Annotated in this window: 60 protein-coding genes and 3 tRNA genes (1 of these 63 cut by a window edge); 39 read left to right on the top strand and 24 right to left on the bottom strand. The window is 56.3% G+C overall.

Translation table 11 applies throughout. The features are described 5' to 3' along the window. The coding region (locus Q8N00_13455) for a site-specific integrase (protein MDP2383799.1) at positions 1-587 on the top strand (587 nt) is incomplete at its 5' end. 6 nt (positions 588-593) lie between these two features. Here the strand turns inward: Q8N00_13455 and Q8N00_13460 are convergent. Together Q8N00_13460 and Q8N00_13465 are read right to left on the bottom strand one after the other, a co-directional pair. After that, a tRNA-Leu gene (locus Q8N00_13460) sits at positions 594-680 on the bottom strand. Positions 681-742: 62 nt separating this feature from the next. Next, the gene (locus tag Q8N00_13465) at positions 743-2,194 is read right to left on the bottom strand and encodes a hypothetical protein (GenBank protein ID MDP2383800.1); all 1,452 of its coding nucleotides are present in this window, start codon (positions 2,192-2,194) and stop codon (positions 743-745) included. A gap of 399 nt (positions 2,195-2,593) precedes the next feature. On the opposite strand from Q8N00_13465, the gene Q8N00_13470 reads away from it, so the two are divergent. Together Q8N00_13470 and Q8N00_13475 are read left to right on the top strand one after the other, a co-directional pair. Continuing rightward, positions 2,594-3,772 (top strand): anhydro-N-acetylmuramic acid kinase, encoded by a 1,179-nt coding sequence (locus Q8N00_13470; protein MDP2383801.1) that lies wholly within the window; start codon positions 2,594-2,596, stop codon positions 3,770-3,772. 4 nt (positions 3,773-3,776) lie between these two features. Continuing rightward, the gene (locus Q8N00_13475; GenBank protein ID MDP2383802.1) at positions 3,777-4,292 is read left to right on the top strand and encodes a DUF2726 domain-containing protein; all 516 of its coding nucleotides are present in this window, start codon (positions 3,777-3,779) and stop codon (positions 4,290-4,292) included. A gap of 16 nt (positions 4,293-4,308) precedes the next feature. On the opposite strand, the gene ybgF is transcribed toward Q8N00_13475, so the two are convergent. Next, the gene (ybgF, locus tag Q8N00_13480) at positions 4,309-4,821 is read right to left on the bottom strand and encodes a tol-pal system protein YbgF (GenBank protein ID MDP2383803.1); all 513 of its coding nucleotides are present in this window, start codon (positions 4,819-4,821) and stop codon (positions 4,309-4,311) included. Positions 4,822-5,179: 358 nt separating this feature from the next. On the opposite strand from ybgF, the gene Q8N00_13485 reads away from it, so the two are divergent. Next, a complete protein-coding gene (locus Q8N00_13485) occupies positions 5,180-5,968 on the top strand; it encodes a right-handed parallel beta-helix repeat-containing protein (protein MDP2383804.1) in 789 nt (262 codons plus the stop codon). A gap of 124 nt (positions 5,969-6,092) precedes the next feature. Here Q8N00_13485 and Q8N00_13490 read toward each other — a convergent pair whose 3' ends face one another. From Q8N00_13490 to Q8N00_13505, 4 genes are all read right to left on the bottom strand, one after another. Next, positions 6,093-7,016: a GGDEF domain-containing response regulator gene (locus Q8N00_13490; GenBank protein MDP2383805.1), complete on the bottom strand. Its 924-nt coding sequence runs from the start codon at positions 7,014-7,016 to the stop codon at positions 6,093-6,095. Between the two features lie 264 nt (positions 7,017-7,280). Continuing rightward, positions 7,281-7,658: a hypothetical protein gene (locus tag Q8N00_13495; protein MDP2383806.1), complete on the bottom strand. Its 378-nt coding sequence runs from the start codon at positions 7,656-7,658 to the stop codon at positions 7,281-7,283. Between the two features lie 344 nt (positions 7,659-8,002). After that, positions 8,003-8,323 carry a hypothetical protein gene (locus Q8N00_13500; GenBank protein ID MDP2383807.1) on the bottom strand — a complete coding sequence of 107 codons (321 nt, stop codon included), beginning with the start codon at positions 8,321-8,323 and terminating at the stop codon, positions 8,003-8,005. Positions 8,324-8,335: 12 nt separating this feature from the next. After that, positions 8,336-8,710 carry a PilZ domain-containing protein gene (locus Q8N00_13505; protein MDP2383808.1) on the bottom strand — a complete coding sequence of 125 codons (375 nt, stop codon included), beginning with the start codon at positions 8,708-8,710 and terminating at the stop codon, positions 8,336-8,338. 479 nt (positions 8,711-9,189) lie between these two features. Here Q8N00_13505 and Q8N00_13510 point away from each other — a divergent pair, with 479 nt between their 5' ends. Continuing rightward, positions 9,190-9,783 (top strand): lytic transglycosylase domain-containing protein, encoded by a 594-nt coding sequence (locus Q8N00_13510; GenBank protein MDP2383809.1) that lies wholly within the window; start codon positions 9,190-9,192, stop codon positions 9,781-9,783. Positions 9,784-9,859: 76 nt separating this feature from the next. Here Q8N00_13510 and Q8N00_13515 read toward each other — a convergent pair whose 3' ends face one another. Next, positions 9,860-10,057: a hypothetical protein gene (locus Q8N00_13515; GenBank protein MDP2383810.1), complete on the bottom strand. Its 198-nt coding sequence runs from the start codon at positions 10,055-10,057 to the stop codon at positions 9,860-9,862. 164 nt (positions 10,058-10,221) lie between these two features. After that, positions 10,222-10,298, bottom strand: a tRNA-Met gene (locus tag Q8N00_13520). A gap of 91 nt (positions 10,299-10,389) precedes the next feature. Here Q8N00_13520 and fmt point away from each other — a divergent pair. The 5 genes from fmt to pheT are packed head-to-tail and all read left to right on the top strand — an operon-like array spanning position 10,390 to position 16,822. Beyond that, positions 10,390-11,337 carry a methionyl-tRNA formyltransferase gene (gene fmt / locus Q8N00_13525; GenBank protein ID MDP2383811.1) on the top strand — a complete coding sequence of 316 codons (948 nt, stop codon included), beginning with the start codon at positions 10,390-10,392 and terminating at the stop codon, positions 11,335-11,337. 46 nt (positions 11,338-11,383) lie between these two features. Beyond that, positions 11,384-12,823 carry a 16S rRNA (cytosine(967)-C(5))-methyltransferase RsmB gene (gene rsmB / locus Q8N00_13530; protein ID MDP2383812.1) on the top strand — a complete coding sequence of 480 codons (1,440 nt, stop codon included), beginning with the start codon at positions 11,384-11,386 and terminating at the stop codon, positions 12,821-12,823. Then, on the top strand, positions 12,823-13,524 hold the full coding sequence (gene rpe, locus Q8N00_13535) for a ribulose-phosphate 3-epimerase (protein ID MDP2383813.1): 702 nt from the start codon (positions 12,823-12,825) through the stop codon (positions 13,522-13,524). The genes rsmB and rpe overlap by 1 nt, the downstream gene beginning before the upstream one ends. A 9-nt stretch (positions 13,525-13,533) precedes the next feature. Then, positions 13,534-15,096: a phenylalanine--tRNA ligase subunit alpha gene (locus tag Q8N00_13540; GenBank protein MDP2383814.1), complete on the top strand. Its 1,563-nt coding sequence runs from the start codon at positions 13,534-13,536 to the stop codon at positions 15,094-15,096. A gap of 7 nt (positions 15,097-15,103) precedes the next feature. After that, on the top strand, positions 15,104-16,822 hold the full coding sequence (pheT, locus tag Q8N00_13545) for a phenylalanine--tRNA ligase subunit beta (protein ID MDP2383815.1): 1,719 nt from the start codon (positions 15,104-15,106) through the stop codon (positions 16,820-16,822). A gap of 85 nt (positions 16,823-16,907) precedes the next feature. On the opposite strand, the gene rplT is transcribed toward pheT, so the two are convergent. The 7 genes from rplT to Q8N00_13580 form a co-directional block, all read right to left on the bottom strand. Continuing rightward, a complete protein-coding gene (rplT, locus tag Q8N00_13550) occupies positions 16,908-17,276 on the bottom strand; it encodes a 50S ribosomal protein L20 (protein MDP2383816.1) in 369 nt (122 codons plus the stop codon). A 43-nt stretch (positions 17,277-17,319) separates the two neighbouring features. Beyond that, the gene (gene rpmI / locus Q8N00_13555; protein MDP2383817.1) at positions 17,320-17,523 is read right to left on the bottom strand and encodes a 50S ribosomal protein L35; all 204 of its coding nucleotides are present in this window, start codon (positions 17,521-17,523) and stop codon (positions 17,320-17,322) included. Between the two features lie 41 nt (positions 17,524-17,564). Beyond that, complete coding sequence (gene infC, locus Q8N00_13560; GenBank protein MDP2383818.1) at positions 17,565-18,071, bottom strand: translation initiation factor IF-3; 507 nt, start codon at positions 18,069-18,071, stop codon at positions 17,565-17,567. A 10-nt stretch (positions 18,072-18,081) separates the two neighbouring features. Next, on the bottom strand, positions 18,082-20,013 hold the full coding sequence (gene thrS / locus Q8N00_13565; GenBank protein MDP2383819.1) for a threonine--tRNA ligase: 1,932 nt from the start codon (positions 20,011-20,013) through the stop codon (positions 18,082-18,084). An 81-nt stretch (positions 20,014-20,094) separates the two neighbouring features. Then, positions 20,095-20,169, bottom strand: a tRNA-Val gene (locus Q8N00_13570). Positions 20,170-20,307: 138 nt separating this feature from the next. Further along, complete coding sequence (locus tag Q8N00_13575; GenBank protein MDP2383820.1) at positions 20,308-20,625, bottom strand: HU family DNA-binding protein; 318 nt, start codon at positions 20,623-20,625, stop codon at positions 20,308-20,310. 53 nt (positions 20,626-20,678) lie between these two features. After that, positions 20,679-21,269, bottom strand: a complete 591-nt coding sequence (locus Q8N00_13580; protein MDP2383821.1) for a helix-turn-helix domain-containing protein — start codon at positions 21,267-21,269, stop codon at positions 20,679-20,681. 278 nt (positions 21,270-21,547) lie between these two features. On the opposite strand from Q8N00_13580, the gene Q8N00_13585 reads away from it, so the two are divergent. From Q8N00_13585 to Q8N00_13700, 24 genes are all read left to right on the top strand, one after another. Next, entirely contained in the window at positions 21,548-21,997 is a 450-nt protein-coding gene (locus Q8N00_13585) for an Rrf2 family transcriptional regulator (GenBank protein MDP2383822.1), read from the top strand. A 4-nt stretch (positions 21,998-22,001) separates the two neighbouring features. After that, positions 22,002-24,497, top strand: coding sequence for a sulfurtransferase TusA family protein (locus Q8N00_13590; GenBank protein ID MDP2383823.1), 2,496 nt, complete (start codon positions 22,002-22,004; stop codon positions 24,495-24,497). Positions 24,498-24,625: 128 nt separating this feature from the next. After that, positions 24,626-25,345, top strand: a complete 720-nt coding sequence (locus Q8N00_13595; protein ID MDP2383824.1) for a phosphoadenylyl-sulfate reductase — start codon at positions 24,626-24,628, stop codon at positions 25,343-25,345. Positions 25,346-25,350: 5 nt separating this feature from the next. After that, the gene (gene trpD / locus Q8N00_13600) at positions 25,351-26,406 is read left to right on the top strand and encodes an anthranilate phosphoribosyltransferase (protein ID MDP2383825.1); all 1,056 of its coding nucleotides are present in this window, start codon (positions 25,351-25,353) and stop codon (positions 26,404-26,406) included. 20 nt (positions 26,407-26,426) lie between these two features. Next, a complete protein-coding gene (gene cysD, locus Q8N00_13605; protein MDP2383826.1) occupies positions 26,427-27,224 on the top strand; it encodes a sulfate adenylyltransferase subunit CysD in 798 nt (265 codons plus the stop codon). 136 nt (positions 27,225-27,360) lie between these two features. After that, positions 27,361-29,205 (top strand): GTP-binding protein, encoded by a 1,845-nt coding sequence (locus tag Q8N00_13610; protein ID MDP2383827.1) that lies wholly within the window; start codon positions 27,361-27,363, stop codon positions 29,203-29,205. A gap of 849 nt (positions 29,206-30,054) precedes the next feature. After that, on the top strand, positions 30,055-30,975 hold the full coding sequence (locus tag Q8N00_13615) for an Mrp/NBP35 family ATP-binding protein (protein ID MDP2383828.1): 921 nt from the start codon (positions 30,055-30,057) through the stop codon (positions 30,973-30,975). Between the two features lie 227 nt (positions 30,976-31,202). Continuing rightward, positions 31,203-31,967, top strand: coding sequence for a PCP reductase family protein (locus Q8N00_13620; GenBank protein MDP2383829.1), 765 nt, complete (start codon positions 31,203-31,205; stop codon positions 31,965-31,967). Positions 31,968-32,080: 113 nt separating this feature from the next. Further along, positions 32,081-32,800 carry a hypothetical protein gene (locus Q8N00_13625; GenBank protein ID MDP2383830.1) on the top strand — a complete coding sequence of 240 codons (720 nt, stop codon included), beginning with the start codon at positions 32,081-32,083 and terminating at the stop codon, positions 32,798-32,800. 134 nt (positions 32,801-32,934) lie between these two features. Continuing rightward, on the top strand, positions 32,935-33,687 hold the full coding sequence (locus Q8N00_13630) for a YebC/PmpR family DNA-binding transcriptional regulator (protein ID MDP2383831.1): 753 nt from the start codon (positions 32,935-32,937) through the stop codon (positions 33,685-33,687). Positions 33,688-33,787: 100 nt separating this feature from the next. Next, the gene (gene ruvA, locus Q8N00_13635; protein ID MDP2383832.1) at positions 33,788-34,396 is read left to right on the top strand and encodes a Holliday junction branch migration protein RuvA; all 609 of its coding nucleotides are present in this window, start codon (positions 33,788-33,790) and stop codon (positions 34,394-34,396) included. Positions 34,397-34,398: 2 nt separating this feature from the next. Then, on the top strand, positions 34,399-34,887 hold the full coding sequence (locus Q8N00_13640) for a hypothetical protein (GenBank protein MDP2383833.1): 489 nt from the start codon (positions 34,399-34,401) through the stop codon (positions 34,885-34,887). 28 nt (positions 34,888-34,915) lie between these two features. After that, on the top strand, positions 34,916-35,923 hold the full coding sequence (gene ruvB / locus Q8N00_13645) for a Holliday junction branch migration DNA helicase RuvB (protein MDP2383834.1): 1,008 nt from the start codon (positions 34,916-34,918) through the stop codon (positions 35,921-35,923). 190 nt (positions 35,924-36,113) lie between these two features. Next, a complete protein-coding gene (gene pheA / locus Q8N00_13650; protein ID MDP2383835.1) occupies positions 36,114-37,190 on the top strand; it encodes a prephenate dehydratase in 1,077 nt (358 codons plus the stop codon). A gap of 4 nt (positions 37,191-37,194) precedes the next feature. Continuing rightward, positions 37,195-38,277, top strand: a complete 1,083-nt coding sequence (gene hisC, locus Q8N00_13655; GenBank protein ID MDP2383836.1) for a histidinol-phosphate transaminase — start codon at positions 37,195-37,197, stop codon at positions 38,275-38,277. An 18-nt stretch (positions 38,278-38,295) separates the two neighbouring features. Then, the gene (aroF, locus tag Q8N00_13660) at positions 38,296-39,309 is read left to right on the top strand and encodes a 3-deoxy-7-phosphoheptulonate synthase (protein ID MDP2383837.1); all 1,014 of its coding nucleotides are present in this window, start codon (positions 38,296-38,298) and stop codon (positions 39,307-39,309) included. Positions 39,310-39,368: 59 nt separating this feature from the next. Next, a complete protein-coding gene (locus Q8N00_13665; protein MDP2383838.1) occupies positions 39,369-40,262 on the top strand; it encodes a prephenate dehydrogenase/arogenate dehydrogenase family protein in 894 nt (297 codons plus the stop codon). A 7-nt stretch (positions 40,263-40,269) separates the two neighbouring features. Further along, the gene (aroA, locus tag Q8N00_13670) at positions 40,270-41,592 is read left to right on the top strand and encodes a 3-phosphoshikimate 1-carboxyvinyltransferase (protein ID MDP2383839.1); all 1,323 of its coding nucleotides are present in this window, start codon (positions 40,270-40,272) and stop codon (positions 41,590-41,592) included. Between the two features lie 5 nt (positions 41,593-41,597). Beyond that, positions 41,598-42,311 carry a (d)CMP kinase gene (gene cmk, locus Q8N00_13675; protein ID MDP2383840.1) on the top strand — a complete coding sequence of 238 codons (714 nt, stop codon included), beginning with the start codon at positions 41,598-41,600 and terminating at the stop codon, positions 42,309-42,311. Further along, positions 42,308-42,964 (top strand): lysophospholipid acyltransferase family protein, encoded by a 657-nt coding sequence (locus Q8N00_13680; protein MDP2383841.1) that lies wholly within the window; start codon positions 42,308-42,310, stop codon positions 42,962-42,964. Before cmk ends, Q8N00_13680 begins: the two co-directional genes overlap by 4 nt. 56 nt (positions 42,965-43,020) lie before the next feature. Beyond that, on the top strand, positions 43,021-44,736 hold the full coding sequence (locus Q8N00_13685) for a 30S ribosomal protein S1 (GenBank protein ID MDP2383842.1): 1,716 nt from the start codon (positions 43,021-43,023) through the stop codon (positions 44,734-44,736). Positions 44,737-44,809: 73 nt separating this feature from the next. After that, positions 44,810-45,706, top strand: a complete 897-nt coding sequence (sppA, locus tag Q8N00_13690; GenBank protein MDP2383843.1) for a signal peptide peptidase SppA — start codon at positions 44,810-44,812, stop codon at positions 45,704-45,706. A 53-nt stretch (positions 45,707-45,759) separates the two neighbouring features. Then, positions 45,760-46,041, top strand: coding sequence for an HU family DNA-binding protein (locus tag Q8N00_13695; GenBank protein MDP2383844.1), 282 nt, complete (start codon positions 45,760-45,762; stop codon positions 46,039-46,041). 13 nt (positions 46,042-46,054) lie between these two features. After that, entirely contained in the window at positions 46,055-47,056 is a 1,002-nt protein-coding gene (locus tag Q8N00_13700) for a hypothetical protein (protein MDP2383845.1), read from the top strand. A gap of 262 nt (positions 47,057-47,318) precedes the next feature. Here the strand turns inward: Q8N00_13700 and Q8N00_13705 are convergent, their stop codons facing one another. Continuing rightward, positions 47,319-47,639 (bottom strand): hypothetical protein, encoded by a 321-nt coding sequence (locus Q8N00_13705; GenBank protein ID MDP2383846.1) that lies wholly within the window; start codon positions 47,637-47,639, stop codon positions 47,319-47,321. A gap of 254 nt (positions 47,640-47,893) precedes the next feature. Here Q8N00_13705 and Q8N00_13710 point away from each other — a divergent pair, with 254 nt between their 5' ends. The 4 genes from Q8N00_13710 to Q8N00_13725 all read left to right on the top strand — a co-directional run bounded on the left by Q8N00_13710 (position 47,894) and on the right by Q8N00_13725 (position 50,572). Continuing rightward, on the top strand, positions 47,894-49,084 hold the full coding sequence (locus Q8N00_13710; protein MDP2383847.1) for a VCBS repeat-containing protein: 1,191 nt from the start codon (positions 47,894-47,896) through the stop codon (positions 49,082-49,084). A 129-nt stretch (positions 49,085-49,213) separates the two neighbouring features. Then, entirely contained in the window at positions 49,214-49,414 is a 201-nt protein-coding gene (locus Q8N00_13715) for a hypothetical protein (protein ID MDP2383848.1), read from the top strand. Between the two features lie 55 nt (positions 49,415-49,469). Further along, positions 49,470-49,631 carry a hypothetical protein gene (locus Q8N00_13720; protein ID MDP2383849.1) on the top strand — a complete coding sequence of 54 codons (162 nt, stop codon included), beginning with the start codon at positions 49,470-49,472 and terminating at the stop codon, positions 49,629-49,631. Between the two features lie 17 nt (positions 49,632-49,648). Then, complete coding sequence (locus Q8N00_13725) at positions 49,649-50,572, top strand: D-alanyl-D-alanine carboxypeptidase family protein (GenBank protein MDP2383850.1); 924 nt, start codon at positions 49,649-49,651, stop codon at positions 50,570-50,572. Between the two features lie 195 nt (positions 50,573-50,767). On the opposite strand, the gene Q8N00_13730 is transcribed toward Q8N00_13725, so the two are convergent. Beyond that, a complete protein-coding gene (locus Q8N00_13730) occupies positions 50,768-51,301 on the bottom strand; it encodes a hypothetical protein (GenBank protein ID MDP2383851.1) in 534 nt (177 codons plus the stop codon). Between the two features lie 140 nt (positions 51,302-51,441). On the opposite strand from Q8N00_13730, the gene Q8N00_13735 reads away from it, so the two are divergent. After that, entirely contained in the window at positions 51,442-51,894 is a 453-nt protein-coding gene (locus Q8N00_13735) for a group 1 truncated hemoglobin (protein MDP2383852.1), read from the top strand. 57 nt (positions 51,895-51,951) lie between these two features. Here Q8N00_13735 and Q8N00_13740 read toward each other — a convergent pair whose 3' ends face one another. The 6 genes from Q8N00_13740 to Q8N00_13765 form a co-directional block, all read right to left on the bottom strand. Then, positions 51,952-52,245, bottom strand: coding sequence for a hypothetical protein (locus Q8N00_13740; protein MDP2383853.1), 294 nt, complete (start codon positions 52,243-52,245; stop codon positions 51,952-51,954). A gap of 27 nt (positions 52,246-52,272) precedes the next feature. After that, entirely contained in the window at positions 52,273-52,647 is a 375-nt protein-coding gene (locus Q8N00_13745; protein ID MDP2383854.1) for a hypothetical protein, read from the bottom strand. Between the two features lie 64 nt (positions 52,648-52,711). After that, positions 52,712-53,968, bottom strand: coding sequence for a Glu/Leu/Phe/Val dehydrogenase (locus Q8N00_13750; protein ID MDP2383855.1), 1,257 nt, complete (start codon positions 53,966-53,968; stop codon positions 52,712-52,714). 15 nt (positions 53,969-53,983) lie between these two features. Next, positions 53,984-54,778: a lipoyl(octanoyl) transferase LipB gene (lipB, locus tag Q8N00_13755; protein ID MDP2383856.1), complete on the bottom strand. Its 795-nt coding sequence runs from the start codon at positions 54,776-54,778 to the stop codon at positions 53,984-53,986. Beyond that, positions 54,775-55,851: a trypsin-like peptidase domain-containing protein gene (locus Q8N00_13760; GenBank protein ID MDP2383857.1), complete on the bottom strand. Its 1,077-nt coding sequence runs from the start codon at positions 55,849-55,851 to the stop codon at positions 54,775-54,777. Before Q8N00_13760 ends, lipB begins: the two co-directional genes overlap by 4 nt. Positions 55,852-55,968: 117 nt before the next feature. Beyond that, positions 55,969-56,083, bottom strand: partial view of a sigma-70 family RNA polymerase sigma factor gene (locus tag Q8N00_13765; GenBank protein MDP2383858.1) — the end only. 1,142 nt of this gene lie beyond the right edge of the window; only the last 115 of its 1,257 coding nucleotides appear in the window; its start codon lies off the right edge, out of view — the gene reads right to left on this strand; the stop codon is at positions 55,969-55,971.

A 56,083-nucleotide genomic window follows, 5' to 3' on the forward strand; every position in this document is an offset into this window, starting at 1 on the left:
ATCAGTCTCCTCACTTGCCGGTCCGTGACCATGCGCCCTCCCTTGGTAGAGCGAAGAGGGTACAGGACTGGCGGTTAGGAGGCGCGGCACCCCGCAATTCTAGTTGTCGTTACCCCGCAATTCTAATTGTCGCTGAACAGGACTTGGAGAAGGGCCGGATCTTTCTCCCTGGCCACCTCACCAAGACGGGGCAGGAACGCCTTGTGCCTCTCACGCTACCCCTACGGCAGGAGTTTCAGCGGCTTAGAGCACAGGATGGGGTGTTACGGATTCAGGGGCTTGTCTTCCACAAGAATGGGGGGAAACTGAGCCATACCTACCGAGAAGTGAAGCGGTTATGTGTGGAGCAGAAGATTGAGGACTTTCTGTTCCATGACCTTCGCCACTGTGCCGTGACGAACCTCGCAGACTCAGGGGTCGATACCGAAACGATCATGAAGATCGTCGGTCACTCCTCGGTGGAAATGTTTCTCCGCTATCGCACGATCAAGGCAGAGAATTTAGACGCTGCCATGACTCGCATGAACACGCTAATAACACGGCATGAGAACGCCGCTCGCCAAGTCCCTGGAATCGCTGCACTATAGAGTGGTTGGTGCCGAAGGCGGGATTTGAACCCGCACACCCTTGCGGGCGCTAGACCCTGAATCTAGTGCGTCTGCCAGTTTCGCCACTTCGGCACATCGAGGTGGAGGGGGATTATCCTGAATTATTGAGGTCCCCGTCAAGCAAGGGGCTTGAATTACTTAGCTTGCGCTGCTCGTGAGGCCCAGAGGCCAGCCTTCGCGATGTCCCTGGTGTCTCCGCTGATCACGATCCGTTCTCGGACAAGCCCGGCGGCGCCGAGCAAGGGGGCCGCTGCGATCCAGGGTGCCTCATCGGCGATCAAGATATCGAACCGGACACGGCTGAACAGGGGATCGCTTAGCACCCGGGATGCGGTGGTGACCACGAGCCGACGGTTTTGTATGAAGGCCTGGCGGTTGGTGTCTTCTTCGGCTGCGAGCAATTCACGGATCTTTTTCGTCCCGCCCAGATGGACGATGTCTTCTTTGAGTTCGTCAAACTCCGGCCGCATGTCTTTCGGTACCGCGGCTTCCGGCACGAGTTCGTCGATGCGCACCTTGGCGACATCAAGTTCCCCCTTCAATTCGGCGCATTGACTCTCATGCAGTTCGAGATATTGATGCAGCGTTTGGACGTTTTTCCCGACGGCCTGCAAGCTGAGCCGTCGAAAGAGCGGGAGGTTTTCATATTCAGCCAGCGTGGCAGTCACGTCTTTGATCTTGTTTTGTACGTCGGTGAGCTGCGTGAGCAGTCGCCATTCCAGCAGGCGCACTTCATCGAGATCCCTTTGTTTCTGCCCCTTGTAGGCTAAGACAGGGGTCAACTCACGAAACCGCTCATATTTGCGCCGGAGTGCGGCCTTGTCCGCGCGCGACTTGGCATAGAACTGGTGCATTTGGGCTTCGAACCCCAGTTCTTGAATCCCGATACCCTCGGCCTGATGGGACAGGGTCATTTCATAGCGACTGACCCAAGTCTTATATGTGAGCCCGACGGCTTTCATGGCCCGCGCGATGGTTCCGACGAGTGCATCCGCCGACTGGTGATCGGGAGAGACCAGCAGGATACGTTTATTCGTACGAATCAGTTCGATGACGAGGACCGCTAATCGTTGTCGTCGCACCGCAAGCTCGTCCGACCAAATGGTCATGAGAATCGAGGAGCCGGGTCCGGTTCCGGACAGTTCTCCCGCTTCCGTCGTCGTCTCGAGGAGGGGAGCCAATCGGTCTGCGGGACCGAGCCGAAAGGCGTCTGGTTGCGCGAGCATGTCGCGCAATCGCTTGGCAGACGGAGCGAGAAGCCCGGCACGGTCAGGAACGACCGTCATGTTGGCGCAGGACTGTCCAATCGCATCGAACGTCTGCACAAGGATCACGTGACCTTGCCCGCCAAGTACGATGCCTTCCGTCGGTTCCATGTCGTCCGGAGGGACAATAGAGAGGGGCGTGTCATGCGCGATGGACGAACCATGCGGAAGTGTCAGCTCGTAGAGGTGCAGCGTGCCGATGGTATGCAGCAGTCGTCCTGTTACATGCGTAATGGGCTGATCAAACGCCGTGGCGCTCACCTGTTTCTGCTCGGCTTCAAGCCGGAGTGCCCATGTCTCGATGAGGTCACGCGCTGTCATGCGATCCTTGGGAAATAGTTTGTGTGCAGCGGCGGCCATCATACGGTTGGCCATTGCGCCTGTCTAGCAGGATGCAGAAAAAATGATGGATGACCCGGTGAGTCCCATGTGCTCGCGCAACGCGCGGTCTCAAAAGACCCTCGTTGGACGCGCGCACTGAGGGACTTATCCGGGCCATCTTAGAGGAACGTATCGGAGAAAACTTCTCCCTTCGGTCTCTTACTGCGGACTTGCTGGACGGTCTTTTGAGCATTCTTCAGGGGGGGTCCTCTTGTTCCGGCGTGGTTATTTCTGAGCCTGCTAGGCTGAGAATCGTGTGTCTGCTTGACCCCACCGAACAGTTCCATTAGCGTAGACATTTTGCAGCGCCTGCTCGATAGCCATGGGAGGACGTCGTACATGCATGTAGTTGGACTTATGTCCGGAACATCCGGTGACGGAGTCGATGCCGCACTTGTGGACATTACCGGGCGAGGCCGTACCGTGAAGGTGAGAACCCTGGCGTCGCATACGCTGGCGTATCCACGCTCGCTACAGCAGCGGATTCTCTCCGCGTCTGTTTCCGGGACGGTCGCAGATATTTGTCACCTCAATGCGCTGCTCGGTGAATGGTTCGCGAATGCCGCGCTGCATGTCATTCGGCAGGCAACACTTCAGCCGAGCGATGTGCTGTTGATCGGTTCGCATGGACAAACCGTGCACCACCTTCCGCATGGCGTTCATGCGCCAGGTGTCGGCTCGATTCGTTCAACCCTCCAAATCGCCGAGCCGGCTGTGATTGCCGAGCGAACGGGGATAACCACCGTTGCGAATTTTCGTCCACGGGATATTGCTGCAGGGGGCCAAGGGGCTCCACTCACCCCGGTTGCGCATGCTTTGCTGTTGAAACATGCGCGTCGCGCACGGTTGATCGTGAATCTCGGCGGCATCAGCAACGTGACCTATGTGCCGAAGGGGGGACGCCTGAGCGGAGTGCAGGCCTTCGATACGGGGCCGGCTAATATGGTGCTGGACAGTCTCATGGTGCGCGTGACTGACGGACGACTATTGATGGACTGCGATGGAAAGTTAGCGATGAAGGGGCAGGTTGATTCACGATTGCTGGGTAAGTTGCTCGCTCACCCGTTTTTGTCCAAGCGACCTCCGAAATCGACCGGACGGGAAGCGTTTGGCCCCGATCTCATCGAGGAGCTGATTGCGACTCAACAGCAACGGAGCCTCTCAATCGAGGATTTGTTGGCGACCTGCAGTATGTGGACCGCCAAGGCGGTCGGCGCGTCGCGTCGGTGGATCAACGGGGAGATCGATGAGGTGGTGGTGGGCGGCGGCGGTGTCCGCAATCGGGCAATTATGACTCATCTCTCGACGGTGTTCGCTCCGGTGCCGGTCTCCACGTTCGAAGCCCTGGGGTGGGACAGTAAGTCGTTTGAAGCGGTAGCCTTTGCCTTGTTGGCCTATCAAACCGTGACCGGCCAATGGGGCAATATCCCGTCAGTGACGGGTGCCACGCATCCCGTGATCCTTGGCACGATTGTGCCGAATGGCCCTCGCTGGCGTGAATCATTTCCGGCGCGATAGCAGCATGATGGAGAATATAGGTATCGGACTAGCCATCGCCTCTCTGGTGTTTCTGATTTGGCGCCTGATGATGTCTTCAAGCGGTGAGTCGGCCAGGAAAGAGAGCCTGGTGATTCCTCCTGGCGTGACGCTGCGGCCTCAGCCCTTGCTGACCGATACGGACCTCATGCTCTACAATCTCATACGGTTGGCCGTGGAAGATCATTATCTTGTCTTTGCGAGGGTTCCACTCTGGTCTGTTGTCAGTGTCGAGGCGGAGGGAAAGATTCGGTCTCAGGTGTTAAGGCAGATCGCGCTGAAGCAACTCGACTTTGTGTTGGTTCACCCGGGAACGAAGGCGGCTGAGCAGGTTGTGTTGCTTGAGGAAGGGTTTCCCCCTCAGCCACATGAGGTCACTCGAACTCGCGAGATTCAAGCTGTTCTGCAGGCAGCGGGCATTACGTTGACCACCTTGAAGCCCAACACGTCCTATACCGTGCCTCAGCTGGCTCAGCTGCTTGGCGTCGGCGAAGACGAGTGACCGTCGGGATGCGACGCTATTCGCCAGGCCCGGTGCCGACCAGCTGTGTCGCCGGTTCCACATCGCGTATCGCGGCGACGTCAATGGCTTTCCTCGCCAGTTCGGCTTCTGCGCTCTCGGGATATTGATCGATGACTCGTTCGTACATCATGCGGGCTTTTTCATGATCTTTGATCTTGGTGTAGGTTTGACCAAGTTTGAGCGTGGATGCCGCAAGTTTTTGGCTCATCGGATAGTCGGACACGACGTTGTAAAATGACTTTAGGGCTTCCCTGTAGCGTCCGAGCCGGTACTGGCATTCTCCTACCCAATACTGCGCGTTGGCGGCCAAAGAGGATTGCCCGTGCAGTTCGAGAAAGAATCGAAACCCTGCCAGCGCGGCTTCGTAATCCCGATGTTTAAACTCTTCCATCACTCGATCGTAGAGGTGTCGAGACGAGTCCTGCATGTGGGATGGTGCAGCGACAGCGGGGTTGAACGATAGCAGTAACGCCATGATTCCTGGGAGCACAATTTTCAGTATTGTCATCGTGATACCTCCATACTGCTCAGCCTGGTCTCAGTACCCATATCCCCGTGATCCCGCAATCGCCATGCCACCAGACGAGCGATCCGGCATGTCTAAAACAGACGAGAATCCAGTAGCTTGGCATTGTTCCATGGCAGAAGTTGCCGAGTGCCAGCCCTGCCCGGATGACAGATTTGTACGATGTGTGTGTGATTCCTGGCTTGACAAAATTGAGACCACTATTGAGTGGATGTGACGGGTGTCAACGGCGTGAGATGAACTTGACTTGCGTGGATGTGCCCGAAATAATGCCGCTCCTGATTTTGGGCCAGTGGCCGAGTGCAGTGAAGCCATCCTGTGAGAATGAAGAGATGTGGATATGAAGACCGAGCCTCCGCTGAATCCACTCGGTGGAAAGACCTTGATCGTCGATGCGAATGACGCTGACGCCTATCCGCGACCCAGTGCGGCGCTTCTCGATGCTGGTGAGCAGGATCAGGTGTTTGTTCGTCCAGGGATCTACGAGGACAAAGTCTTTGTCACGGGGCGGCCGATACATTTGGTCGGCGCCGGGCGAGATGATGTGCAGATTTTTTCCCGTCGTGGGGGACCGCTCTATCTCCAGCAGGTCCCCAGTGGGCGCATCTCCGGCATCACGTTTCGATATGTCGGAAGTGACCAAAATTCCGCGATGAACCTGCTCGACTCCTCTTGTACGGTGACCCAGTGCCGTGCCACGGAGGGTATTCTCTCCGGTGTGGTGATTTATGGACCGCAATCACGACTGACATTTGTCGGAAATGAAGTTTGTGGCAACCGGGAATCTGGGATATTTGTGTTTGCCGGAGCACAGCCGAGGATTGCCGACAATGTCTGCAGGGGCAACCACCATTTCGGCATTGCGGTCCGCGATTCAGGGAGCCATCCTGAGCTCGTCAGAAACCAATGCCGTGAAAACATGCTGAGCGGGATTCTCCTCTTCCATCACGCGGAAGCGCTTCTCGTCGACAATACCTGCAGTGAGAATCAGCATTGGGGGATTGTGATGACTCCCGATTCTCACCCGACTCCCGGTCAGGAGGCGCTCGACACCTCAAACATTCTTGCCCCCAATCCGCGAGGAACCTTGATCGTAACAGACCAGCCGCTGGGTGACATCGGGCGGTGACGAGGTCTGGCGTCGAGGATACGGCTATCTCGGCTGGGCGTGTACAGTGAAAAGAGGAAATCTTGGAGGACGGGAAGTCTGCATCGGCCCTCGATACGCTTGATGCCAGACGTCTGTGGCTACGTTATGCGGGGAGATTCGGAACCTGCGCTTCAACGACTTCGTGTAGGTGAAAGCTGTTGCCGCCTTGCTGTTTCGCTCGATACATTGCCGTGTCGGCATGCTTCAGTAATTCGTCGACGGGATGATCGTCGTGCGGATAAATCGTCACACCAATGCTGACCCCGATGGAGATGTGATGGTCCTGTAGTTCGAACGGCGTGGCGATCGACTCCGCGATGCGTTTCGCCACCACCAGGATATTCTGGTCAGAGGAAACGCCTTCTAGGATAATGGTGAATTCGTCTCCACCCATCCTGGCCACAGTATCGACTTCACGCACACAGGTCTTGAGACGCTCCGATACGGCTTTAAGCAGGTCGTCTCCCATGTCGTGCCCGAAGGTATCGTTCACGGCCTTGAACCGATCGAGATCGAGGAGCATGAGGCCAATCGGTTGTTGCAGTCGCTTGCTTCGAGCCATGGCTTGAATCAGTCGATCACGAAAGAGGCTACGATTCACCAATCCGGTCAAGTGATCGTACTGCGCGAGGTAGGTCAGGCGTTCTTCTGTGCGTTTTCGTTCAATCGCATAACGAACGGCACGAGCTAACAGCTCGGGATGACCCTGCCCTTTGACGAGGTAATCTTGCGCCCCCTGTTGAACGGCTTGAAGTGCAAGGCTTTGGTCGCTTACACCGCTTAGAACGACGACCGGGATTGTTGGGCTTGTGGCGTGGACTTGCCTGACAGTCGGGAGACCGAAGGCATCCGGGAGCGATAGGTCCAAGAGCACAGCGTCGAACCGGTCACGGCCGAGTAGCGCAAGTCCTTCTCCCAGCGTTTTCGCTCGAGTGACTCTGAATTCCTCGATGCTCCATTCAGACAGGAGATCTTGCGTGAGTTGCGCGTCGACATCATTGTCTTCGACGAGGAGCACTTTGATCATCCAACTCCCTCACTGCCGAGTGAATCCGTCTCGTGTATTGTCAGGTGCCTCTGAGGAACATGGCAGATTCGGCAGTGTGATTATAGCCAAGTGGAGAGGGTGGACAAAGCAAATGCGGAAAACCTGTGAGGTTTTCTTCCTGGCTCAGGACATACCTAATCCCTGCGCAAGCAGATGCAATACAACGCGATTCCTTCCATGGCCACTCCGTATGGGCAGGGATTAGGAGTTGCGGCAGACGATCCAGGATGTAGAGTTCTGGCTCTAAGCTACCTGAAGTGCTTCAGCTCGGCGCCGAACTTCCTCAGCTTTCTGTGCCTGTCCCAGGTTGTCATAGAGCGAGGCGATGTTGGCATGCAAGTGCGACAAGAGTTGCCCCAACTGGGCTTCTTGTGCGATCACGTTGGCTTCAAGCGCCAGCTTCTTTTCTTCGCTCCGGCGGAAGCGTTCCTCAAGTCGCTGCACGAGCTGGATCCAGCCTTTGACCTTGCCGGAATCCAAGTCAGGAATGGTCGGCAAGGCTTCGGCACGATCGAGGGATTTTTCTGTTTGATTCATCCAATTGATGAACACGAGAAAATCCCCAAGTGTGATTTTCAGTGCGGATGAGGCGCCTTCTTCTTCGATAACCAGGTCTTCCATGGCAACTCCTTTTACCTAAAATTATTGCGAATAGTGTGCGACCGGCGAAGCAAGCACTTCTGCGAATTGACCGACGAGCAGTGCTCCTATCGGCTCCTGAACAGTGAGTAGCGCGGCGAGCTCAACGTGAGCCACCTCCTTTCGCAGGTTTTGGCTTTTGGGTGAAATCGGAGGGGGAGTCCAAGAATGGACAACTCATAGGCTACATCCAGTAGTGTTAGCCGAGTGATACTGCTCTAGCAGTGGTATTGTCAACAGCTCTCTTGGGGGATTGATAATGAAGAAATCTCTGTTGGGTTTTTAGAAATGGGGGTGGGGCAAAAAAGAGTGGGAAGCGGGCGCTATTATCCTTGAGGTGAGAGTGGTGGAACGTTCGGATAGGGCCCGCGTGGAAGGCGTTCTGGGCCGATGGCCCCTTCGCAGGCATACCCTGGCTCGAAGGGCCAGAGGAGGGACCGACCTTCCCAGGAACCTCTCACTTGAATCGTACGAAATGTGACCCCAAGTTGAGCGGCCTCCTCGTGCATCGTGGAGAGACAGCCTTCGTAGGAATAGGCGCGGCGACCGATTATGAGCGGTTCGCCCGTCTGGTTATGGAATACCGTATAGGGTTCAGCGCAGCCGACGAGGAACAGTATCATGGTAAGCAGAATGCCTCGCGTCATGTGTTTCCCCCTTTACCCGCAGATCTGACCGACTAGGAGCTGCGTCTTTGCCCTATACGTGACTGAGGTAGCAGAGAGAGGACCCTCTTTTCTGACTAGCCGGCCTAATTGAACTTGGTCTTCACCTGGCATTTGGATAAATTCGACACCGAACTGTCGGCCCTCGCACCAGCGCACTTTGGCTAGCCCGACTCGGAGCGGAGACGGGGCGTCAGGAACGAGTGTTCGCATCTCAAGATAGGAACCAGGCGGTACTCGCTTTCGACTGTGAATGGCGCAGCCAGGGACGGATACATTGAGCACGGTTCCTTCACCTACATAGGCCTCACCGGCAAATACAGCGGGGAAGTGCGTGTCGACTCGTTCACAGTACCGAAGTTTCGTCATGATAATTGATTCCTTCGCAGTCAGATAACTCGGAGAGCAGAGCGTAGCACAGTCTTTCTTGGGGAGGCGAGCAACCCCCCTCATTTGTGTGATCTTGAATAAGAGCAAGGGATCCACCGTAGCATACTCCCTGAGCCGCAAAGTGCGGCAAGGAGAGCCAAAAAATGGGTAGACCCCACCCCCAGCTCCCCGCGAAAGTTGGGGCGCCTGGTAGTCGCAAGTTATTGGAATCATGACAGAGGCAATGATTTCTCCCTCCCTGCCAGGCGGCATAGAATCTGCGCTTATAGCGACAGAGGGTCGAGAGAGCTCCCGAGAACATGAAAGCCGAATCCAAGGTGACAAGGATTTCGGCATAGGGAGGAGACGGGATGAACCAGGTTGACATGCACAACGAATCATCTAGCGATGGTTCTGGGCTTAGAGCCTTCATCCTCTTAGGTTCTGCCAGGTTTCTTACCTGCACGGTGGCGATATTGATGATGTCATCAGCGCCTTCTGTTCTCGCCGACGAGCCGGTATTTGGATACGTCGACTCCACGACGTTGGTGGACCTCGGGAATCGACAGACAGATGATCCTGTTACCCCCGTTCGCCCCAAGGCCCGCTATCACCATGGATTAGTCGATCTCGAACTTGAACAAGCGGTGAGTCGAGCGGCACAGCAGTGCCAGATTCAACCGGCCTTGCTCCTTGCGGTGATGAAGGCGGAGTCTTCATTTAATCCGACAGTGGTTTCACGGGCAGGCGCGATAGGACTGATGCAATTGATTCCGGAAACCGCTATCCGTCATGGCGTGCGCAATCTGTACGATACAAAGGACAATATCACCGGTGGAGCCAAACATTTGCGTTACCTTCTGGATCGGTTCCACGGGAATCTCCGGTTAGCCGTGGCTACCTATAACGCGGGCGAACGTAAGATGGATCGATATGGGCAGATCCCGCCTTATAAGGAAACACAGGGTTATGTGAAAAGGGTGCTTATCTACTATCGTGGCTATAAGAAAGACGGTTGGGTTATGCCCGTCGTGATGAACGATCCGTCTCTGCACGCAGGCCGACGGTACTAGAGGTCGAGTTTAAGCGTCTTGAGCGATTCACGAGCAACACGGAAGGTGCCATCAGAATGTTGAAGCGGGAGAGGCGTTAGACAGGTTTTTCAGCGACGTAATCCAAATACTTCCACAGCTCTTTGGCATCCTCTTCGGCGAAGACCAGCGGGGCATTGTTCGCGGATCCGGCGAAATAGACCTTGAGCGACATCTCATCTTGCCAAATCTGAGCTTCACAGTAGCTTACGCTATCGAGATTGAGGGCTTTTTTGCCGATGCGGACGAAGTGCATGGAACTCCTTACGTCTTGTGTCTGCAGGACGCAATATAGCATCAGAAGAGGATTCGTCCAATGCATACCACAATTCCGTACAAGTGCTGGGACGCCAGCTGACGAGCAGCGACCGGTCCTGGATTGCGGTCATATGGTGGTGAAGTGAGGAGAGGAGAACTGGTTGGTTGCGGGGAGAGGATTTGAACCTCTGACCTTTGGGTTATGAGCCCAACGAGCTACCGGGCTGCTCCACCCCGCGAGAGGATGCTAACAAAGCGGTGATCGGCAAGTCAAGCCGCTCTCCTCGCATCCAAGTTGCTTTCGCTCACCTGCAATGCTAAAGCGATAACATGCGTCTCGTATTTATGGGCACACCAGACTTTGCGGTTGCTTCTCTTGAGGCCTTGTTGCAGTCGGACGATTCCGTTGTTGGGGTGGTCACACAACCGGATCGCCCGAAAGGGCGCGGGCAAATTCTCACGCCGTCACCGGTAAAACTTCTGGCTCAGCGAGCGCACATCCCGCTGCTGCAACCACTGAAGATGAAGGATCCTGAATTTATCCAGACCCTGGCTGACTGGAAGCCGGACTTCATTGCCGTTACGGCGTTTGGGCGTATTTTGCCTCCGGCGATCCTCTCGCTTCCTCCGCGTGGCTGTATCAATGTGCATGGTTCCCTTCTTCCAAAATATCGCGGCGCCGGTCCGATTCAGTGGGCCATCATCAACGGCGAGATGGCAACAGGCATTACGACCATGCTGATGGATGAGGGGATGGATACCGGCGCGATGTTGCTTCAAGAAGCCATTCCCATTACCCCTGAGGATACAGCAGGCACCCTCTCGCTACGTTTGGCTGAACTCGGGGGCAGATTGCTGGTCGAAACGATTGCCCGACTCAAGGCCGGCACCCTTGTGTCGCGGTCACAAGATTCTTCGCAAGCGACCATGGCGCCTTTGCTGAAAAAGGAAGATGGGGTAATCGATTGGACTTTGCCAGCCACGGCTCTGGCTAGCCGGGTTCGTGGCCTCGCTCCTTGGCCTGGAGCCTACACCGCTGTGCCGGGGGGCGACCGTTGGACAATCTGGCGAGCCCAGGCCCTCCCAGGATCGGCCTCGAAGCCTCCGGGGGCAGTGGTGGCGGTCACCACCGAGGCGATTCATGTCGCCACGGGGGAGGGACTGCTTGCATTGCTGGAGTTGCAACCAGCCAATAGTCGCCGCATGGCGGTTTCTCAATATTTGGCTGGCCACCCGATTGCCGTTGGATTGCAGCTAGGGGGACCGGTTCCTTCCTAGTTTCCTGTCTATTCATTCAACAATCTGAATATCCTCTGAGTCACCTATGGCATCTGGTCCTCGATCCCTCTTTACTGCCCAGACCGCACCGTCAGCCCGTGCGATCGCGCTCTCGTTGCTGGTGGAGTCCGACAAGAGCGAGGAGGGAGTCGATGTGCTGTTGGACCGCGCCCTTGCGCGTTGCTCGTTCGACAGTAGGGATCGGGCCCTCACGGTGGAGCTCACCTATGGTGTCTTGCGTCGGCTTGCGACTATCGATTGGCGTCTTGAACCGGTTTTGGACAAGCCGTTGCTTCGCCTTCCAGTCGCCGTGCAGATGGTGCTCCGTCTTGGAGCCTACCAACTGCTGTTTCTCGATCGCATTCCGCAGTCTGCTGCTGTCAACGAATCGGTCAACCTCACCAGAGCGTTTGCCTGCACGGTGGGCAGGGACTGGAGCGGTCTCGTCAATGCGGTGTTGCGCTCGCTCTTGCGTCATCCGCCTGAGCCTTGGCCTAGCATGGACCATGATCCAGTACAGGCGCTCGCCGTACGGTACTCGATTCCTGGATGGCTCAGCCGGCGATGGGTGGAACGGCTGGGGCCTGCTGCTGCGGAGGCGGCTTGCGCGGGGGTCAGCGTCGCGCCTCCAATGACGCTTCGGGTGAATCAGCTCGTGACGACCAGGGACGCGCTCCTCGAACAGTTTGCGCAGGCTGGTATTGCAGCCAAGCAGGCCCGCGTAAGCCCCTTTGGAATTGTGCTGGAAGACGGAGGTCTTGTTCCTTCGATCCCGGGGTTTCAAGAGGGCGCCTTTTATGTCGAAGATGAAGCCGCGCAACTGATTCCTCTAATTCTTGACCCTCGGCCAGGTGAGGTTATACTTGATGCTTGTGCGGCGCCGGGAGGGAAATCCACTCATCTGGCCGATCTGATGCAGAACAAGGGAACGATCTACGCCGTCGATCGGAAAGGGACCCGCCTGGATCTGCTGCGAAGTAATTGCAGTCGACTGAACGTTCAGATTGTTGTGCCGATTGTCGGCGACATTCGCCAGCCGAGGGAATGGGTTTCTCCGATTGAGACCGCTGCTGCTCACGTGAAGAAAGCCAATGTGGGCGAACTATTGGTTGATCGAATATTAGTGGATGCGCCCTGCAGCGGGCTCGGTGTGTTGCGGCGGCACCCCGAAGCAAAGTGGCGGAAAGATGAGCAGGCGCTCCCTCGACATCAGGCGCTCCAGTCTCAGATCCTCGAAGCGGTTGCCCCATGCTTGCGGCCTGGCGGGGTGCTGGTCTATAGTACGTGCTCGACGGAACCGGAAGAAAACGAAGATGTCATTGAGCGGTTCTGTCGTACCCATAGAGAGTTCCAGCGTGAGTCCGTTATTCGCTGGCTCCCGCCTGAGGCACAGGGTTTTGTCACCGAACAGGGTGCATTCTCGACAGTGGGAAACCAGCTCTCGATGGACGGATTTTACGCTGCACGACTGAGGAAGGGTTTGTGATGGCCCGCCCCATTTATATCGCCCCTTCGATTTTAGCCTCCGACTTTGCCAGACTGGCCGATGAAGTGGCAGCCGTGGAACGGGCTGGGGCCGACTTCCTCCATATCGATGTCATGGATGGACATTTCGTTCCAAACTTGACCATCGGTCCGCCGATTGTGGCGGCGCTGAGAAAAGTGACCAAACTACCGCTCGACGTCCACCTCATGATCACCAATGCTGACGCCTTCATCGATGAGTTTGCCGAGGCGGGAGCGGATTACCTCACGGTTCACGTAGAAGCCTGTCCGCACCTCCATCGCACGGTTCAAGCGATCAAAGAGCGAGGCGTCAAGGCAGGGGTGACGCTCAATCCGGCCACCTCGCTCAGTACGATTGAGGAAATTCTCTCCGAGGTTGATTTGGTCCTGATCATGTCAGTCAATCCAGGTTTTGGCGGTCAAAAGTTTATTACGTCCTGTTTGAAGAAGATTGCCGCGGCTCGCGCCATGCTCGACCGAGCCGGGAGCCATGCGCTGCTCGAAGTGGATGGCGGCGTCAAGATCGACAATGCGAACCAGGTGCTTGCTGCGGGAGCCGACGTGTTGGTCGCCGGGTCGGCCATTTTCTCCAGTCCAGATTACGCCGCAACGATCGCTGCGATGCGCGCAGCCGGCCAACCTTCTTCCTCGACGCCTCAGCGCGTCGCTGCTCACCGATAGGCCTCGCGGGTGGATATTTCTTCTCTCATCGATAGTCTGCATCCTCTCGAAGTCAAAGTCCTTTCGACCTTTGCCTCGAACCCCTCTGCGGTGCTCCAAACAGAGCAGTTGGCGCAGTCCTCCGGGTTGGAGCCCTCGCAGCTGAGCATGGCGGTCGAATGGTTGCTCGCCAAGTCGTTGTTAGCAGTCGATACCGAGATCGTGACGCCGGTGGTCTCGCTCACCAAAGTCGGCGAACTGTACGTTGAAAAGCATTCGCCGATTGAACGGGTGCTCGCTGCGGCTCGCGAGGCGGCGACAACGGGCAAACGTCTGACCATTCAGGATATCCAATCGCGGGAGGGGCTGGAACCGGCTGAAGTGAGCGGTGCGATTGGCCGGCTCAAAAAAGAAGGCGCGCTCCTGATCATTCAAGGCGGCTGTCTCGAATCGACCGGCCGGCCGAGCCCAACGGCAGAGGCCATACGAGGATTACTATTACGGGTACATGAGACGCCTCGGGAGATGCAGTCATTTTCGGATGTACAACGGCAAGTCATTCAAGACCATGCCGTCAAACGAGGAAATGCGAAAGAGCCATTCCGCATCGATGATCGGGTCGCCAGATCGCTGAAGCTTTCCGCCGCCGGCACCGAGGCCGCGCAGCAGCTCTCCAAGCAAGGGGTTCTGGAAGAAGTTTCCCAGCTGACCCCTGAGTTGTTGAAAGACGGGAGCTGGCGAACGAAACGCTTCCGTAAGTACACGATCAGTCTTCGCGCACCACGGATTGCGCCGGGCAAGAAACATCCCTATCGCGAGTTTCTCGATACCGTGAAGACGAAGCTTGTGAGCATGGGATTCCAGGAAATGCGGGGCCCGCTGGTAGAGACTGAATTCTGGAACATGGACGCGCTCTTTATGCCACAGTTCCATCCGGCCAGGGATATCCATGACGTCTACTTCGTCAAGGAACCGAAACAGGCCACGTCGATTGCAGAACCGTTTTTGTCTCGGGTCGCGCAAGCGCATCAGGATGGCGGGGCAACCGGTTCAACCGGCTGGAACTATCCCTTCGATATGGCGCGTGCGCGTCGGCTGGTCTTGCGGAGCCAGGGGACGGCTGTCTCGGCTCATACGCTGGCTGCACAACCGGCGGTGCCGGGAAAGTATTTTTCCATCGCCCGTTGTTTTCGCTATGACCAAGTCGATGCGACGCATGCGACCGATTTTTTCCAGGTGGAAGGGATTGTCCTTGGCGAAGATATCAATTTCCGTACGTTGCTCGGTCTGCTGAATCTCTTTGCCCGTGAAGTGGCTCAGGCGAAGGAAGTTAAGTTTCTTCCGGCCTATTTTCCGTTCACCGAACCATCGGTCGAGATGCATGTGCGCCATCCGAAGCTTGGCTGGATGGAACTTGGCGGAGCCGGGCTGTTCCGGTCGGAAGTCACTCTTCCGCTGGGTGTGACCGTGCCGGTGATCGCCTGGGGGCTGGGGCTCGATCGCATGGCGATGGTGGCGCTCGGGATTCACGATATTCGAGAGTTGTTTACCGACAATCTTGACCTCATCCGTTCCACCAAGGGGGCCCTCTAGGTTTCACATGCCCACGATTACGATTTTCAAACAGGATCTTGAGGGATTGCTTGCAGGGCCGGGAGAGGCTCGCCAACCGATTACTCTTGAACAAATCGAAGACTCGTTGATGCTCGTGAAGGGTGAGTTGAAGGGGCAGAACCCGGATACCGGCGAACTGCGCATTGAATTACAAGATAGTAACCGTCCCGATCTTTGGTGCTGTGAAGGGATTGCGCGGCAGATCAGGGTGAAGCGGCAGGGTTCCCTTCCAATGTACGATTTTCTTGCGACTAAGCCGCAAGTACCGAAGCAATTGAACGTGACTCCCGGCCTGGAAAAGGTTCGGCCATTTGTGGCGGCCTGCACGGCGACCGGTTATCGCGTTACGAAAGAAGGTCTTGCGCAGCTGATCCAGTCACAAGAAAAGCTGGCCGAAATGTTCGGTCGTAAACGCCGGACCGTGTCGATCGGGCTCTATCGGCTTGCAGCGATCGAGTTTCCTGTCACGTATGACTTAGTAAAGCCTGACGAAGCATCCTTCACGCCGCTGGGTATGGATACGGCCATGACGTTGGGAGAGATGTTGCTCGTCCATCCCAAGGGCTTGGAGTTCGGCGGGATTCTCTCGGGACAGGAGCGATTGCCATTCTTGCGCGATGCGAAAGGGCGAGCCCTCTCGTTCCCGCCGATCATCAATAGCCGTGAAGTCGGCGAAGTGAAGGTGGGAGACGATGCCCTCTTCGTCGAAGTGACCGGCACTGACCTTTCGATGGTGGTCCTGACTCTCAATATTTTCGCAGCGAATCTGGCAGATCGTGGTGCAGTGATTGAGCCGATCGAAGTGCGGTATCCCTATAAGACCGACCTTGGCGAGGCCGTCCTGACCCCCCAAGATCTTGGAAGGTCGCGGACACTTCCTCTACAGACGATTGAGCGGGCACTCGGGCAGGCCTTAGGTGTTCATGAAGTGGCCAAGGCCTTAGTGGCCTATGGCTATCAAGTGACGACGGATTCTGAACAGGTAACGGTGACACTTCCTCTGTATCGGCAGGATCTGATGCATGCGATGGATGTTGTCGAAGATGTGGCGATCAGCCGGGGATACGCGGACTTTTTGCCGGTGATGCCTTCGCAGTTCACGGTCGGGGGTCTGTCGCGCATTGAAGAATTCTCTGACAGGGTGCGAGCGCTCATGGTCGGCATGGGCTTTCAGGAAATTATTTCTAACATTCTCGGTTCACCTCAAGATTTGCGTGATGCGATGCGGCTGGAAGGGACTGAGTGGGGGCAGTTGGTCGAGGTGGACAATGTGATGTCCTTGAATTTCTCCGCGCTTCGGCAATGGATGCTTCCGTCGTTGCTTCGCGTAGAAGCAGCGTCGAACCGGGCCTTTTACCCCCATCGGATGTTCGAAGCCGGCGAAGTGGCCAGGCCCGACCCTGCGCAGGCTCTCGGATCACGGACGGTCATGGTGCTCGGCGGGATGATCGCTCATGCCGATGCGCATTTCTCCGAGATCCACTCCTGTCTGGACACATTGTTTTACTATGTGGGACAAGCGTACAGCTTAGAACCGATTCAGCATCCGTCATTTCTTGCCGGACGTGCCGGCAGTATTCTGTCCGAAGGGAAACGGGTAGGTGTGATCGGGGAACTGCACCCTGAAGTACTCGAACGCTGGCAGATCAGCGTCCCGGCCGTCGCATTTGAAATCGATCTGACACAACTAGCCGAACGGCCCTGAGGTATACGCCGGCTGGCGCATTCCTCAAGGCTCGCATCCTGTCCCGCTCAATGGTTCGAAGAGTGCTCTTGCGAGGCGACTGCGTTTAGGCAGCAGCCGGAGCAAGCTGTTGCTTGGCAAGACCGACCAACTGCTCGAATCCCGAGGCATCCTTGATCGCCATATCCGAAAGGACCTTGCGGTCCAAGAGGATATTCGCCTTCTTCATGGCATTGATAAACCGGCCATAGGTGAGTCCATGTGCCCGAACTGCCGCGTTGATGCGCGCAATCCACAATACACGGAAATCCCGTTTCCGATTTTTCCGTCCGGTATAGGCGTAGGCCTGACCCTTATCAACTGATTCTGTTGCGGTACGGAACAGACGGCTCTTCCCGCCGTATTGTCCTTTGGCCAGTTTCAGCCGTTTCTTCCGACGATGTCTTGTTTTGGGGCCACCTTTTGCGCGAGGCATGGGTCATTACTCCTTTTGGTTAACGCGAGTCGTGTCTTCTCATTTAGCTGTAGGGCAATAAGCGATCCAGCGCCTGAGTTTTGGTCTTATCCACGAGAACCGTGCCGCTCAACCGGCGCTTCCGATCCTGCGTCTTGCTGGTGAGGATATGGCGTTTTCCCGCTTTCCGCCTGACCAATTTTCCAGAGCCGGTGCGGCTAAACCGCTTTTTGGCTCCACTGTGGGATTTCATCTTCCTATTCTTCATGTCCGTGCTTCCTTTTGTTAATAGCGTTCGGGCCGACCGTCTTACTTGGGCGCTACGATCATGATCAAGCTCCGCCCTTCCATCCGGGGGGCGTACTCGATGGTGCCCTTCTCTCCCACTTCGGCGATCACCGTATTCATGAGCGTTCGGCCCATTTCCTGGTTCGCCATTTCACGCCCGCGGTAGGTCAAGACAACTTTCGTCTTGTTGCCGTCGGCCAGAAATCCCTTGATCTGTCGAACCTTGATCTCCAAGTCGTGCTTATCCGTTCGAGGCCGCAGCTTGATTTCCTTGACCTGCGTCGACTTTTGATGGCGCCGGTTCTGGTGATCTTTCTTGCTCAGCTCAAACTTATACTTCCCGTAATCCATAATGCGGCATACGGGAGGCACGGACGTTGGGGCGATCTCGACGAGGTCATACCCCTGATCCTGTGCTTGTTTGAAGGCATCTGCCGTTAGGAGAATTCCAAGCTGTTCGCTCTCCGGCCCAATTACCCGGACTTCGCGCACTCTGATTTCTCGGTTAACTCGTAGTTTGGGGACGATAAGACACCTCTTATTGTGTCAGTGAATGTTGCTGCTCTGCCGGCTTGAGGTCTGCACGGAGCAGGTCGAGCGCGCCCGCGATGGTCATGCTACCGAGGTTGGCACCGCTCCGGCCCCGTATAGCCAGGGTCCCACTCTGCACTTCTCGGTCGCCAACCACAAACATAAATGGAACCTTCGCTTTTTCTGCTTCTCGAATTTTGAGCCCGATTTTTTCATTCCGAAGGTCTGCTTCAGCGCGGAATCCGGCAGCCTTGAGCTGAGCCACGACTTCGGCAACATAGGGCCGCTGGTTGTCCGTGATGGACATGACGGTTGCCTGAACCGGAGCGAGCCAGGTTGGGAAGGCGCCTCCGAAATGCTCGATCAAAATGCCGAAGAACCGTTCGATTGATCCCATCAGGGCCCGATGGATCATGATGGGTTGGTGAACTTTGCCGTCTTCACCGATGTAGCCTAATTCGAACCGCTCGGGATTATTGAAGTCGACTTGAATAGTCGAGCATTGCCAGGAGCGACCCAGCGCATCTTTGATTTTGATATCAATCTTTGGCCCGTAGAAGACGCCTTCGCCAGGATCGACCTGGTAGGCGATGCCTCGACCCTTCAATGCGGCTTCGAGCGCGCTGGTGGCCTGGGTCCATCGTTCTTCCGAGCCGACTGACTTTTCCGGTTTCGTCGAGAGGTAGACTTCAAAGTCGGTGAACCCGAAGGTGCCGAGAATAAAGAACGTGAAGTCCAGGACCTGGCTGACTTCGCTTTCAATCTGATCGGGCCGACAGAACAGGTGTGCATCGTCCTGTGTAAAGCCTCGGACTCGCAGCAACCCATGGAGCACGCCGGTCCGTTCGTATCGGTAGACGGTTCCTAACTCGCCATAACGGATGGGGAGGTCACGGTAACTGCGCAGATGCGACTTATAGATCATGATATGGAACGGGCAATTCATCGGTTTGAGCTGATACTCGCTATTCTCAAGCATCATGGGTGCGAACATATTGTCGCGGTAATAATCGACGTGGCCGCTGGTTTTCCAGAGGTCGAGTCGGGCGACATGAGGGGAATACACCAGTTCGTACCCGTTCTGAATATGCTGGTCGCGCCAAAAGTTTTCGATCAACAGCCGTATCGTTGCGCCCTTCGGGTGCCAGAGGATCAGGCCAGGGCCAATTTCATCCTGGATGGAGATCAAGTCGAGCTCCTTGCCGACTTTGCGGTGGTCTCGTCGTTTGATCTCTTCGAGCCGGGCAAGATGCGCGTCGAGCTCCGTCTGGGACGGGAAGGAAGTTCCGTAGATCCGCTGCAGCATGGGATTGCGCTCGTCACCGCGCCAGTAGGCTCCGGCCGTGTTCAGGAGCTTGAACGCTCCGACATGACCTGTCGTCGGAAGATGCGGTCCGCGGCAGAGGTCGGTAAAGTCACCCTGACTATAGGCAGAGATCGGTTCGTTGTCCGGGAACCCCTGAATCAGTTCAACTTTATAGTTCTCGCCGCGAGACTGAAAGAATTTCACGGCCTCTTGTTTTGAGAGTTCCGTACGTGTCACAGGAAGGGCGCGCTTGATGATTGCCTTCGCACGCGCTTCAATCTTCTCAAGATCTTCCGGGGTAAAGGGGCGTTCATAGGCAAAGTCGTAGAAGAACCCATCCTCAAGAGCCGGGCCGACTGTCAGTTGTGCGGTGGGAAATATTTCTTTGACGGCCTGTGCCATGATGTGGGTGCTGCTATGGCGGTAGACCTCGCGGCCTTCCACGCTGTCGAATTGCAATGGGGCCACTTCAGCATCTTCAGTCAGTGCATGTGAGAGATCGACGGTTTGGCCGTTCATCTTCGCAGCGAGGATGTTGGGGCCAAGCTTCAGGCCGAGAGCCGACAGGGCAGACCCAACGGTTTGTCCTGCCGGAATATCCCGACTACTGCCGTCTTTGAGCGTAATTTTCATGACATGCACGAACTTCAATCAAGCACTAGAAACAACAAAGGCACCCCGCCTACGAGAAGCAAGCGGATGCCCTCAGCTGGGTGGTAGGCGCGGACGGTCTTGAACCGTCGACCTCTACCGTGTCAAGGTAGCGCTCTCCCCCTGAGCTACGCGCCTGTCGATCCGAAGGCGCATGCTAATATAGCCCTGCCCAACCTGTCAAGAAACGCATAAAGAGAAGGGAGTGCCCCTCGTGATAGAAATGGCTCCCTTCTTTCTCATTTCCCGCCGGCAGGATCAGAGAATTGCGAGAGATTACCGGACGGCTGACTTGAGGATTTTCCCTGCCGAGAACTTCGGGACTCTGGCGGCGGGAATTCGTAATGCTTCACCGGTTCGGGGATTCCGTCCAAGCCGGGCTTTCCGTTTCGCGACCGTAAAGGTCCCGAAATTCACCAGCGACACGCGCTGTCCCTTTTTCAGGGATGTGGTCACTGCGCCGGTAAAGGCCTGTAACGCAGTGCCTGCGGCAACCTTGGTGATACCAGCGGATGCCGCCATTTTTGCGATCAGCTCTTCTTTCGTCATCGTGCCCCTCCTGTTGTTGGGTTGAACTACGCGACTCTTTGCCATCGATGTCTCTACTGCGTATCCGTGTATCTGTGCCGCCGGCGGTACTCGATCGGTTAGGTTTCTCGCGTGTGCGTCGTCCGAATCCGTTTCACGGGAATGTGCAAGTCGTGGATCTTTTTTCTGAGGGTGTTCCGGTTCAAGCCTAATAGCTCTGCTGCCTGGATCTGGTTGCCTTTGGTTTCCTGAAGCGCTCTGGTGATCAAGGGCCGTTCGATGGCCGTGATCAACATAGGATGTAGGTTGCGTCCCGAACCGTTTCGCATCCCCTTCACGAAATCTCCCATCTTCCATTCGAGATAGTCCTCAAGTGAGAGGGCATCTTTTCCGTTCGCTCCCGTACTGCTCTGCCGCGCGATTACCTGCATGGACTTGGCGGCTCGTTTGAGTACGGTTCGAGAACCGGTGATGAGCAGGGTCTGCGTGAGATTCATATTGGTGGGGATGGCGGCGGTTCCCTCGGAAGACCCGGGTTTCGATTCGACGATGACCACATCAAAGGTGCGTCGTGCTGCCTCTTTCGGCAAAGCGGCCGCGTCTTTTGCCACCGTGACAGAGGCATCTTTGAAGATATGGCTGACCTGACTCTGGACGTCTGGGTCGCCGCAGAGAAGCAAAATACTGAAGACGGAAGATGTAGGCGACATGCAGGTTCCAGGAGAAGGGCGAAAAGTGGTGCGGATTATTGCCCAGGGCCCATTTGATGTCAACGAGGAAAATGGAGAACGCGCTGTTCCTGTTGACTCATGTGGGAGGAAATCGGCGAGGTTCACGTCGCTGGATGAAGGGCGTACCTCCTGGTTCCGCAGTCACATTTTCAGGACTCTGCGGTGAGGAATATAGGGGAGGGGTGACTTGACAGGGGAGCCGTGCAGGTAGTATTAAAACGATCTGAATGTTTTAATTCCTACCGGAATACTCATGTATGAAAGTCTCTTTGAGGGCAACGTACGGGATCATGGCGGCTGTCGATTTAGCGATGCATCTTGGAACGGCGCCTGTTCAGGCCAAATCGATTGCACGCCGGCAAGCCATTCCTGCTCGCTTTCTCGAACAGGTTCTTCATGGGATGAAGAAGGCCGGTCTTGTGTCGAGTCTTCGAGGTGCTCAAGGGGGCTATGTGTTGTCGAAGAAGCCGTCCGAAGTATCGGTCGTCGAGATCCTCGAGGCGCTCGATGGCCCGCTTTCAACTCCGAGCGGCGGTGCTGGGCGCACTCAGGTGAAACGACTGAGTAAGCCGGAGTTGCTGCTTGGAAAGATGTGGGAGCAGGTTCATCAGGCGGAGCGCCATGTGCTCGAAGCGATCAGCGTGGAAGAATTAGCCGGGCAGCAACGAGTGCTCGAGCAAGAGCGATCATTGATGTACCATATTTGAGGCCATGATGAGTCATACACCATTGAGTACAGTTTCGATCAAGACAGAGCCCATTTCTCCTGACATTGCCGAGGAGATCGAGACCTTTGAGGCCGAAGCGACGCGCCTGGCTTCCGGCGATGTGTCGAGCGATCTGTTCAGGCCGTTTCGGCTCCAATACGGTATTTACGGGCAGCGGCAAGCCGGTGTCCAGATGGTTCGCATCAAGATTCCGTTCGGTGGCATGACGGCCAATCAGCTTCGCCGTGTTGCAGAATTGACCGAGCACTATGCCACCGGGGTCGGGCATGTCACGACGCGTCAGGATATCCAGTTGCATTTCGTCGAACTCAAGGATGTGCCAACGATCATGCGTGGGTTGGCAGAAGTCGGGCTAACGACGAGAGAGGCCTGCGCCAATACCGTTCGTAACGTGACGGCCTGTCACCTGGCCGGGGTGTGCCAGGGGGAAGTATTCGATGTTACGCCCTATGCGAAGACCGTGGCGCTGCACCTGTTGCGGAACCCGCTCAACCAGAGCCTTCCCCGAAAGTTTAAGATCGCGTTTTCCGGTTGCAAACAGGACTGCGCCCTCACGCCGATTCACGATGTCGGTCTGCTCGCGGCGAAACGTGCCGATGGAGTCATCGGCTTTCGCATGGTGGCAGGCGGCGGACTCGGTTCGGCCCCTCGCCTGGCCCAGGTTCTCCGGGAGTTCACCCCGATGGATGAACTCATTCCAAGTGTCGAAGCGGTGATTCGAGTGTTCGACACCCTGGGCAATCGAAAAAATCGGACGAAGGCCCGGATGAAGTTCGTGATCGAAAAGCTGGGGTTCGAGGAGTTTAAACGTCGTTGGGAAGAGGCCTATGTATCGCTGGGGCATGCCCGTCCGACCCACGAGCCCATCAAATTACTGTCGTATCCGGATGAACCGGTTCCTCTCATCATGCCGACGTCGAGTAGGCCGAAGCAGGCAGTGGTGCAGACTAATGGCCATGCCGATGGCGTATCGGCGGAGACGCCGTTCGAGATGTGGCGACGGACCAATGTGGTGCGACAGAAGCAAGAAGGTTACGTCGCCGCCGTGACTAAACTTTTCATGGGCGATCTCACGACAGAGCAGATGCTGCTCATCGCCGATCTTGCCGATCGCTACTCCAATGGCAACATTCGGACGACGATCAATCAGAACATGATCATCCGCTGGATACCAGAGTCGCGTATCGCCGACCTCTATGCCGATTTGGCCTCACAGGGTTTGGCCGATCCCGGCGCCGAATTGGTTGAAGATATTATCGCCTGCCCCGGTACCGACACATGTGGCTTGGGGATCACGTCTTCCAAGGGGCTCGCGCGGGCCCTGGCCGAGGTATTTCCAGCCGGGCGGGTTCCCGAAGACTTACATGACGTCACGGTCAAGATCAGCGGCTGCCACAACTCCTGCGCGCAACACCATATCGCCACGATCGGTTTGCATGGTGTCGGAAAGCGGATTGCCGATCATGTCGCGCCTTTCTATGAATTGCATTTGGGCGGGCGGGTCGACGGGACCGCGAAGATCGGACAGATGGTGGTGAAGTTGCCGGCGAAGAGCGTGTCGGCGGCGATCACACATTTGATTCGTGTCTACCGGCGAGATCGTCTTTCAGGTGAAGGGTTGCCGGCCTTTATCGATCGCGTTGGCAAGGTCAAACTCAAGGACGAGTTGATTCCCTATACCATCGTTCCATCCTTTCAAGAGGACCCCACGTTTTACTATGACTGGGAAGGTGAGGCGGAGTTCGTTCTGGAAGATCTCGGACCTGGCGAATGCGCCGGGGGCGCGCTTGAAATGATCGAGAACGGCATTCTCGAAGCCGATCAAGAGCTCTATCAGGCGAAGCTGCTTGTCGATAACCATCAATATTCCGTGTCGGTGAACAAGTCCTATCGAGCCGTGTTGTCCGCTGCGAAGGCGTTGCTCGTGACGGAAGGGCTTGAGCCCTCGACGGATGCGGAAACCTTTTTCGAGTTTGATAGCCGCATTGCCCAGAAGGGCATCGTTCCGGCGATGTATCGGGACTTGAGAAAGAGTGTTGGCGATTTAGGGCCCAAGGAGACGACCGGCGAATCGGCCCGTGAGAAGATGGTGTTTGCGAAGGGCTTCGTCGATGCCTGCCGTTCCGCCACGGAGCAGATGGGCAAAGATCTCAAGTTGGCTGCGGTGGGCCAGGCAACGGCCAAGACTAGTGCGACACTTGAGGTGAAGCCGGCGGTGTCTTCTGTTGCCACGCCTGCTACGTCCGGTGCGCCGGTGTACGATCTGCGGGGGGTGGCCTGCCCGCTGAACTATGTGAAGACGAAGTTGAAACTTGAGATGATGGATGCGGGTGAGCAATTGGAAGTCTGGCTCGATGCGGGCGAGCCGATCAAAAACGTGCCCCTGAGTTTAAAAAACGATGGGCATAAGCTGTTGTTGCAGGAACCACTCGAAGCCGAGGCGGCTCATTTTCGGATTCTGGTCGAAAAAGTAGAGTGAGAAGGGAGGCACCAGGGTTGGTCTGTGCTCCCAGAACGCGCACGATGTGAATGTGCTCGTTCGATGGGCGCAGTGGACCAATCCTGATGCCTCTCCTGATGAAAGTGTGGAGAGGGAGAGGGGTTAGCGTGGAGAATAGAGAGCATTCAACTTCTGCCGAGGAGCTTGCGGCCTGGAGTGAGTCGTTCGAGGCGAAGCAGCCACAAGAGCTGTTGACCGCAGTGATTGAGCGGTTTGCGCCGAAGATCGTGCTGGCCTGCAGTTTTGGGGCGGAGGATGTGGTGCTCTTGGACATGGTCCACCGCATCAATCCCTCCGTGCCGCTCTTCTATCTCGATACGGAGTTCCTGTTTCCTGAGACCTACACGACGCGCGATCGTGTGATCGAGCAGTATGGGCTACAGCCGCAACAGGTCATTCAGGTACAGTCGCTGCTGACGTCGGAGCAGCAGGCGGCTCAGCATGGCGAGGCTCTGTGGACGCGCCATCCCGATCAATGTTGCGAGTTGCGCAAAGTGGAGCCGCTGACCCGCGTGCTCAAGGGATTCGACGCCTGGATCACCGGCATCAGGCGGGACCAGTCTCCCACGAGAGCCCAGGCGAAACTGATCGAGTGGGATCAGAAGTTTCAGTTGGTCAAAGTGAATCCCCTCGCGAAGTGGGCGTGGGAGGATGTCTGGACCTACATTCGTGTCTACGAGGTTCCCTACAACGAACTGCATGACCGCAACTATCCCAGTATCGGCTGCACCCATTGTACGAGCCCAGTGATGCCCGGCGAAGACCCCCGCGCGGGACGATGGAAAAATTTTACCAAGACGGAGTGCGGGTTACACAAGGCCCCGTAATATCGATGCAGGAATTTATTGCAAAAATTGCCAAGGGGCCAAGGGCTGCCAAGGATCTGACCTGGGACGAAGCGAAGCGGGCGATGAAGGCCCTCATTGAAGGAGAGGCCACGCCGGCACAGATCGGGGCCTTTCTCATTGCCATGAGAATCAAGATGGAGTCTGTCACCGAGCTGGCTTCGATGACCGCGACCGCACGTTCGTATGTTGCGCCTGTGCCGATCCCCCGAGAGCTTGGTGTCGTGGATCTGCCGAGTTATGCAGGGAAGCAGGAGACCTTTCATGCCCTTGCGGCTGCCGCCATCGTGGCAGCATCGGCAGGAGCGTCGGTGTTGATGCATGGGTATGACGGGATTCCCGGTCGCGCGGGGAATGCCGGGGTGCTCAAGGCCCTGGGCTTGCCGATCGACATGGAGCCGAAAGTCGCGGCAGAGGCGGTGAGGAAGCATGGGTTCGCCTACCTCGACATCGCCTTGTACCATCCCCCGGTCTATCGCTTTTTGGAGATGCGACAGGAGTTGGGCGCGCGGAACGTCTTTCATCCGATTGCGAGACTCTTGAACCCGGCTCGCGCCGCGTCACAGGTCGTCGGTCTGTCTCATCCGCCTCACTTTGAAAAGACCGCTGAAGTGTTGCGGATGTTGGCCTGCCCTCGGGCGCTGGTGGTCAGCGGCGTGGAAGGCGATCCGGAGTTGTCGATTAGCGCACTCACCAGGGTGCTGGAATTGCGGGATGAGCGGATTACTCCTCTTTCGTTCGCGTCAAAAGATGCCGGATTGCCGCTGGGTACGCCGCGCGACATGGCCGGCTTTCCGTCGGACCAGCGAGACAAGGAAGCCGACCTGCTTCGGCGGATTCTCCATAATCAGGTACAGGGCGGATCGCACAACTGGGTCTTGATGAATGCGGCGTTGATTCTGTACGCCGCAGGCAAAGGGGCCACGTGGGTGGCCTGCATTCCGCTGGCGCGTCGAGCGCTCGAAGAAGGGGCTGCGGCACGCAAATTAGAAGAGCTGACACAGGAGCCGGTGGGCACAGGCGTACCAGGACGAACCCATTGACACAGGAGAGGATCGAGTCCGTGCAACATCTTCGTCATTTAGAAGACCAGAGCGTCTACATTCTGAGAGAAGCCTACAAACATTTCGGCAACTTGGCCATGTTGTGGTCGATGGGGAAGGATTCGACCGTCCTGCTGTGGCTGGCCAGAAAAGCCTTTTTCGGCCATGTCCCGCTTCCGCTTCTCCATGTCGACACGAGCTACAAAATTCCAGCCATGATCGAATATCGGGATCGAGTGGCCCGCGAGTGGGGCCTGAAATTGGTCGTGGGGCAAAACAAGGAAGCGCTCGCGGCCGGGATGAACCATACCCTGGGCCGCGTGACGTGCTGTACGGCCTTGAAGACCAATGGGCTCAAGCAACTGATCGAGCAAAAGGGCTATACGGGCATCATTCTCGGTGTGCGGGCAGACGAGGAAGGGACCAGAGCCAAGGAGCGCTATTTCTCACCGCGCGACAAACATGGCGATTGGGATTTCCGCGATCAACCACCGGAACTCTGGGATCAATTTAAGACGACCTTTCCTCCGGGGACCCATATCCGGATCCATCCGTTGCTGGATTGGACGGAAATCAATATCTGGGAATACATTAAATACGAGAACATTCCCTTCATCGATCTCTATCTCGACAAGGGAGACGGGACGCGTTATCGCAGTCTCGGCTGTGCCCCCTGTACCACGCCGATCAAATCGACGGCGAAGTCCGTCGATGAGATTATTGACGAATTGCGGCATACCACAGTCGCAGAGCGATCGGGCCGCGCGCAGGATGAAGGACGCGGGATGGAGTTGCTACGTAAAGACGGCTACATGTAATGAGGATGCTGAAAAAGTCTGCCAGCTTCGTGCTCGGCTCATCGAAATCCTCAACGTGCCGCAGGGAGGACGCCTGCGGTTTCTCTTCTCCTGCAGCCTTGCTGGGCTGCCTGTTTGAACATTCTGGAGTGTGAAAATGACGGAAGTAATTGCGAAATCATCAGACAATCTCAACATCGTCATCGTCGGGCATGTGGACCATGGCAAGTCTACCTTGCTGGGGCGGCTCTATGCCGATACGGGATCGTTGCCGGACGGCAAACTTGAAAAGGTTCAAGCGATCTGTCAGCAGCAGGGGAAGCAGTTCGAGTACGCGTTCCTGTTCGATGCCTTCCTGGAAGAGCAGGAGCAGGGAATCACGATCGATACCGCGCGGACATTTTTCGGCTGGAAGGGCCGGCAATATATCATCATCGATGCGCCGGGGCATAAGGAGTTTCTCAAGAACATGATTTCCGGGGCGGCCCGGGCTGAAGGGGCGTTGTTGTTGATCGATGCCTTGGAGGGTGTGAAGGAGCAGTCCAAGAAGCATGGCTATCTCTTGTCGCTCCTGGGCGTCCGCCAGTTTGCCGTGGTCGTGAACAAGATGGATCTGGTCGGCTACAAGCAGGATGTGTTCGACGCGATCGAAAAGGAATATCGCGAGTTCCTCGGGCAGTTCAAGGCGGTTCCGCAACAAATCATTCCTGTCAGCGCCAAGCTCGGCGATAACATCGCCAACCGGAGCGAGCAGATGCCCTGGTATAGCGGTCCGACCGTGCTGGATGCGCTTAGTGCGTTTAGGAAGGAGCCTGGGCGCTCCGAGCAACCGCTTCGCCTGCCGGTTCAGGACGTGTACAAGTTCGACGCCCGCCGCATCATCGCCGGACGCATTACGGCAGGGCAATTGAAAGTCGGCGATTCGGTGGTGTTCTCGCCCTCGAATAAGCGGGCAACGGTCAAAACGATTGAAGCGTTCAATGTCGATCCCCTGCCGGTTGAAGGCCATGCAGGCCAGTCCGTTGGGATCACGCTCGATGAACAGATTTTTGTCGAGCGAGGAGAGGTGGCATCGCATCAGGAGCAGCTTCCGCTCGTCTCGACGGCCTTTCGCGCGAATGTGTTCTGGCTGGGCCGGAAGCCGTTGGAACGAGGACGGCGGTATCAGCTTAGAGTGGCGACGAAGGAAGTGGATTGTGAAGTCGCGACCATTCACCGGATCATCGATACGATGGATCTGGCTCAGCAGCAGGGCAGCAGCGTGGTGAATAAGAATCAGGTTGCAGAGATTACCATTCGAGCCAAAGCGCCGGTGGCGTTCGATCTCTCGGCGTCGTTCGAGGCGACAGGCCGGTTCGTGCTCGTGGATGAGTACGACATTGCCGGCGGCGGCATCGTCACAGAACTGGTCCATGACGATCAGGAATTCCTCCGCGAAGAAGCGCGGCAGCGCGATTTTGCCTGGGTCAAGGGCGAGGTCGGGGTCGAGGACCGTGCGCAGCAATATGGTCACCGAGCCGCAATTGTGCTGGTGACTGGGGGGCGGCATACAGGGAAGTCATTTTTAGCCAAGACTATCGAGGCCCGGCTTGTGGCAGACGGCCGGCATGCCTACTTGCTCGATGGGGGGAATCTCCGCCGCGGACTTGATGCAGACCTCACGGAGGGGGAGCGGGGGCAGGCGGCCGAAATGGCTCGTCGTTATGGCGAGGTGGCGAGGTTGCTGGTCGATACAGGGCTGATCGTGGTCTCGACGACCAATCCTTTCGGGATGGCCTACGTCGAGGCGGCTCAGGCTATTCGTACACTCGTCCACCCGGTCCCAGTCATCGCCATTCATATGAGTAAGGTGCCGGAGGAAGCTCCGCCAAATACGGATATCGTGCTGTCAGGTCCGGTAGACTTTGATGCGGCGACCAGACAAATTCTTGAAGAGCTCAAACGCCGCGGAGTTTTGGCTCAGGCGATTGGGGCGAAGCCGATCTTTCAGTACTCCATCTAGCAGGATGCTGAAAAAGCCCGCCAGCTTCGTTCTCGTCTCATCGAAATCCTCAACGTACCCCTGAGGGTACGCCTCCGGTTTCGATTCGCCTGCGGCCTCGCTGGACGAGCTTTTTGAGCATCCTGCGGGAGGTTTCCCCCTGCTTGTTATATACCTACAGACCCGCGAAGCTCCCCCTACGACGAAACAGGTTTTCTTCAGCCGTATGGTCCATGATTTGTTCGGGCGCAGTGTTGCATAGCTAGTTGAATTATATAATATTATTGGATGTTTATCGCGGCCATTGATGGCGTATTACGCGGACAGAAATGGCAGATCCTGCTCTTGTGCTGATCGGCCTAAACATAGTTGGGCGTTATGAAGCAAGGCTACCTAGAGTCATTTGCGCGGAGCGTTATCGGCACCGTTGTATCAGCTCCGGCGTTTCAAGAGCTTTGCACTCTTCAGTGCGCCAACACATCGGAGCTCCTTGACCGTTTGGCTCGCCATATTGCTGAGAGCTACTGCGCGGGCAACTGGTCCTTTGAGGACGCTGATGGCGCAATGAACCATCTCTGGGCATTCCTATCCTTCCAGAAAGATTGTGAGATTCCGCCTTACTTCTACAGCGTTTATGATGCATTTGATGCCGGGGAGTATTACCACTCCGGTGACTCAAGAGATGCCTCGCCTGAGCAGCTCTACACGAAGCCGCTCATTGCGAAGATAGTGAGTAGTCCCTGAATTTGGTTGTTAGACCTGAAATGTGCGCCATCTGGGGGGCTGGATGTGCGGAGTTTGACTCTCCAGAAACCGCTATGATACCGTTTCAGCTCGCTGAATTTGCACTGTTAACAAGGGGTATTTCCCATGGCCGTCGAGAAAGATTTGAAAGCCATCCTTGGCAAATTGAAGTTCTCAGACGATGCCAAGGTCCTCGCGCAGATTTCTGAAAATACGAAATTGGTCCATGCCCGCATGGCCAGCATCAAGCACAAGCTGGTGGTCATGAGCGGAAAGGGCGGCGTGGGCAAGAGCATGACGACCGTGAACCTGGCCCTGGCATTTGCGCGGCAGGGGGCGAAGGTCGGATTGCTCGACGTGGATCTGAACGGACCCTGTGTGCCCCGTATGTTGGGCATGCATGGTCAGTCGTTGACCATGAGGCCAGAGGGAGCGACTCCACCGGTCGGGCCGCTTGGCGTGAAAGTCGCGTCGATGGACTTCTTTCTGGACGATGCCTCGCCGGTTCGCTGGAAGGGGCCGATGGATGTCAGCCCGGTGTGGCTTGGCCTGATGGAGATGAACGTCATCCGTGAGTTTTTAGCCGATGTCGTGTGGGGCGAGCTCGACTATCTCCTCGTCGATTTGCCTCCAGGAGCGGCAGCGGATAAGCCACCCGTCATCGCTGGGTTCATTCCAGATTTGGCGGGAGCGATCGTCGTCACGACCCCGTCGGAAGTGGCCTCAGACGTGGTGCAAAAGTCTGTCACCTATGCGCGGGATATGGGGATCAAGGTCCTGGGCATGGTCGAGAACATGAGTGAGTATCGTTGTCCCTCTTGCGGGGAGGTCAACGAGCTATTCGAGGGCAACACCGAGGCGATGTGTGAGGCGCTGGACCTGCCGTTGCTCGGACGAATTCCTTTCGACCGGAAGCTCGCGCGCACCTTCGACAAGGGTGAGCCGTTGCTCGACGACACGTATCCGACGATTCAACGGTACCAGGAAATTGCCGGACGTATCAGGACATTACTCGATTACAAGAAGGTGCTGGCCGATAAACTGTGATGTTCCGCCCTAACAGAATGCTGAAAAAGTCCGCCAGCGGTGTTCTCGCTTCACGAAGAGGCTCAACGTACTAACTAGTACGCCTCGCCTCTTCGCTCGCTGCGGCCTTGCTGGATGGCCATTTTGAGCATTCTGTGCGATATGCTCCTGTTGTCCTAGATGTGCGGGCCATTGAGTTTCCGCTGTGCCACAATAGTTTTTCCGCAGCCTGCTAAAGAGGAGACGCCATGAAATTCGTGTGCCTCAATTGTGAAACCTACATGAACTTTGAGAAGGTGGAGAAGCCCGGAGAGGGCACGCTCGGCGTGTTCTTCGGCTGCCCGTCTTGCAGCGCCAAGTTTTCTATGGTGACCAACCCTGGTGAAACTCAGATGGTCAGTTCTCTCGGCGTGCAGTTGGGTGGACGTACCGTAGCCGCCGAGCCCTTTGAGATGACCCGTGGCACGTTGAAGGACGAGGCGACCGCTGGCTCCGGTCAAATGGCAGCCTATCTGAACGAGAAGATTCAGGCTGGCCAACCGGCTGCAGCCGCACCGACGGCCACCGCCGCACCGGCGGGTAAGCCTGGAGAAAAGCCCAGTGGCGGTTGTCCCTTCTCCGCGATGGTCGCGGAAATGGGGCTGACGTCTGGCGGAAAACCTGCCACCGGTGGCGCAGCGGCCTCCGAGTTTACCTGGTCAGTCGATGCAAAAGAGAAGCTCGAGCGTCTTCCGTCATTCGTGAAGCCAATGGTGCAGAGCAGTGTCGAGGCTTTTGCCCGTAAGCAGGGGTACCAGACCATTACGTTGCAAGTGATGGACGATTCCAAGAGCGACTCGAGCAACGGGATGGCCTGGACGCCTGAGGCTGAGAAGCGGCTTGAGAATATCCCGGACTTCATCCGTCCGATGGCCCGCAAAGAGGTCGAGCGGGTGGCGAAGGAGCGCGGGTTGGCGACCATTACGGCGCAAGTGATGGATGAGACGAAAGATAAGTTTATGAAGTTCATGTAAGGAATAGATTCGTGCAAGTGTGGGAGCAGAGGCCCATCCAGTTTTCTGGATGGGCCTTTCCATTACAACGAGGGTGTTCACTGTCTGTCGCGTTCCGATTGGCGAGCCTGTGGATGGGGCTTGCCATTACCGTGATGGTTGTAGCCCTGTCCATTGATGCAGGTTGGCTCTATGCTGAGGCCGTTGGCGGCGAGCATGCTTCCGGTCATGATCACCATGGCCTCACCGTCAGTGGGTGGGAGGGCTCGGCTCAGGGCATCGCCTATTCGGAGTTCAATCACCATCTCGCCGGGTTCATTGTTCTGCTGATGGGTTGTGCCGAGTTGAGCCATCCCTTACGCCTGACGTCTCTGTTGTGGATGAGGCTGGTATTGCCTATCGCCATGGTATCGGGCAGCCTTATCCTCCTAATTTGGAGCGATCATGAGGCCTGGCCAATCGGATCTCTCGGTTTTCTACAGACATTTTCAGGGGAAGATCCGGAAATCCTCCAACATAAAATCTATGGATTCTTGTTGTTCTTTGTAGGATCTATTGAAGTGCTACGGCGGGTTGGCCGTATCTCCTATGGCTTATGGAGTCTGCCCCTGCCCCTATTTGCCATCATCGGTGGGCTCATGCTCTTTGGCCATTCGCATGGAGCCCATCTCTCTGCGTACAAAATCGCAATGGACCATGCGTTGATGGGGACTCTTGCCGTGACAGCTGGTTCGTCCAAGCTGCTCGTCGAACGGTTTCGCTTCCCATCGCATACAGTTGGCTCAAAATGGGAGTTGCTCTGGGCTGGTCTGATCGTCCTCATCGGGGTACAGTTATTGATGTATTCTGAGTAGTTGGCTCCGTCGCGGTGCCCGCCCTGGTCTAATTGACTCCCTTTCAGCCCTGTGCTACGTGTACCAGCTCTAATCGATTGACATCATGTTCTTACGCGGTCGGCTCTCCTTGAGCCGGTTGCATGGAGTACATTATGGGTGGACATAGCCATTGGGCAACGGTTAAGCGGCACAAGGGGGCCATGGATGTTAAGCGCGGGAAGATTTTCACGCGAATCATCCGCGAAGTGACGATTGCCGCCCGGTCAGGCTCTGACCCGGACGGAAATCCGCGTCTTCGGCTGGCCATCCTAAAGGCCAAAGAAGCCAATATGCCTGGCGATACGCTGAAGAAAGCTATTCAGCGTGGCACGGGGGAATTGCCCGGCGTTATCTATGAAGAGTTTCATCTGGAAGCATATGGACCTGGAGGGGTCGGCGTATTGCTGGAGATCACGAGTGACAATCGTAATCGTACCGTCGCCGAGCTGCGGAACCTCCTCACGAAAAATCATGGCAACATGGCTGAGGCGGGCGCTGTCTCCTGGCAGTTTCACAAGAAGGGCCTGCTCACGATCGAGAAGGGCAAAGTCGACGAAGATACGCTGCTCTCTCTCGCGCTCGACGCGGGAGCGGAGGACGTCAAGGTGGGCGAGTCAAGCTATGAAGTGCTCACGGATCCGCACCACTTCGAGGCCGTGAAGAAAGCGCTCCTTGATGCGAAGATTGAGACCGTGCTGATGGAAGTGACCTTTGTTCCGCAGAACACGATCAAGCTGGAGGAAAAGGCCGCCGAGCAAATGCTCAAGTTGATGGAAGTCTTGGATGAGCATGAAGATGTCCAGAAAGTGCATGCGAACTTTGATATTTCCGACGAGGTGATGGAGAAGGTAGCTGCCGCTGGATGAACAACAACGGTAATATTTCAGGTATCCAGGCTGAAGGTCGGCGCTCCGAACAGGTCAGTCTTGAGCCTGAACACCTTCAGCTTATGTTGCCTCACAGAGTATGATCGCCTCATTGACGGGCCGATTGGCCTTCAAGGCGCCAGCCTATCTGGTTCTCGACGTGCACGGCGTCGGCTACGAAGTATTCATCCCGCTCAGTACCTACTATGGGTTGCCCAATCTCAGTGAAAGCACCGTTCTGAGCATCCATACCCATGTCCGTGAAGACGCGATTCAGCTCTTCGGCTTTTTGACATCGCAGGAAAAAGAGGCGTTCGTGCTCTTGACCAGCGTCTCCGGCGTCGGTCCCAAGCTGGCGCTCAGCGTCTTGTCGGCGCTTCCAGTGTCCGACCTCGTGTTCGCGATTCAGTCGGAAGATGTCGAGAAGCTGACTACGGTTCCAGGGATCGGGAACAAATCGGCCAGCCGTCTCGTGTTGGAGCTCAAGGATAAAGTCGCAAAGCTCCATCCTGGCCTCGTCCCAAGAGATGATTCATCCTGGCAGGGGCAGGATGTGACCTTCGATGACGCGCTGTCCGCGCTTGTGAATTTAGGGTATCGCCCGCAAGATGCCAAAGAGGCATTGAAACAGGTGAAGAAGTCCAATCCTGAATCCATCGTGCTGAAAGACATGATTCGTGAATGTTTAAAAGAGCTGGCAAGGGGGTAGCAATGATGGCGAGGTCGACCCAACGAAGAGCCTGGACTCACCTATCGATCGGACTTGTCGCGCTGCTACTGGGGTTGTGGACCATGCCCGTGCAAGCCGAAGAGCCGAGCGAGCCGAAAAGCATCAGGAAGACCTGCGGCAAGTGCCCTGAAGGCTATGCGACGACCGGCGTGACTGAGGCGAAGGAGATTTGCAAGGACGGCGACCCCACCCTCGTTCAATGTGTTCCGCTCGGGGCGAATCTGTTGTCCGTCTGTGGGTCTTGTCCTGAGGGCTACCGCGAAATCGGCAGCTCGTCTCTGCCGGGCCGCTGTGGGAGCCAGGACGGAGGGCGGCTTGCGCAATGTCAATTGGAGAAGATGGAGCAGAACCTTCCCGATCCGACTCAGGGTGGTAAGACGTGCCCCCCAGATTGCGGGAGTACGGCAACACCTGGGCAGGGGGCCTTGCCGCCTCCGCCCAAGTACCTCCCAACGCCTGAAAAGAAATAAGCGCACAACGAGAGAGGCTTCAGTAACGATGGCCGAGCGAGTGATCAGCACGCAGATTACGGACGAAGAGCGCAGTACCGAGAATGTGCTGCGTCCGCAGACCTTGGATGAGTATATCGGCCAAGAGCGGATGAAAGAGTCCTTGCGGGTCTGTATCGAGGCGGCGAAGCAGCGGAACGAAGCGCTCGATCATACGATTTTTTACGGTCCGCCTGGATTAGGGAAAACCACGATCGCGCACATCATTGCTCGTGAAATGGGAGCCTCCCTCCGATCGACCTCCGGCCTTGTCTTGGCTCATGCGGGTGATTTGGCCGCGATTTTGACCAATCTCCAAGAGCACGACGTCCTATTCATTGACGAGATTCACCGGCTTCCCGCCTCCGTTGAAGAGGCGCTGTATCCGGCCATGGAGGATTATCAGCTCGATCTCGTGATCGGCCAAGGGCCTGCAGCCAGAACGGTAAAGTTGGATCTCCCGCGTTTTACGTTAGTTGGCGCGACGACGAGGGCCGGTGCTCTGACGTCCCCGCTTCGGGACCGATTTGGCCTCGTCCATCGCCTGGAGTTCTATTCTCCCGCGGAGCTGGAGACTATCGTGACTCGCTCAGCGGGGGTGCTCGGAATTCCAATCGACTCCAACGGAGCGAGGGAAATTGCCTGTCGCGCTCGCGGGACTCCTCGTATCGTTAACCGGCTCATCAAGCGAGTGCGTGACTATGCTCAGGTCAAGGCGGGTGGACGCATTACCCAGCCTGTCGCGCAGGATGCGCTCGCCTGGCTTGGCGTCGATACGGCGGGGTTTGATGAGATGGATCGTCAGATTCTGCTCACCATTATCGATAAATTTGCCGGGGGACCGGTCGGAGTCGAGTCTCTGGCGGCGGCAGTCCAGGAGGATAAGGGGACCCTCGAGGATGTCCATGAGCCCTACTTGATTCAAGCCGGCTTTCTTGAACGAACCGGCCGCGGGCGCCAAGTCACGAAACTGGCTTTTGATCATTTCAAAAGGCCCAGCTCTCTCCTCTTCTCGTGAGTATTTTGGTCTCTGTCAGACTCTTCTAATACAGGTTCAACCAGCTGGCGCGCCTCACGCAAGTCCCTGAAACGGCGAGGGTCTCCTTGCATTGCCTGGAATGATTCCTGTATCATTCCCTACTTAGCTTGTGCCATTCCAGCCGACGGACGGGTGACCGCCTCACTGGGCTGGGAAGAGGAGGTTGGCTATGTCCGGAGACCTTTCCGACTACAGGAAAGAAATCGATCGCATCGATGACGAGATCTTGCGTCTGCTCAATGAGCGGTCCAAAAGCGTCATTGAGATCGGTAAGCTCAAGAAGCAGCAGGATGCCGACGCCAATCTCCATACCCCGGCGCGTGAGGCGGCCATCATCGAGCGTCTCATACAGCAAAACTCCGGGCCCTTTCCTTCCGAGGCTATTCGGCCGGTCTATCGAGAAATCATGTCCGCCTCTCTCTCTCTTGAGGGCCCGCAGAAGGTAGCCTATCTCGGGCCCCGAGCGACCTTTACGCATATGGCCTGCATGCAGAAGTTCGGGTCGTCGGCACAATATATCCCGGTCAATAGCATTAAGGACGTATTCAGCGAAGTTGAGCGCGGGCGCGCCAACTTTGGTGTAGTCCCGATCGAGAACACGACAGAAGGCGTGGTCAATCACACGCTCGACATGTTCATTGATTCCAATCTCCTGATCTATGGAGAGATTCATCAGGACGTGTCCCACCATTTGATGTCGAAGTCTGGGCTGATGGAAGAGGTGAAGAAGATCCAGTCTCATCCCCAGCCCATTGCGCAATGCCGAAATTGGTTGGAAACGAACTTGCCCCATGTGCCTTTGTCGGAAGTGGCGAGTACCGCACGCGCTGCAGAGCTATGCGTGGAAAACCCTTCCCTTGCCGCCATTGCATCGGAGCTTGCGGCTCAACTGTACGGCTTGAAGGTCATCAAGGCTCGCATCGAAGATAATATGAACAATATGACCCGCTTTCTTATCTTGTCTCAGAAACCGCCTCAGCGGACGGGGAAAGACAAGACCTCCTTGATGCTTTCGGTAAAAGACAAAGTCGGTGCCCTGTACGATCTTCTCCGTCCTTTCGCGTCGCATGGCCTGAGCATGACCAAGATTGAATCGCGTCCCTCTAGACGAAAAGCCTGGGAGTACATTTTCTTTGTCGATATCGAAGGCCATATTGAGGACGACCGGGTTAAGAAAGCGATCGAAGAAGTCTCCGGTAGATGCTTGTTCATGAAAATCCTCGGGTCCTATCCGGCTCATAGCTAACGCCATGCCACTGAAGGTCCACCCAGATATTGCCTCGCTGAGTCCCTATGTTCCAGGGAAGCCGATTGAGGAACTCCAACGGGAGCTCGGGCTCGCACGTGTCATTAAGCTGGCGTCCAACGAAAATCCGCTGGGCCCTTCCCCTAAGGCACTCGCTGCATTGAGCGAGGGGTCCTCGACGCTGCATCGCTATCCAGATGGCGGGGCGTTTCGCCTCCGTGGAGCCTTGGCAGATCGCTGTAAGGTGACGCTGGATCAGGTCATCCTTGGGAATGGATCGGATGAAATTTTGGGCCTGCTCGCCCGTACGTTTTTGGCGCCGGGCGATGAAGCGATCATGGCCGATCAGACCTTCGTCATTTACAAGATGGAAGTAACGGCTGCTCACGGAAAGCCTGTCATCGTTCCGTTGAAGCAATGGAGGCACGATCTTCCGGCGATGGCCGATGCGATTACCGACCGGACGCGGCTTCTGTTCCTCTGCAACCCCAATAACCCGACCGGAACGATGGTGTCGGCCGATGAGGTTGAACAGCTGCTCGCGCATGTCCCTGCGCATGTCGTCGTGGTATTGGATGAGGCCTATGTCGAATATGTTCGAAGTCGGCAGTTCCCGGATTCCCTGGCCTATGTGAAGCAGGGGCGGAATGTGATCGTGCTGCGGACGTTTTCGAAGATCTATGGCCTTGCTGGATTGCGCATTGGATATGGCGTGACGACCGCAGAGATCGCCAACTTCCTGAACCGCCTCCGCCCTCCCTTCAATGCCAACAGTCTCGCCCAGCATGCCGCGCTCGCCGCCCTCGGCGACGATGAACATGTGGCGCGAAGCCGGGTGGTGAATGAGGCCGGAATGGGGCAAGTGGTCAAGGGGTTGACCGATCTTGGCTTTGCGCCGATCCCGAGCGAAGCAAACTTCGTGTATGTCGATATTCGACGAGATGGCCGCAAGGTATTCGATGCCATGCTGAGTGAGGGGATTATTATTCGTCATATCGAGGGGTCCATGGTTCGAGTAACCATCGGCCTGGAAGAAGAAAACAGAGAATTCTTGGCTGTGTTCAAGCGGGTGATCCACTCGCAGTGAGTGGAAGGTGAGGGCAACATGATCATTGTATTAAAACCGGAAGCCAGTGAACGGGAAGTCGACCACATTATCGATCGTCTTCGTGAGTTAGGGCTGAAGTCGCAACTGACGACCGGTCAGGAACGGACGATCATCGGCGTGATCGGTGACGATCGGGTTTTGCACAATCAACCTCTCACGGCCTTGCCGGGCGTTGAAAGTGTGTTGCCGATTCTCGCACCGTGGAAACTTGTCAGCCGCGAATTTAAGCGTGAAGGCACGATCATCGACGTGAGCGGCGTCAAGATCGGCGGCAACAAACTGGTGATCATGGCAGGGCCTTGTGCGGTGGAGCGGCTCGAACTCACGGTCGGTATTGCCCACGAGGTCAAGGCGGCGGGGGCGAGTATTTTGCGCGGCGGCGCCTACAAGCCTCGCACGTCCCCCTATTCCTTTCAGGGGCTCGGACGCGAAGGGTTGGATTATCTCGTCGAGGCCAAGAAACAAACCGGGTTGCCGGTGGTCAGTGAGATTCTGGATACCCGCGACATCGAATTGTTTCTTGAGAAAGCCGACATTATCCAAATTGGCGCACGTAATATGCAGAATTTCGAGCTCCTCAAGGAAGTTGGAGCGTACGACAAGCCGGTGCTGTTGAAGCGGGGACTGTCGGCGACGATCAAGGAGTTCCTCCTCTCTGCGGAATACATCATGTCCCGGGGAAATCAGAACGTCATGTTATGCGAGCGGGGGATCAGGACCTTCGAGACGCAATATCGCAATACACTCGACCTCGCGGCGGTTCCAACGTTGAAGGAACTGTCGCATCTGCCAGTCATCGTCGATCCTAGCCATGCTACCGGTAAGTGGAATCTGGTGGCGCCGATGTCAAAAGCGGCTGTGGCTGCTGGGGCGGATGGTCTTTTGATCGAAGTCCATTCGAATCCGGAATGTGCGCTGTGTGACGGTGAAGAGTCTATTAAGCCGAGTAAGTTTAAAGAATTAATGCATGACATGCGAAAGATCGCGGTCGCCGTCGGTCGAGAATTGTAAACAAAAGAACTGCGGTTGAAGGACGTAGGGTTGAGGTTCGGCTCAGCCTCGTTTGAAAAGTGGCGCTGCATTTTACTCAAGTCACGATTATCGGAGTCGGGCTGATCGGCGGATCGCTCGGCATGATTTTGCGCCGAAAGGGCTTGGCGACAAAGATTGTCGGGGTTGGGCGACGTGTCGAGAACTTGAAGACGGCGGTCGAGTTAGGTGCGATCGACTGCTATGTTGCCGACCCCAAAGACGGGGTGAGGGATGCCGATCTCGTGGTGTTAGCCACGCCGGTCGATACCTATGATCGGCATTTGACGGAGTGGGCCTCCTCGTTGAAGCCTGGCGCAATTGTGACCGATGTTGGAAGCGTGAAGGGTCTTCTGGTGGAGCAGGCAGAACGGGCCATGCCGACGGGGGTCCATTTTGTCGGTGCCCATCCTATCGCCGGTAAGGAAAAGACGGGCGTGGCGGCTGGTTCGGACCGGCTCTTTATGGGAGCGCGCTGCATCATCACGCCGACGAACAGGACAAACCCACAAGCGCTTGAGCAGGTTCAAGCAATGTGGCGGGAGACCGGCTCTGTCGTGTTGACGATGGATGCCCATTTACATGACAAGGTTCTCGGTGCGGTGAGCCATTTGCCCCATGTGGCGGCCTTTGCGTTGATCAATGCCCTGGCAGAGATACGCGAGCAACAGATTCCCTCCCTCGATTTGGCAAGGCATTCGGGCGGCGGGTTACGGGATACGACCAGGATTGCCGCGAGTTCTCCTGAAATGTGGCGCGACATTTTCCTCTGGAACCGAGACAATGTGGTCATGTTCATCGAAGCCTACGAACGTTCACTGGGCCAATTGAAGCAACTTATTCAAGCGGGCGATGCCGCAGGTATCGAGAAGACATTGGAGCGAGCCAGGCAGGAACGGGAAAAACTTTCCACTCAACCGGCTGTGTCGGCGTAGGATCCCTATGGCGTCGTTGACGATTACCCCAGGCCGACCGTTACAGGGAACAATCTCTGTCCCCGGTGATAAATCGATTACCCATCGTGCGATCATCCTGACCGCGCTGGCGAGTGGAATGAGTCGGGTTTCGCGCTATTGCCGGGGTGAAGATTGTCTCAACACGATGCGCGCGTTTCAGGCCCTCGGTGTACGCATCGATGAATCGGTCGATGAACTTTCCGTGCATGGTAAGGGTCTTTGGGGTCTGATCGAGCCGGACGGGCCGATCGATTGCGGGAATTCAGGGACGGGTATTCGTCTCCTGGCCGGTCTGTTGGCGGGACAGGACTTTTTTACGGTATTGACCGGCGACGAATCGATTCGGCGTCGTCCAATGGGGCGGGTCGTCAAGCCATTGCGGGAAATGGGGGCGACGATTAGCGGCCGCAAGGGCGGTGAACTTGCGCCGTTAGCGGTGCAGGGAAGCCGTCTCCGCGCTATCAGCTATGTTTCGCCGGTAGCGAGCGCGCAAATCAAATCCGCTCTGTTACTTGCCGCCTTGTTTGCCGAAGGGACGACTCGCATCACAGAACCTCGCCTCTCACGGGACCATACGGAGCGGATGTTTCAGTTTTTCGGTATCGGGTTGCGACGAGAAGGGACCAGCGTGCTGGTCGATGGACGGCCTGCGGTCGGGTGGGATGCGGTGCCTCAACTTGTCGTGCCTGGTGACTTTTCTGCCGCCGCGTTCTTCATCGTGGGTGCGACGATTGTTCCTGGCTCGGATGTGACGATTCGTCACGTTGGCATCAACCCGACAAGAACAGGCTTGCTGGACGTGATGACGAGAATGGGCGCAGATATTCAATTGCTGAATCAGCGGGAAGAGGCCGGAGAACCGGTCGCGGATATTCGGGTGAAGTCGGCCAGGCTGCATGGGGTAGCGATCGGGCCAGACTTGATCCCGCAGACGATCGATGAGTTTCCCATCTTGTGTGTCGCAGCTGCAGTGGCAGAGGGTGAGACGATCATCTCCGGGGCCGAAGAATTACGTGTGAAAGAGAGCGATCGGATTGCGACGGTCTCGGCAGAGTTGAGAGCCATGGGGGCGCAAATTATAGAAAAGCCTGATGGGATGGTCCTGCAAGGGCTTGGCACGGTAGCGGAGAATGGTCGGTTGCGGGCTGCGCATGGCCGTAGCCATGGGGATCATCGAGTGGCGATGTCGTTGGCGATCGCGGGCTTGACGGCTTCGAAGCCCACGCTGATTGACGAGACCGCCTGTATTGAGACATCCTTTCCCGACTTTCATCAGACATTGCTGAACTTATTGGACGATTGCCGGTGACGGTTATGATGCGGGGGCACGACGTGGGGTCAGCTGCGAAAGAACAACCGGCGAGCCGACTCATTATCGCCATCGATGGCCCGGCAGGGGTCGGCAAGAGTACGGTGGCGAAGCTGCTGGCTTCTCGGTTGGATTATTTGTATCTCGATACGGGAGCCCTCTATCGGGCGACGGCTTGGGCCGTGATCGAGTCGGGGCGGGATCCGGCTGATGCAGAGGCGGTCTCCGCTCTCTTACCGAGCTTATCGATTCAAATGCAGCTCCATCACGGAGCCGCGACGGTGTTGGTCAATAGCAGAGATGTGACTGGCGGACTCCGAACTCCTGAGGTGTCGTCCGCCGCGTCGGTGGTCTCAGCAATTCCCGCGGTTCGGGCCTGGCTATTGCCCATCCAGCGGCAGATTGGACAGGGCGGTGCAGTGGTGGCGGAAGGCAGAGACATGGGAACAACGGTCTTCCCTTCCGCAGACGTGAAGTTCTTTCTCGAAGCCGATCCGAATGTCCGGGCACAGCGCCGGCACCGGGAACTTGTGACGGCAGGACATTCCGGGGTACTTGAGGAAACGAGTGCGGATTTATCGACCCGTGATACAAGGGATCGGTCCCGTTCGATCGCCCCGCTGACTCCCGCTGAAGATGCTCGGCATATCGATACCTCGAACGTGTCTGCCGCAGAGGTGGTAGACCAGATGATGGCTGTGATTGCGGCGAAGTTGTGAGTTCGGCGATCTACGGGGTCTTATGGGCCCTCTTTCGGACCGTCGGGAGGATCTGTTTTCGTTACCGAGTCGTGGGGGCGGTTCCCAAGACCGGCGGGTTCATCGTGGCGGCGAACCATGCTAGCTATCTGGACATTCCGTTTCTCGGTTGTGGGATTTGGCGGCGGGCCTGGTATTTAGGCCGTAGCGACCTCTTCCCCGTGCCAGGCTTTAAGGCAATCTGCCAATGGTTGGGATGGATTCCCTTGCGGACCGGCCGATTGGATCGAGACGCCTTTGGCAAGGCGGTCAGTCTCGTCAAGGCTGGAAAGATTGTGGTGATTTTTCCCGAGGGTGGCCGCAGCGTGGACGGACGGTTACAATCTCCTAAACCGGGGATTGGTGTGATTGTGGCGCAAACAGGTTGTGCTGTGGTTCCGGCCTATCTCAAGGGGACCCACGAGGTATTGCCGACAGGAACCATGTGGCCGCGCTTTCGTCCCGTGACCGTTTTTTTGGGGGCGCCGATTACGTTCTCTCGGAATGGGGAGAGCGGAGAGGCCAAGCAGTTTTATCAGGAGGTGGCTCGCACCGTGATGGAGCGCATTGCCTCTTTAGGTGATGTCGAGTCTCCGGTTCAGCAGTCCCGTGCCGGCATTCGCAAGGCTGAGTGAATGTCGGTGTATAACCATCAGCACCCGACTCCGGTCGGAAGGGTAGGATTTACATCATGAGTACGGTTTCACCATCGAGTGATCAGCAATTAGACCGAGCGGCCCTAGCGGCCCTCTACGAGGAGACGTTTAAAAACCTCGAAGAGGGTACGATTACAGAGGGTCGTGTCGTTGCCGTGAGCAAAGACAAAGTGGTCGTCGACATCGGATACAAGTCCGAGGGCATGATCTCCAACGATCAGTTCTCCACCGAGGAGCTCCAGAACCTTAAAGTCGGCGATCCGCTGAAAGTCTACATCGAAGAATGCGAAGACGCCGACGGCAATCTGGTTCTCTCCAAAGAAAAAGCCGACAAGATGAAGATTTGGGAGGAGCTGGAGAAGCTCTTCAACGAAGAAAAAAGCATCGACGGCAAAATTGTGGCGCGGATCAAGGGCGGCATGATGGTGGATATCGGCGTGAAGGCCTTTTTGCCTGGCTCGCAGATCGACCTGCATCCGGTGCGGGATCTCGACGGATTGGTCGGGCGCACCTTCCCCCTCAAGATCATCAAGATCAATCATCGGCGCGGCAACGTGGTCGTATCCCGACGCGTGCTCCTGGAGGAGACGAGGGATTCGAAGCGGAAGAATACCCTCTCCACGTTGAAGGAAGGGCAATTGATCCAAGGCGTGGTGAAGAACATCACGGACTACGGTGCCTTCATCGATCTCGGCGGCATCGACGGGTTGCTGCACATTACGGACATGTCCTGGGGCCGTGTCGGTCATCCGTCGGAGATGTTCAACATCGGTGACAAAGTGGAAGTCAGTGTTCTCAAGTACGATCGGGAGACCGGGCGTATTTCGTTGGGCTTAAAGCAGAAGAGTGCCGATCCCTGGAGCGGCGTTGCCGGCAAGTACACGATTGGCACCCGCGTTCGGGGTCGTGTGGTGAGCTTGACCGACTACGGAGCCTTCATCGAGCTCGAACCCGGTGTCGAGGGACTGGTACATGTCTCTGAGATGTCCTGGACACATGAAGTCCGCCATCCGTCACGTGTCGTTTCCATCGGGGATCAAGTCGAAGCGGCTGTGCTGAATGTGGATCCTGGCAGCAGGAAGATTTCGCTCGGCATGAAGCAGACTGCGCCGAATCCCTGGGATATGGTGGAAGGGAAGTACGCCATCGGGACACGCATTGAAGGAAAAGTGAAGAGCCTCACAGACTTCGGCGCGTTCGTCGGACTTGAAGAGGGCATCGATGGATTGATCCATATTTCCGACATGTCCTGGACGAAGCACATCAAGCACCCCTCTGAACTCTTCAAAAAGGGCCAGAAGGTCGAAGCGGTGGTGTTGCGGATCGACAAAGAGAAGGAACGGCTGTCACTCGGGTATAAGCAGCTCGGGAGCGATCCCTGGGACGCCGAGATCCCGAATAAATATGGCGTCGGGGATGTGGCGGTCGGGAAGGTCAGCAAGATCGCCGATTTTGGCATTTTCGTCGAACTGGACGGAGGAGTCGAAGGGCTGATTCACATCAGCGAGGCGGGCCTCGACCAACAGGCCAAGCTGGAAGAGAAGTTCAAGTTGGGGGACGAAGTCACGGCCAAGATCATCAAGGTCGATCGCGAAGAGCGGAAGATCGCGCTCAGCCTGCGTGATCACCAGTCGGACAACGATCGCCGGCAGGTCGATGAATATCACTCCACGCAAGGCACGTTAGATCAAAGCTTGGGTCGTGCGGTCAAGCAGAGCCGGAAGCGAAACCAAGCTGAGGACGAGAAGTAGGTTCGAGCCAGCAGACATCAGCATCAGCCGGGGGCGCCTAGGCGCCCCCGGCACTGTGAGCAGGTAATACAATATGAGTCATGAAGCAACAGAAAAGCCGGCCAAGCGCGGGATCGTGCGGAAAGTGTTTTGGGCGCTCGGCATCGGGCTTGGCCTGCTCTTTCTGATGAACCTGTTCCTTCCCGATCTTGATCTTTCGATGGAGGATCGGGTTGGGCTGATCCGCATTGAAGGCGTTATTCTGGATGCCCAATCCACGATCAGCGAATTGAAGCGATTTGCCGACAATCCTTCCGTGAAGGCGATCGTCCTAAGAATCGACAGCCCCGGCGGTGGAGTTGTGCCGTCGCAAGAAATCCATGATGCAGTCCTACGCATTCGAAATAAGAGCAATAAGCCTGTGATCGCCTCGATGGGATCTGTGGCGGCATCAGGGGGCTATTACATTGCCGTGGCGACTGATCGGATCATGGCCAACTCCGGGACGCTGACGGGGAGTATCGGCGTAATCATGGAGACGGCCAACATCGAAGGGCTGCTCAAGAAGATCGGGGTTGAAGGTGTGGTGATCAAGAGCGGACGATTCAAAGACGTGGGGTCGCCCCTCCGGAAGATGAGTGACGAAGAACATGCGCTGCTCCAATCCGTCATGGACGATGTTCATAAGCAGTTCATCGAGGCCGTAGCGGAAGGTCGCGGGCTTGCGTTGGTTGATGTGCAGGCTTTGGCGGATGGACGAATTTTCACGGGTAGGCAAGCCAAAGAGTCGAAGCTGGTGGATGAGCTTGGCGATCTCGAAGATGCGATCCAGCTGGCTGCGGATGCGGCTGGCATCGAAGGTGAGCCGAAAGTCATCGAACCTCGCCGGAGATTTTCCTTTAGAGAGCTGATCGAGTCTCGAATCTCGATGCTTTTTCCCAGGCTGGACTTTTACCATGGGCTCGGATTCAAGTATCTCATGGCATTCTAGTGCGGTCGGATCGACGAGCGGGTTGATGCATCAACACGAAAGGGGAGTCCGATATGACGAAGGCCCAGATCATCGAGCGCGTCTCCGAGCAGATCACGACGTTGACGAAACGGCAGGCGGAAGTCGTCGTCAACACGATTTTCGATTGTGTGCGTGATTCGTTAAAGAACGGCGATAAGACGGAGATTCGAGGGTTCGGCAGTTTTCGCCTGCGGGCACGCAGGATGAAAGAAGGACGAAATCCTAAGACCGGTGCGACCGTCGCGGTCCCTGCTAAGAAAGTCCCATTTTTTAAGGCCGGCAAAGAGTTGAAGGAACTCCTGAACCAGTCATAACAGGAAGCGCACCATGAATTCACCAGATTCCCAGAATACAGCTGAGGTTGAGGTTCGATGGACGGACGAGGCATCCAAGCGTCTGGAGCGGGCACCGATCTTTTTGCGTGGCATGGTCCGTCGGCTGGCCGAGAAAAAGGCCAGAGAGCTTGGCTATGCAGAGATCACGGGGGAAACCCTCGATCAGTTCAAGAACCAAATGATGGGCGGGATGGGTGGCGAATCCGGCATGGCGGACGCTGCGGAGCAAATGGCGCAAGGCCATCTGCCCTGGACTGCCGCGGCAAAGGAACGGCTGAATTCCGTTCCTGAGTTTATGCGCAATATGACCAAACAGATTGCCGAGGAGATTGCCAAGGAGCGGGGCCACCTTGAGGTGAACGTCGATCTGTTTGAAAAGGTTGAAGCACTGGGAGATCTCCGGGAGGCCGCTGCTCCTCCGCTTGAATGGAGTGAGGGCGCGTTGGCTCAACTCCACGAAAAATTGAAGCAATCGCCCCCGATCGCCATCGAATTTGTCACGGACATGTTGCGGCGGGACACTGAAGATTTGGCAAGAGAGAAGGGCCTGACGCGGATCGACGAGTCGGTGTTGCTTCAGTTGTGGGATGCGCCACAGGAGCGAGTGACGTGGACCGATGAAGCGTGGAAGCGCCTACAGACGTCCCCGGATTTTGTACGGAGCGGAATTCGTAAGGCTGCTGAGCGACGGGCTCGGAAGCTTGGGCTTAAGGAAGTGGATTCGGAGCATCTGACGACCTTTCGGAACCAGGCTATGATGAAAGCCGTCAAAAGGATTCGCTCGTTTGGCTACAACGAGTTGACGTTTGAAGCGTTCGATACGGCGCTGGAGAAGACAAAGCGGCTTCAGGGCAATGACCAGGCAGAGAAACGTCTGCAGGAAATTCGAGGGCATTTTGCCGATCCGGATGTGAAGAAGCCGGACGGTGGGACGCTTGGCGCCGATTTGATGGGCCGCTTTCGCCGGTATCTCAAAGGAGAAGGAACGCTCTAGCAGCAGGATGCCGAAACAGGCCGCCAGCTTCGTTCTTGCTTCGCTCAAACCCTCAATGGGGATCAGGCCGCCTCACCGTTCGGCGGCGCGCATAAATATGGTGCTCCTTACTCGTCGCACCGTCAAGAGCAGTTTCTTCTTTCCGCCAGCTCGCATCAAGGTGCCACTGGTTCTTCGTGCAGCTACGGACCCGTCTTGGACGAGTAGTTGGGGCTGTCTATGAGGTAGAGGCAGGGGCCGTTTGAGGACGGCCCCTGCTGTACTAGAGGGCGGCTGCCTGTTGCGGCCAAAATTTATGACGGATTTGGGGGAGAGGCTCGCTATCGAGATTAGGGATATCGTAGAGGCAACGATCGATCGTTGTGACCTCGTCTTCTGTCAAGTCCACGGCCACTCTTTTTTTCCAGAACTGATCGAGAGTGAAGTAATCTCCAGACTGAGGCTTTTCCGCCAGAAGTGCCTTCATCTTTTCAAAGCCCGCCGTGTCTACTCCGGGGATGCGCCCCTTATTGCGCTCGTGGCACCAGTGCAACACTTCAGCGATTCCGTACATCGATAATTCGATCTGCATCATCTTGCCCATGATTCCTCCTTGCCAAACTAAGAGGGACATTCTACCTTAAACCCTGTTCCATTTTCAAAGCCGTTGGTAAGCGCTCCTGGATTGGGGAAATTGCGATTTGGTAGGGGTTGTTTTGCCGTCGGATTGATTGCCATGAGAAAGCGGCGGTCTGTATACTGGCGCGGCTTGCCTCGACCGGAAGACCCGCTAAAAGGCACCTCTCGGCAGGCGATCTTTCTGTCGCTAGTTTTCTGCTCAAGGAGTCGCGCGTGATCATGCAAGACGGCGGCCGTTATGGCGGTAGGCCATGGTGTCTTATGGCCTTGGCGATAAATCTGTGCCTTCTTCAGGCAAGCGGCTGCACCAAACAAGATCCCTATACCCCACCGGATCTTTTCTACTATTTTGCCAGTTATCAAGTTGGTAAGAACCCGACGACGGTCACCCCTACCGATGTCAATCAAGACGGGTTGACCGATTTGTTGACGACCAACATCGGCAGCAATACGCTTTCGATTCTTTTGGGGAACGGCGACGGCACCTTTCGCGAGCAAGTCCAACTCAATACCTGTAAAGAGCCCCGCTCGCTCGCTCTCGGGATGTTCAACCATGATCCGTACTCCGATGTGGCCTTGGCTTGCTCAGGGGGAGACGAGGTGGCTGTACTCTTCGGTCGAAACGACGGGAAGTTTGAAGAAGGTCCGCGTTACCCGGTACACCGGACTCCCATTGCCATTGCCAGCGGCGATCTCAACAATGATGGTGCCGCGGACCTCGTGGTTGCATTGCGAAACGACAAGATCAAAGTATTTTTGGGGACCGGCGCCGGTGAATTCTCCCATGGGGCACAGTACGAATATGGCGATACGCCGACGTCTGTGGCGTTGACCGACTTGAATGGCGATGGGAAGGTCGATTTGGCCGTAACCAACGGAGGGCCGATGTCGAATGCGGTTTCCATCTGGGTTGGAAACGGGGACGGCACGTTTCGCCCTCCCGTCGACTATAAGACAGGGAAGCGCCCGCTCGGGGTGAGTTTCGCAGATTTCAACAATGACCGGAACAGTGATTTGCTCGTAATCAATGGCGAGCGAGATAGCTTTACGACGTATCTCGGCAACGGGAATGGAACTTTTCAGGCAGGACACGATTCCGGCGCCGATGCAGGGCCCAATTTCGGTCTCGCACGAGATTTCAACGGCGACCGACGCACCGACGTGGCCATCGTCAATCTTCAGTCGAGCGATCTCTCTATTCTTTTCGGCCGGGGCGATGGCACCTTCGAATATCCGCCGAGAAATTATCGAACGAAGCCAGGCCCCTTTGCGCTCGCGATTTTCCGAGTGACGACGAAGGAGGCAGAAGAGCCTGGGCTGGTCACTGTAGATAACGGTAGTGGAACGGTCTCCATCTTTCTCCATAAGGGATTGAAGGGGGCGACCGCACCGGCGGTGAAAGTGCCATGAGGCCCATGCGTCGCATTCGGGTATGCAAGGAGACGGTAAAGAGCGGTCTGCTTGACAGCCTACTGACCCTCGGATAGAGTGGCCCACAGTGCGTTTCATGCCTGTTGATGCTCTGTTTCGAGGATACCAGTGAGATCTTTTGGGTGGTGGTTTGCTGTCGGCGCGTTGCTCACCCTATCTGTGCTGATGGTGCAGGGTGGCGTACGGGATTTGCTCGATGGCGCCCCTCCCGGCAGCGGAGCGAGCCCGTACCTCTCGTTTGGCACGACGATTTTCGGCGGAGGGTTGTTGGCCGGTTGCTTAGCCTTAGTCATGAATCGACTGCGATAGATACAGAATCTGAAGAACAGGCGTCTCGATGCACTGTTTGAAATGCAAGGGATGTATGATGATCGAGCGTCACTATACGTTAGAGAATCGGCGTCTCTATGCCCGTTGCTTGAATTGCGGTTTCTGGATTGACCTTGCCGATCTGCTTCGATTTTTCCATAAAGTGATCGACAGTGGATTTCGTGGAGGGAAGGTGCGGGAGTCCTTTACGCTGTGAGTAGGAGTCACGAATTCATGATGACAAGAGACCGCGAGATGTTCTCTCGTGGAGCATTCCTGGCCCACGCAACTGGGCTGCTCACCGGGCTGATGTTGATCAGTGCCGTGACCGGCACATTCTCGGTCGCATTTGCGAAGAATGCGACCGCACAGCAGGCCCATACCCGTACGGCCATCGATTCGCACCAGTTTCCGCCCTGGCGAGTCGCTCCAGCCCATGGCATTCTTCTCAAGGACCTTAAAACCGGGCGAGTTTTGTATGAGCACGATGCCGGGAAGCGCATGTCTCCCGCCAGTCTCACCAAGATTATGTCGGCCCTGGTTATTCTCGAAAAAGGTCACTTAGACGATCTCGTCACGATTAGCCCCAATGCTGCACGAGCCCACAAGACGCATCTGCGCGTGAAGGCAGGGCAGGTCTTTAGGCTGGAAGATCTGTTGAAGGCTATGTTGATCATGTCCGCGAACGATGCTTGCCTTGCAGCGGTGGAGCATGTCGGCGGCGATGAAGCGCAGTTCGTGACGCTCATGAATGCCAAGGCTGCAGCCTTGGGCTTGGCCGATACGCATTTCAGTAATGGCTGTGGGTTCGATAATCCGGACCATTACTCGACGGCCGAAGACCTCGCCGCGTTGAGCCTCATTGCCCTCGATCAGCCGATCTTCCGGCAGTTGGTTCGTGAAGAGCGCGCGATCATCACGGCTGTCAACGGCCACCATGCGTATATTTTGCACACGACGAATAAATTGCTGGGACGTATTCCCGGTGTTGAAGGGATTAAGACAGGCTTTACGTCCAAAGCCGGCCGATGTCTTATTGCCAAAGTCTCTCAGAACGGGAGCGATCTTCTGCTGGTGATCCTCAACTCGAATCGTCGATGGAATACCGCGACGAATCTCATTACCTACGGGCTGCAGGTTGTCGACGCGCCACACTGAAATCCCGTTCGATCAAGTCGACAGGCACATGTATGTTGAGACGGTTGCCATGGGGTGGCCTGCTCGTGCAAGTGATTCACAGGTGAGCGGGTAGCTGTAGTGAGTCTTGCCAGGGCAGAGATGTATAGATGGCAAGGGGGCGATGAATCTCTTTAGCACGACGAGCGCGCAGAGTAGTTAATCGGATCGGGCCTGCTACCGAATCGGGGAGAACTCCACGTTGACATCTTTCCCGAGATAATTGATGACGAATCCTTGTTTGTCGTACGACAGGATGGCGCCCATCACGTTTTCGTCTCCATACTCTTCCTGCCCTAGAAGCTTTCGCACGTCATCAGGGCTTTCGCTGTTCAACACGTTGCGAAAGATGCCGCGAGTTTTATAAGAAAATCGGTTATTGATAAAGATCAGATCGACTTTGCCATCCTGGATGCGGACGCCAGCCATTGGACCGGTCGGTTTGCGTTGATCGAGCAAGAAAATAAACGAAGCTTCTTGCTCCACTTTAATCCCAGGAATTTTTTCATTCACCAGCGAATCTACGGCGGTGGCTTCAGGGTCTCCCAACTTGACTCCAAACAGCGAGATGTCAACACTCTTCAAGGTCTTAGGGTCCATCACGTCGTGCTTGCTCAATTCGTAGGGCTCTCCGTAACCAGGGGCCGCCCATGCACCGACTCCGGTCATCACCATGCAGATTAGCGTGACGACTCGCAGTAAATCCTTCATCGACTCCTCCTTAACCATGAATTTCTGGAGCTGTAACGTGTTGAAAATTTATTAGCAAAATTGGTGGGGCCATGCAGTATGCGTACATTTTATCGAACAGCCTGAGAACTTGCAAGGAATGGCTGAATGTGAGAGGGCAGATGACGGCGAAATATATGTTGCGGCAAACGGTTGCCGGACTTGGTCTGTTGGCGATCTTTGCAGGTTGTGTGGCAACGGAGCAGGTTCCGGCAGGAAGGTCTCTCCATGCGCGGATTGGTGGGCAACCTGTCATTTCCGTGGTCGTCGAACAATGTGTGGCCAATGTGCTTGCTGATACCAGAATCAATGGTCGGTTTGCGACCACCGATATACGGAAACTGAAAGGCCAACTCGTCGACCACCTCTGCATGGCCACAGGGGGTCCTTGCATCTACAGCGGACGTGACATGAAGACGACTCATGTCGGGATGAGGATTTCCACTGGAGACGTTAGCGCATTTGTAGAGGATCTGGTGAAAGCGATGGATATAGCGAAGGTGCCAATGCAAGAAAAGGGAGAAATCCTAGGTCTATTAGGGTCAATGAAGAAGGATATTATTGAGGTACCGTAACGGCTGTGGGGCACTGGGGGGGGTGAACCATCCCGGCTCGTATCTCGACGTGAGAGATTAGTTGCGGTGGTGAGTGCTCATCAGGACGGCACCGAGGTGCCGGAGTCGTTGAAAATAGGGCCGGCAATCTTCGTCAAGCTCGTTGGTCAGGCCATCGAGATCGGCAACACAATCTTCGAGGATCACGAGGCGCTGGGCATCAAGGCCTTCGGGACTATCGAGGAAATACACCACACATCCACTGATCACCGTATCCAACGTCATCAATGGCCCCTCATGTTGGCGCTCCACGCGAGGCCATTGTGCCTCCTTATGGGCTTCCCAGAGTGACAACAGTGCATCCCGATCCATTCTACCGGTCTCCAACCATTTACCGACTCAGTTTCGACCGATCCACCCTAACGCATGGAATAACAGGGCCGCAAGCATACAGAGCCCCAGTCCCCAAAACCGGTAGTCGATGTCTTGTCGTTCAAGGCACCATTTAATGACTGGTGTCCGCCACGAGGGCGGTCCGACGGACAGGAAGGTGCCTTTCGCGATCATGCCTCCCGCCGTCACCGCCCAGAGCCATGGGTAGGGCAGGTCGTTCGCGGCAAAGAGCAAGAGGGTGCCACCGAAGATCGCAAGAAGCTCCCATCGCAATATCCCGGGGGATTGCTGCAGTACTTCGCGGACCTGCGCGATGATGTAGCGTGGAGAGATCAAAAGCACGATCCCGTCGGTCAGCCAAATCCCGGCGAGTGCGGCCAAGGCATAATCCTTCAATCGAACGTTCCAGACGGTTGGTGCCCCTTGCCCTCGTGTCCGGTGTTGCTCATGGATACAGACCACGATGGAGATGGGCTTGCGCCACTTTGTCGATTCCGCTCATCAATGCGGCCATACGCATGGACGTATTCTTGGAAAGAGAAAACTGTAACGTCCGATGGAAGGCGTTGATCAAAATATCTTGTAGTCGCTCCTGAATGTCCTTGGCTTTCCAGAAAAAGCGCTGCCCATCCTGTACCCATTCGAAGTAGGAGACGATGACGCCACCGGAGTTGGCCAGGATGTCCGGGATGATAAAGACCCCCTGATTCTGCAGGATGCGATCGGCCTCCAGGGTCGTCGGACCGTTTGCTCCTTCAGCGAGAATTCGACAGCGGAGCTTCCCGGCATTTCGCTCGGTGATCTGTTCAGATAACGCGGCGGGGACCAGTACGGTGCAGTCAAGCTGGAGCAGTTCGTCGTTGGAGAGCCAATCTCCCAGCTTGGTGTCACGGAGGGGTTGTCCGTGAGTTTTGCAGCGCGTGAGGAGTTCAGGAATGTCCAGACCGTTTGCGTTGTGAATCCCTCCGTGTACGTCGCTCACGGCGGTGACGCGCGCACCACATTCCTGCATGATGCGGGCAGTGTGGGCCCCCACATTGCCGAATCCCTGGATCACCACAGTGCTGTTCCGGATATCGAGATTGAGGTGCCGAAGCGCCTCAATGGTGACATAGACCACTCCGCGTCCGGTGGCTTCCTCACGCCCCAGGCTGCCTCCAATCGAAAGGGGCTTGCCGGTTACGACGCCCGGCACCGAATACCCCACTTGCTGACTGTAGGTGTCCATGATCCAGGCCATCACCTGAGCATCTGTCCCGACATCCGGCGCCGGCACGTCTTTCTCCGGGCCGATCAAGGGGAAGATTTCCGTTGCATAGCGTCTAGTCAATCGTTGTAATTCTGCCTGCGACAATTGTTTCGGATCGACCGCGACCCCACCCTTCGCTCCGCCATAGGGTAGGTCGGCCAATGCGCATTTCCAGGTCATCCACATGGCGAGTGCTGCGACTTCCCCAAGATTTACGTCCGGGTGATAGCGAATGCCGCCCTTGGTGGGGCCGCGAGAGGAATCATGCTGCACACGATAGCCGGTATAGACCTCGACTCGGCCGTCATCCATTCGAACGGGTACGCTGACGATTAGAGACCGCTGTGGGAGTTTCAGCCGCTCGCGCAAATTGGGATCCAGTTCCATGGCCTTGGCTGCTTGGTCAAATTGCGCCATCGCCAGTCGGAAGGTCGGTGTGTCGAGTTCATGCATCGGCGGTTCCTCTCGTCAGCTGTGCGTGAGCGTCGTCGCGGCGAGGGTAATGTGATCGTCTCCTTGTTCCGTGATCTCTGGCGGGAGATTCAGCCACTGTACGTTGAACGTTCGCGCGAATTCCTGCGCTACCTGTTGCGTGACGGTTGCAATAGACAAGGGAGACTGTCGGATTTCGGCCATGGACGTGATCGGGCATGCGGTCAGGCCACAGGGCACGATATGGGAAAAGGGGGAGAGGTCCAGGTCGACGTTGAGCGCAAAGCCGTGAAGCGTCACGCCATGATCGATCCGGACTCCGATGGCTGCAATCTTTGCATCCGCATCACGCCAGCGGACCCAGACGCCAGGTGCCTTCTTGACACGATAACCTTCAATTCCCCATCGTGCGAGCGTATGGATCAAGACCTCTTCCAAATTCCGCACATACTGTTTCGGCCCTGAACAATAATGCGACAGCTTGAGGATCGGATACCCCACGATCTGTCCCGGTCCATGATAGGTAATGGAGCCGCCACGATCGACGGATTGGAAGTTGGCCCCTGTTTGGCGGAGGGCTTCTTCTCCGCAGGCCCAATGCGCGGGTTTGGTACTTCGGCCCAGGGTATAGACGGGCTGATGTTCAAGGAGTAACAACGTATCCCCTTGATTCTCCGCAATCCGTTCTTCCCGTAATTGTTGCTGTAGTCGCCAGGCTTCGTCGTAGGGGACCGGCTTGGGAAACAGGACGAGCCTGCCTTCTTGCGGACCGGGTCTGCTCTCGTGTCCTGTACCGTCGTGACTGTGCAGGGACCCGTCGGCGTGATTCATGGAAGAGCCTTCTGCCGCGAAGGCTTGTGAATCGAGATGGTGGACTGGACGTTTTTTCTCTGTACGGTCAGTTGCAGGCTGGGGAGATCTTCCGAACGTCGGATGGAGTGCCAGAAGTCTCCGAGATTATAGATCTGATGTTGATCGACGGCAGTAATGATATCCCCGCTCTGGAGGCCTCCTGTGACGGCGGTTCCTCCCGGCTCGACATTCAGCGCCAAGACCCCGCGGTCACCGTCCAGTCCAAAGCTCGCCATGATGCTTGCGGTGATGGTCACAGGCGTAAATCCGATGTCCGGACGAAGGACCGATCCACGGACGATCATCGATTGAATGTGGGGGTAGATGGCCTCCATCGAAATCGCATAACTAATGGCCTGGGCGGATGGCGCGATGGCCACATTAATGCCGATCACATGACCGGCCAGATCCACGAGCGGACCTCCGCTGTTGCCAGGGTTGATGGCCGCATCGGTTTGGATCAGATCGTAGAGTGTTTCACCATCCGGAGTGAGGACTGAGCGATCGACGGCGCTGACGACACCGACAGTGACGGTTGAGCCTCCCTTGAGCGCGAGGGGATTGCCGATGGCAACGACCGACTCGCCAATCTCAAGTGCCGGTACAGGACTGAGCGTCGCGGGCACCAAGTCCGTTGCCGTGATTTTGACGAGGGCCAGGTCCAGCAGGAAATCACGTGCAACGACACGGCCTGGGGTGAGCCGACCCGTTGAGAGTCCGACGACCAGGCTCTTGATGCCCGCGACCAAATGATTGTTCGTCAGAATATAGCCGCTCGCGTCGATAATCACGCCGGACCCAGACCCCGATTGGGCCTGCGTGGGAGTGGACGGCATGCCGCGAGTGAGAATGGTGACAACTGAGGGGCGTACTTGTGCCACGACGGCAGGGACTGACAGAGATTTTTCGTGGATGGGGACCGATCCAACCACGGTCTCAGCCTTGGCAAACCGTCCGTCCGGGACCATGACGATGACAAGAGGGAGAAGGAGCGAAACGGTGAAGACGTGAAAGTGGCTTGATTTTGTCTCTACTGTGCGGATTGTGGTCATGGGGCCTCACATACTGAGTCGGCCTCATTGTGGCATAAGTGGCTTCAGGGGGAAAGCTGCGTGACAGAAAAGGGGCGAGGATGAGCCTCGCCCCTTTCTGCTTCATGCGTCTGCGGTTTACTGGATGGCGGCAAACATTTCCTTAATCTGTGGGGTTTTCAGTTTCTTGAGCGCTTTCGCTTCGATCTGGCGAATCCGCTCCCTCGTGACCGACAGGCTTTGCCCGACCTGC

It is taken from the genome of Nitrospirota bacterium, from assembly GCA_030684575.1.
Taxonomy (GTDB): Bacteria; Nitrospirota; Nitrospiria; order Nitrospirales; family Nitrospiraceae; genus Palsa-1315.

What these genes read in the sequence shown, in the direction of transcription:
- Q8N00_13465 (MDP2383800.1), bottom strand. Translation starts at nt 2,194, where the DNA reads ATGACAGCGCGTGACCTCATCGAGACATGGGCACTCCGGCTTGAAGCC.
- Q8N00_13470 (MDP2383801.1), top strand. Translation starts at nt 2,594, where the DNA reads ATGCATGTAGTTGGACTTATGTCCGGAACATCCGGTGACGGAGTCGAT.
- Q8N00_13475 (MDP2383802.1), top strand. Translation starts at nt 3,777, where the DNA reads ATGATGGAGAATATAGGTATCGGACTAGCCATCGCCTCTCTGGTGTTT.
- ybgF (MDP2383803.1), bottom strand. Translation starts at nt 4,821, where the DNA reads ATGACAATACTGAAAATTGTGCTCCCAGGAATCATGGCGTTACTGCTA.
- Q8N00_13485 (MDP2383804.1), top strand. Translation starts at nt 5,180, where the DNA reads ATGAAGACCGAGCCTCCGCTGAATCCACTCGGTGGAAAGACCTTGATC.
- Q8N00_13490 (MDP2383805.1), bottom strand. Translation starts at nt 7,016, where the DNA reads ATGATCAAAGTGCTCCTCGTCGAAGACAATGATGTCGACGCGCAACTC.
- Q8N00_13495 (MDP2383806.1), bottom strand. Translation starts at nt 7,658, where the DNA reads ATGGAAGACCTGGTTATCGAAGAAGAAGGCGCCTCATCCGCACTGAAA.
- Q8N00_13500 (MDP2383807.1), bottom strand. Translation starts at nt 8,323, where the DNA reads ATGACGCGAGGCATTCTGCTTACCATGATACTGTTCCTCGTCGGCTGC.
- Q8N00_13505 (MDP2383808.1), bottom strand. Translation starts at nt 8,710, where the DNA reads ATGACGAAACTTCGGTACTGTGAACGAGTCGACACGCACTTCCCCGCT.
- Q8N00_13510 (MDP2383809.1), top strand. Translation starts at nt 9,190, where the DNA reads ATGATGTCATCAGCGCCTTCTGTTCTCGCCGACGAGCCGGTATTTGGA.
- Q8N00_13515 (MDP2383810.1), bottom strand. Translation starts at nt 10,057, where the DNA reads ATGCACTTCGTCCGCATCGGCAAAAAAGCCCTCAATCTCGATAGCGTA.
- fmt (MDP2383811.1), top strand. Translation starts at nt 10,390, where the DNA reads ATGCGTCTCGTATTTATGGGCACACCAGACTTTGCGGTTGCTTCTCTT.
- rsmB (MDP2383812.1), top strand. Translation starts at nt 11,384, where the DNA reads ATGGCATCTGGTCCTCGATCCCTCTTTACTGCCCAGACCGCACCGTCA.
- rpe (MDP2383813.1), top strand. Translation starts at nt 12,823, where the DNA reads ATGGCCCGCCCCATTTATATCGCCCCTTCGATTTTAGCCTCCGACTTT.
- pheT (MDP2383815.1), top strand. Translation starts at nt 15,104, where the DNA reads ATGCCCACGATTACGATTTTCAAACAGGATCTTGAGGGATTGCTTGCA.
- rplT (MDP2383816.1), bottom strand. Translation starts at nt 17,276, where the DNA reads ATGCCTCGCGCAAAAGGTGGCCCCAAAACAAGACATCGTCGGAAGAAA.
- rpmI (MDP2383817.1), bottom strand. Translation starts at nt 17,523, where the DNA reads ATGAAGAATAGGAAGATGAAATCCCACAGTGGAGCCAAAAAGCGGTTT.
- thrS (MDP2383819.1), bottom strand. Translation starts at nt 20,013, where the DNA reads ATGAAAATTACGCTCAAAGACGGCAGTAGTCGGGATATTCCGGCAGGA.
- Q8N00_13575 (MDP2383820.1), bottom strand. Translation starts at nt 20,625, where the DNA reads ATGGCAAAGAGTCGCGTAGTTCAACCCAACAACAGGAGGGGCACGATG.
- Q8N00_13580 (MDP2383821.1), bottom strand. Translation starts at nt 21,269, where the DNA reads ATGTCGCCTACATCTTCCGTCTTCAGTATTTTGCTTCTCTGCGGCGAC.
- Q8N00_13585 (MDP2383822.1), top strand. Translation starts at nt 21,548, where the DNA reads ATGAAAGTCTCTTTGAGGGCAACGTACGGGATCATGGCGGCTGTCGAT.
- Q8N00_13590 (MDP2383823.1), top strand. Translation starts at nt 22,002, where the DNA reads ATGATGAGTCATACACCATTGAGTACAGTTTCGATCAAGACAGAGCCC.
- trpD (MDP2383825.1), top strand. Translation starts at nt 25,351, where the DNA reads ATGCAGGAATTTATTGCAAAAATTGCCAAGGGGCCAAGGGCTGCCAAG.
- Q8N00_13610 (MDP2383827.1), top strand. Translation starts at nt 27,361, where the DNA reads ATGACGGAAGTAATTGCGAAATCATCAGACAATCTCAACATCGTCATC.
- Q8N00_13615 (MDP2383828.1), top strand. Translation starts at nt 30,055, where the DNA reads ATGGCCGTCGAGAAAGATTTGAAAGCCATCCTTGGCAAATTGAAGTTC.
- Q8N00_13620 (MDP2383829.1), top strand. Translation starts at nt 31,203, where the DNA reads ATGAAATTCGTGTGCCTCAATTGTGAAACCTACATGAACTTTGAGAAG.
- Q8N00_13625 (MDP2383830.1), top strand. Translation starts at nt 32,081, where the DNA reads ATGGGGCTTGCCATTACCGTGATGGTTGTAGCCCTGTCCATTGATGCA.
- Q8N00_13630 (MDP2383831.1), top strand. Translation starts at nt 32,935, where the DNA reads ATGGGTGGACATAGCCATTGGGCAACGGTTAAGCGGCACAAGGGGGCC.
- ruvA (MDP2383832.1), top strand. Translation starts at nt 33,788, where the DNA reads ATGATCGCCTCATTGACGGGCCGATTGGCCTTCAAGGCGCCAGCCTAT.
- Q8N00_13640 (MDP2383833.1), top strand. Translation starts at nt 34,399, where the DNA reads ATGATGGCGAGGTCGACCCAACGAAGAGCCTGGACTCACCTATCGATC.
- ruvB (MDP2383834.1), top strand. Translation starts at nt 34,916, where the DNA reads ATGGCCGAGCGAGTGATCAGCACGCAGATTACGGACGAAGAGCGCAGT.
- pheA (MDP2383835.1), top strand. Translation starts at nt 36,114, where the DNA reads ATGTCCGGAGACCTTTCCGACTACAGGAAAGAAATCGATCGCATCGAT.
- hisC (MDP2383836.1), top strand. Translation starts at nt 37,195, where the DNA reads ATGCCACTGAAGGTCCACCCAGATATTGCCTCGCTGAGTCCCTATGTT.
- aroF (MDP2383837.1), top strand. Translation starts at nt 38,296, where the DNA reads ATGATCATTGTATTAAAACCGGAAGCCAGTGAACGGGAAGTCGACCAC.
- aroA (MDP2383839.1), top strand. Translation starts at nt 40,270, where the DNA reads ATGGCGTCGTTGACGATTACCCCAGGCCGACCGTTACAGGGAACAATC.
- cmk (MDP2383840.1), top strand. Translation starts at nt 41,598, where the DNA reads ATGATGCGGGGGCACGACGTGGGGTCAGCTGCGAAAGAACAACCGGCG.
- Q8N00_13685 (MDP2383842.1), top strand. Translation starts at nt 43,021, where the DNA reads ATGAGTACGGTTTCACCATCGAGTGATCAGCAATTAGACCGAGCGGCC.
- sppA (MDP2383843.1), top strand. Translation starts at nt 44,810, where the DNA reads ATGAGTCATGAAGCAACAGAAAAGCCGGCCAAGCGCGGGATCGTGCGG.
- Q8N00_13695 (MDP2383844.1), top strand. Translation starts at nt 45,760, where the DNA reads ATGACGAAGGCCCAGATCATCGAGCGCGTCTCCGAGCAGATCACGACG.
- Q8N00_13700 (MDP2383845.1), top strand. Translation starts at nt 46,055, where the DNA reads ATGAATTCACCAGATTCCCAGAATACAGCTGAGGTTGAGGTTCGATGG.
- Q8N00_13705 (MDP2383846.1), bottom strand. Translation starts at nt 47,639, where the DNA reads ATGGGCAAGATGATGCAGATCGAATTATCGATGTACGGAATCGCTGAA.
- Q8N00_13710 (MDP2383847.1), top strand. Translation starts at nt 47,894, where the DNA reads ATGCAAGACGGCGGCCGTTATGGCGGTAGGCCATGGTGTCTTATGGCC.
- Q8N00_13720 (MDP2383849.1), top strand. Translation starts at nt 49,470, where the DNA reads ATGATGATCGAGCGTCACTATACGTTAGAGAATCGGCGTCTCTATGCC.
- Q8N00_13725 (MDP2383850.1), top strand. Translation starts at nt 49,649, where the DNA reads ATGATGACAAGAGACCGCGAGATGTTCTCTCGTGGAGCATTCCTGGCC.
- Q8N00_13730 (MDP2383851.1), bottom strand. Translation starts at nt 51,301, where the DNA reads ATGAAGGATTTACTGCGAGTCGTCACGCTAATCTGCATGGTGATGACC.
- Q8N00_13735 (MDP2383852.1), top strand. Translation starts at nt 51,442, where the DNA reads ATGACGGCGAAATATATGTTGCGGCAAACGGTTGCCGGACTTGGTCTG.
- Q8N00_13740 (MDP2383853.1), bottom strand. Translation starts at nt 52,245, where the DNA reads ATGGATCGGGATGCACTGTTGTCACTCTGGGAAGCCCATAAGGAGGCA.
- Q8N00_13750 (MDP2383855.1), bottom strand. Translation starts at nt 53,968, where the DNA reads ATGCATGAACTCGACACACCGACCTTCCGACTGGCGATGGCGCAATTT.
- lipB (MDP2383856.1), bottom strand. Translation starts at nt 54,778, where the DNA reads ATGAATCACGCCGACGGGTCCCTGCACAGTCACGACGGTACAGGACAC.
- Q8N00_13760 (MDP2383857.1), bottom strand. Translation starts at nt 55,851, where the DNA reads ATGACCACAATCCGCACAGTAGAGACAAAATCAAGCCACTTTCACGTC.